Origin of the sequence: Streptomyces sp. NPDC059897, from assembly GCF_042730865.1 — a bacterium.
In the GTDB taxonomy this organism is placed as follows: domain Bacteria; phylum Actinomycetota; class Actinomycetes; order Streptomycetales; family Streptomycetaceae; genus Streptomyces.
The window spans coordinates 1-51364 of sequence record NZ_JBHWKQ010000028.1 but is presented as its reverse complement, the minus strand read 5'-3'; the positions used below and the strand labels follow the sequence as shown (position 1 = coordinate 51364).

45 protein-coding genes, 1 tRNA gene and 2 pseudogenes are annotated in these 51364 nt (G+C 70.7%); 17 read left to right on the top strand and 31 right to left on the bottom strand.

All coding sequences use genetic code 11. From position 1 onward, the window contains the following. Nucleotides 1-937: 937 nt before the first annotated feature. The 3 genes from ACFV9W_RS27060 to ACFV9W_RS27050 are packed head-to-tail and all read right to left on the bottom strand — an operon-like array spanning nt 938 to nt 3869. Entirely contained in the window at nt 938-2125 is a 1188-nt protein-coding gene (locus ACFV9W_RS27060; protein WP_385765390.1) for a dipeptidase, read from the bottom strand. Between the two features lie 5 nt (nt 2126-2130). Then, entirely contained in the window at nt 2131-2670 is a 540-nt protein-coding gene (gene purE, locus ACFV9W_RS27055) for a 5-(carboxyamino)imidazole ribonucleotide mutase (RefSeq protein ID WP_385765388.1), read from the bottom strand. After that, nucleotides 2667-3869 (bottom strand): 5-(carboxyamino)imidazole ribonucleotide synthase, encoded by a 1203-nt coding sequence (locus tag ACFV9W_RS27050; protein WP_385765386.1) that lies wholly within the window; start codon nt 3867-3869, stop codon nt 2667-2669. Before ACFV9W_RS27050 ends, purE begins: the two co-directional genes overlap by 4 nt. A 117-nt stretch (nt 3870-3986) precedes the next feature. Here ACFV9W_RS27050 and ACFV9W_RS27045 point away from each other — a divergent pair, with 117 nt between their 5' ends. Beyond that, nucleotides 3987-4517, top strand: a complete 531-nt coding sequence (locus ACFV9W_RS27045; protein WP_385765384.1) for a GtrA family protein — start codon at nt 3987-3989, stop codon at nt 4515-4517. Between the two features lie 26 nt (nt 4518-4543). On the opposite strand, the gene ACFV9W_RS27040 is transcribed toward ACFV9W_RS27045, so the two are convergent. Beyond that, nucleotides 4544-5818 carry an ATP-binding protein gene (locus ACFV9W_RS27040; RefSeq protein WP_385765382.1) on the bottom strand — a complete coding sequence of 425 codons (1275 nt, stop codon included), beginning with the start codon at nt 5816-5818 and terminating at the stop codon, nt 4544-4546. Nucleotides 5819-6022: 204 nt separating this feature from the next. Then, nucleotides 6023-6700 (bottom strand): response regulator transcription factor, encoded by a 678-nt coding sequence (locus tag ACFV9W_RS27035; RefSeq protein ID WP_266710971.1) that lies wholly within the window; start codon nt 6698-6700, stop codon nt 6023-6025. A 510-nt stretch (nt 6701-7210) separates the two neighbouring features. Here ACFV9W_RS27035 and ACFV9W_RS27030 point away from each other — a divergent pair. Next, nucleotides 7211-8704: a peptide MFS transporter gene (locus ACFV9W_RS27030; protein WP_385765380.1), complete on the top strand. Its 1494-nt coding sequence runs from the start codon at nt 7211-7213 to the stop codon at nt 8702-8704. A gap of 69 nt (nt 8705-8773) precedes the next feature. Here ACFV9W_RS27030 and ACFV9W_RS27025 read toward each other — a convergent pair whose 3' ends face one another. The 7 genes from ACFV9W_RS27025 to ACFV9W_RS26995 form a co-directional block, all read right to left on the bottom strand. Then, complete coding sequence (locus ACFV9W_RS27025) at nt 8774-9001, bottom strand: hypothetical protein (protein ID WP_385765378.1); 228 nt, start codon at nt 8999-9001, stop codon at nt 8774-8776. Nucleotides 9002-9158: 157 nt separating this feature from the next. Then, nucleotides 9159-10472 (bottom strand): hypothetical protein, encoded by a 1314-nt coding sequence (locus tag ACFV9W_RS27020; protein ID WP_385765500.1) that lies wholly within the window; start codon nt 10470-10472, stop codon nt 9159-9161. A gap of 38 nt (nt 10473-10510) precedes the next feature. Further along, nucleotides 10511-11665: a hypothetical protein gene (locus ACFV9W_RS27015; RefSeq protein WP_385765376.1), complete on the bottom strand. Its 1155-nt coding sequence runs from the start codon at nt 11663-11665 to the stop codon at nt 10511-10513. Then, nucleotides 11662-12549, bottom strand: coding sequence for a hypothetical protein (locus ACFV9W_RS27010; protein WP_385765374.1), 888 nt, complete (start codon nt 12547-12549; stop codon nt 11662-11664). Before ACFV9W_RS27010 ends, ACFV9W_RS27015 begins: the two co-directional genes overlap by 4 nt. A 142-nt stretch (nt 12550-12691) precedes the next feature. Then, entirely contained in the window at nt 12692-13396 is a 705-nt protein-coding gene (locus ACFV9W_RS27005) for an LPXTG cell wall anchor domain-containing protein (protein WP_385765372.1), read from the bottom strand. A 145-nt stretch (nt 13397-13541) separates the two neighbouring features. Then, nucleotides 13542-14033 carry an ATP-binding protein gene (locus ACFV9W_RS27000; RefSeq protein ID WP_385765370.1) on the bottom strand — a complete coding sequence of 164 codons (492 nt, stop codon included), beginning with the start codon at nt 14031-14033 and terminating at the stop codon, nt 13542-13544. A 285-nt stretch (nt 14034-14318) separates the two neighbouring features. Beyond that, nucleotides 14319-14702 (bottom strand): STAS domain-containing protein, encoded by a 384-nt coding sequence (locus tag ACFV9W_RS26995; RefSeq protein ID WP_385765368.1) that lies wholly within the window; start codon nt 14700-14702, stop codon nt 14319-14321. A 243-nt stretch (nt 14703-14945) separates the two neighbouring features. On the opposite strand from ACFV9W_RS26995, the gene ACFV9W_RS26990 reads away from it, so the two are divergent. Then, on the top strand, nt 14946-15857 hold the full coding sequence (locus tag ACFV9W_RS26990) for an RNA polymerase sigma factor SigF (RefSeq protein WP_385765366.1): 912 nt from the start codon (nt 14946-14948) through the stop codon (nt 15855-15857). Nucleotides 15858-16059: 202 nt separating this feature from the next. Then, nucleotides 16060-17703 carry a ricin-type beta-trefoil lectin domain protein gene (locus ACFV9W_RS26985; RefSeq protein WP_385765364.1) on the top strand — a complete coding sequence of 548 codons (1644 nt, stop codon included), beginning with the start codon at nt 16060-16062 and terminating at the stop codon, nt 17701-17703. A 3-nt stretch (nt 17704-17706) separates the two neighbouring features. Here ACFV9W_RS26985 and ACFV9W_RS26980 read toward each other — a convergent pair whose 3' ends face one another. The 8 genes and pseudogenes from ACFV9W_RS26980 to hutU all read right to left on the bottom strand — a co-directional run bounded on the left by ACFV9W_RS26980 (nt 17707) and on the right by hutU (nt 26450). Continuing rightward, the gene (locus tag ACFV9W_RS26980) at nt 17707-18558 is read right to left on the bottom strand and encodes a hypothetical protein (RefSeq protein ID WP_385765362.1); all 852 of its coding nucleotides are present in this window, start codon (nt 18556-18558) and stop codon (nt 17707-17709) included. A gap of 103 nt (nt 18559-18661) precedes the next feature. After that, entirely contained in the window at nt 18662-18919 is a 258-nt protein-coding gene (locus tag ACFV9W_RS26975; RefSeq protein WP_385765360.1) for a DUF397 domain-containing protein, read from the bottom strand. Between the two features lie 36 nt (nt 18920-18955). Then, nucleotides 18956-19680, bottom strand: a pseudogene (locus tag ACFV9W_RS26970) (helix-turn-helix domain-containing protein). Between the two features lie 404 nt (nt 19681-20084). Continuing rightward, nucleotides 20085-20633, bottom strand: coding sequence for a Uma2 family endonuclease (locus ACFV9W_RS26965; protein WP_385765497.1), 549 nt, complete (start codon nt 20631-20633; stop codon nt 20085-20087). A 150-nt stretch (nt 20634-20783) separates the two neighbouring features. Further along, nucleotides 20784-21959, bottom strand: a complete 1176-nt coding sequence (gene hutI, locus ACFV9W_RS26960; RefSeq protein WP_385765358.1) for an imidazolonepropionase — start codon at nt 21957-21959, stop codon at nt 20784-20786. Between the two features lie 155 nt (nt 21960-22114). After that, nucleotides 22115-23449, bottom strand: a complete 1335-nt coding sequence (locus tag ACFV9W_RS26955; protein WP_385765356.1) for a formimidoylglutamate deiminase — start codon at nt 23447-23449, stop codon at nt 22115-22117. Then, complete coding sequence (locus tag ACFV9W_RS26950) at nt 23446-24648, bottom strand: allantoate amidohydrolase (RefSeq protein WP_385765354.1); 1203 nt, start codon at nt 24646-24648, stop codon at nt 23446-23448. The genes ACFV9W_RS26955 and ACFV9W_RS26950 overlap by 4 nt, the downstream gene beginning before the upstream one ends. A 143-nt stretch (nt 24649-24791) precedes the next feature. Beyond that, the gene (gene hutU, locus ACFV9W_RS26945) at nt 24792-26450 is read right to left on the bottom strand and encodes a urocanate hydratase (protein WP_385765352.1); all 1659 of its coding nucleotides are present in this window, start codon (nt 26448-26450) and stop codon (nt 24792-24794) included. A gap of 151 nt (nt 26451-26601) precedes the next feature. Here hutU and ACFV9W_RS26940 point away from each other — a divergent pair, with 151 nt between their 5' ends. From ACFV9W_RS26940 to ACFV9W_RS26920, 5 genes are all read left to right on the top strand, one after another. Then, nucleotides 26602-27966 (top strand): APC family permease, encoded by a 1365-nt coding sequence (locus tag ACFV9W_RS26940; RefSeq protein ID WP_385765350.1) that lies wholly within the window; start codon nt 26602-26604, stop codon nt 27964-27966. A gap of 155 nt (nt 27967-28121) precedes the next feature. Continuing rightward, complete coding sequence (locus ACFV9W_RS26935; RefSeq protein ID WP_385765348.1) at nt 28122-28535, top strand: hypothetical protein; 414 nt, start codon at nt 28122-28124, stop codon at nt 28533-28535. Continuing rightward, nucleotides 28532-29290 carry a transcriptional regulator gene (locus ACFV9W_RS26930; protein WP_385765346.1) on the top strand — a complete coding sequence of 253 codons (759 nt, stop codon included), beginning with the start codon at nt 28532-28534 and terminating at the stop codon, nt 29288-29290. Before ACFV9W_RS26935 ends, ACFV9W_RS26930 begins: the two co-directional genes overlap by 4 nt. A gap of 47 nt (nt 29291-29337) precedes the next feature. Next, entirely contained in the window at nt 29338-29841 is a 504-nt protein-coding gene (locus ACFV9W_RS26925; RefSeq protein ID WP_385765344.1) for a roadblock/LC7 domain-containing protein, read from the top strand. 41 nt (nt 29842-29882) lie between these two features. After that, on the top strand, nt 29883-30257 hold the full coding sequence (locus ACFV9W_RS26920) for a hypothetical protein (RefSeq protein WP_385765342.1): 375 nt from the start codon (nt 29883-29885) through the stop codon (nt 30255-30257). Between the two features lie 98 nt (nt 30258-30355). Here the strand turns inward: ACFV9W_RS26920 and ACFV9W_RS26915 are convergent, their stop codons facing one another. The 6 genes and pseudogenes from ACFV9W_RS26915 to ACFV9W_RS26890 all read right to left on the bottom strand — a co-directional run. Then, the gene (locus ACFV9W_RS26915; protein ID WP_385765341.1) at nt 30356-30787 is read right to left on the bottom strand and encodes a hypothetical protein; all 432 of its coding nucleotides are present in this window, start codon (nt 30785-30787) and stop codon (nt 30356-30358) included. Nucleotides 30788-30798: 11 nt separating this feature from the next. Beyond that, the gene (locus tag ACFV9W_RS26910) at nt 30799-32217 is read right to left on the bottom strand and encodes a purine-cytosine permease family protein (protein ID WP_385765339.1); all 1419 of its coding nucleotides are present in this window, start codon (nt 32215-32217) and stop codon (nt 30799-30801) included. Nucleotides 32218-32229: 12 nt separating this feature from the next. Beyond that, entirely contained in the window at nt 32230-33165 is a 936-nt protein-coding gene (locus ACFV9W_RS26905; RefSeq protein ID WP_385765494.1) for an ABC transporter substrate-binding protein, read from the bottom strand. Nucleotides 33166-33185: 20 nt separating this feature from the next. After that, nucleotides 33186-33863, bottom strand: coding sequence for an ABC transporter permease (locus ACFV9W_RS26900; protein WP_385765337.1), 678 nt, complete (start codon nt 33861-33863; stop codon nt 33186-33188). Nucleotides 33864-33870: 7 nt separating this feature from the next. Then, complete coding sequence (locus ACFV9W_RS26895; protein WP_385765335.1) at nt 33871-34521, bottom strand: ABC transporter permease; 651 nt, start codon at nt 34519-34521, stop codon at nt 33871-33873. A gap of 506 nt (nt 34522-35027) precedes the next feature. After that, nucleotides 35028-36056: pseudogene (locus ACFV9W_RS26890) on the bottom strand (ABC transporter ATP-binding protein); the annotation flags it as partial. A gap of 189 nt (nt 36057-36245) precedes the next feature. Here ACFV9W_RS26890 and ACFV9W_RS26885 point away from each other — a divergent pair. Both ACFV9W_RS26885 and ACFV9W_RS26880 read left to right on the top strand, forming a co-directional pair. After that, nucleotides 36246-37715, top strand: a complete 1470-nt coding sequence (locus ACFV9W_RS26885) for an aromatic amino acid ammonia-lyase (RefSeq protein WP_385765333.1) — start codon at nt 36246-36248, stop codon at nt 37713-37715. Between the two features lie 117 nt (nt 37716-37832). Then, nucleotides 37833-38702, top strand: coding sequence for a MurR/RpiR family transcriptional regulator (locus tag ACFV9W_RS26880; protein WP_385765331.1), 870 nt, complete (start codon nt 37833-37835; stop codon nt 38700-38702). A 268-nt stretch (nt 38703-38970) separates the two neighbouring features. Here the strand turns inward: ACFV9W_RS26880 and ACFV9W_RS26875 are convergent, their stop codons facing one another. Next, a complete protein-coding gene (locus ACFV9W_RS26875; RefSeq protein ID WP_385765329.1) occupies nt 38971-40362 on the bottom strand; it encodes a cystathionine beta-synthase in 1392 nt (463 codons plus the stop codon). A gap of 158 nt (nt 40363-40520) precedes the next feature. On the opposite strand from ACFV9W_RS26875, the gene ACFV9W_RS26870 reads away from it, so the two are divergent. From ACFV9W_RS26870 to ACFV9W_RS26860, 3 genes are all read left to right on the top strand, one after another. Further along, on the top strand, nt 40521-41543 hold the full coding sequence (locus tag ACFV9W_RS26870; protein WP_385765327.1) for an SGNH/GDSL hydrolase family protein: 1023 nt from the start codon (nt 40521-40523) through the stop codon (nt 41541-41543). Between the two features lie 290 nt (nt 41544-41833). Continuing rightward, entirely contained in the window at nt 41834-43054 is a 1221-nt protein-coding gene (locus tag ACFV9W_RS26865) for an acetyl-CoA C-acetyltransferase (RefSeq protein WP_385765325.1), read from the top strand. A gap of 243 nt (nt 43055-43297) precedes the next feature. After that, on the top strand, nt 43298-44116 hold the full coding sequence (locus ACFV9W_RS26860) for a hypothetical protein (RefSeq protein WP_385765323.1): 819 nt from the start codon (nt 43298-43300) through the stop codon (nt 44114-44116). Nucleotides 44117-44178: 62 nt separating this feature from the next. Here the strand turns inward: ACFV9W_RS26860 and ACFV9W_RS26855 are convergent, their stop codons facing one another. Further along, nucleotides 44179-44490, bottom strand: coding sequence for a hypothetical protein (locus tag ACFV9W_RS26855; RefSeq protein ID WP_385765321.1), 312 nt, complete (start codon nt 44488-44490; stop codon nt 44179-44181). An 87-nt stretch (nt 44491-44577) separates the two neighbouring features. Here ACFV9W_RS26855 and ACFV9W_RS26850 point away from each other — a divergent pair, with 87 nt between their 5' ends. After that, entirely contained in the window at nt 44578-44808 is a 231-nt protein-coding gene (locus tag ACFV9W_RS26850; protein ID WP_385765319.1) for a DUF4287 domain-containing protein, read from the top strand. Nucleotides 44809-44905: 97 nt separating this feature from the next. On the opposite strand, the gene ACFV9W_RS26845 is transcribed toward ACFV9W_RS26850, so the two are convergent. The 3 genes from ACFV9W_RS26845 to ACFV9W_RS26835 form a co-directional block, all read right to left on the bottom strand. Next, entirely contained in the window at nt 44906-45805 is a 900-nt protein-coding gene (locus ACFV9W_RS26845) for a Bax inhibitor-1/YccA family protein (RefSeq protein WP_385765317.1), read from the bottom strand. Nucleotides 45806-45950: 145 nt separating this feature from the next. Continuing rightward, nucleotides 45951-47126 carry a 4-hydroxybenzoate 3-monooxygenase gene (locus ACFV9W_RS26840; RefSeq protein WP_385765315.1) on the bottom strand — a complete coding sequence of 392 codons (1176 nt, stop codon included), beginning with the start codon at nt 47124-47126 and terminating at the stop codon, nt 45951-45953. Nucleotides 47127-47383: 257 nt separating this feature from the next. Then, nucleotides 47384-47466: transfer RNA gene (locus ACFV9W_RS26835), tRNA-Leu, on the bottom strand. A 384-nt stretch (nt 47467-47850) separates the two neighbouring features. On the opposite strand from ACFV9W_RS26835, the gene ACFV9W_RS26830 reads away from it, so the two are divergent. Both ACFV9W_RS26830 and ACFV9W_RS26825 read left to right on the top strand, forming a co-directional pair. Next, a complete protein-coding gene (locus ACFV9W_RS26830) occupies nt 47851-48624 on the top strand; it encodes an ABC transporter ATP-binding protein (protein ID WP_385765313.1) in 774 nt (257 codons plus the stop codon). A gap of 49 nt (nt 48625-48673) precedes the next feature. Then, nucleotides 48674-51223, top strand: a complete 2550-nt coding sequence (locus tag ACFV9W_RS26825) for an ABC transporter permease (RefSeq protein WP_385765311.1) — start codon at nt 48674-48676, stop codon at nt 51221-51223. Nucleotides 51224-51364: the final 141 nt, after the last annotated feature.

Genomic DNA, 51364 nt, shown 5'->3' with positions numbered 1-51364 from the left:
GCTCCGGGGGCGTCGGCCCACCGGGGCCCAGGGGCCGCACCGACATCTCCCCCACACGTACCGGCCACGCGGCCCCGAGACCGAAACAGCAGACGGGGTCGACGCCAACCGCCCCCGATACGCGGCACCGGGGCCGCCTGCCGGGGCTCGCCCCATGCGCCTCCCTACGCGGCACCGGACGCCGCGCCAACCACGCCGATCCCTCGCCCATCTCCCACCACCCGCCCCCTCCGGGGGCGTCGGCCCACCGGGGCCCAGGGGCCGCACCGACATCTCCCCCACACGTACCGGCCACGCGGCCCCGAGACCGAAACAGCAGACGGAGTCGACGCCAACCGCCCCCGATACGCGGCACCGGGGGCCGCCTTGCCCACCCTGCCGCCCCAGGCGGCAGATTGCCCAAGGCGGTAGCGGTCGACCGCTACGACAGGGGAAGCGGTGGCCAGCGGGGTGCCTCGAGCCGTACCGGTCGTCGCCGGTGACGTGCCGGGCCCCGGTGGGCCGAAGCCCCCGGAGGGGGCGGGTGGGTGGGATCTAGGCGGAGGAAGCCAAGCGAGGGAGGGGAGCCAGGCGGGAGAGGGTGGCGCTAGGCGGGGGGGGGAAGGCCCTACGTGAGGAGCCGGGGCCGGGCGGGGAAGCGCGCCACTCGGTGAGCCTCCGTTTGCACCACCCGAACCCACGGCCCACTCGAAGCAACCCGTCGGGCCCCGACCCCACGGCCACCCGAAGCAACCCGTCCAGCCCCGAAACCGCCGACTCCCGAACCCGCCAACAGCCCCCGCAGCCCGGGTGGGTGGGATCTAGCCGGGAGCCCCCGCAACCCCGGCACCCTGCACCCGCCCGGCCACCCAGCCGCCCGGTCACCCGGTCACCCGGTCACCCGGCCGCCCAACCACCCGGCCGCCCGACCGTCACGCCCCGCCCGGTCCGAGCCCCCCTACCCGTCCAGCTGGGACAGCGTCGCGTTGGAGGGCCCCCGGCGGGCGCGGAGGTCGGTGGCGACCGATTCCGCGTCGGCGAGGGCGCGGACCGCGTTGTGCCAGGTCAGCTTGGCGAGGTCGGTGCGGGACCAGCCGCGGTCGAGCAGCTCGGCGATGAGGTTCGGGTAGCCCGAGACGTCGTCCAGGCCGTCCGGCGTGAACGCCGTGCCGTCGTAGTCGCCGCCGATCCCGATGTGGTCGACGCCCGCGACCTCGCGCATGTGGTCGAGGTGGTCCGCGACCGTCGAGACCGTGGCGACCGGCCGCGGCCGCGCCTCCTCGAAGGCACGGTGCAGCTTCATCGCCTCCGGGGACGTGTCCAGGTGGTGGAAGCCGTGGGCCCTCAAATTCTCGTCCGCCGCCGACGTCCAGTCGACCGCCGCCTGCAGGACGAACTTCGGGACGAACGTGGCCATCGCGACCCCACCGTTCCCCGGCAGCCGCTCCAGTACGTCGTCCGGGATGTTGCGCGGGTGGTCGCACACCGCGCGGGCGGAGGAGTGCGAGAAGATCACCGGCGCGGCCGACACGTCCAGCGCCGCGCGCATCGTCGTCGCCGCGACGTGCGAGAGGTCGACCAGCATGCCCTCGCGGTTCATCTCGCGGACGACCTCGCGGCCGAACGCGGAGAGCCCGCCGACGCCGGGCTCGTCCGTCGCCGAGTCCGCCCAGGCGATGTTGTCGTTGTGCGTGAGCGTCATGTAGCGCACGCCCAGCGCGTACAACGCCCGCAGCGTGGCGAGGGAGTTGTTGATGGAGTGGCCGCCCTCGGCGCCCTTGAGCGACGCGATCCGGCCTTCGCGGCGCGCGGCCTCCATGTCCGCGGCGGTGCGCGCCTCCCGCAGCTCACCCGCGTACCGGGCGATCAACTGGTCGACGCAGTCGATCTGTTCGAGCGTGGCGGACACCGCCGCGTCGCCGGACAGGTCCGTACGGACGTACACCGACCAGAACTGGGCGCCGACGCCGCCGGCCCGCAACCGCGCCAGGTCCGTGTGGAGATGGGCGCTCTGGTCGGTGGCAATGTCGCGCGCGTCGATGTCGTACGTGACCTGCTCGCGCAGCGCCCACGGCAGGTCGTTGTGCCCGTCGACGACGGGGAACTCGGCGAGGACCGCCCGGGCCTGCTCCAACGCGTCCGTCATGCCGCTCACTTCCCGAAGCCGAAGCCCGTGCCCGAGCCCTCGACCTTGGCCCGCAGCCGCTTGCCCTTCTCGGTCGCCTGGTCGTTCAGGTCCTGCTGGAAGTCCTTCATGCGGCCGAGGAGTTCCTCGTCGTGCGCGGCGAGCATGCGGGCCGCGAGCAGCCCCGCGTTCCGGGCGCCGCCGACGGACACCGTCGCGACGGGGACGCCGGCCGGCATCTGCACGATGGAGAGCAAGGAGTCCATGCCGTCGAGGTACTTGAGCGGGACCGGCACGCCGATCACCGGCAGCGGCGTCACGGACGCCAGCATGCCGGGCAGGTGGGCCGCGCCGCCCGCGCCCGCGATGATCGCCTTGAGGCCGCGCCCGGCGGCCTGCTCCCCGTACGCGATCATCTCGTGCGGCATCCGGTGCGCGGAGACGACGTCGACCTCGTAGGGGATCTCGAACTCGTCGAGGGCCTTGGCCGCGGCCTCCATGACGGGCCAGTCGGAGTCCGAGCCCATGACGATCCCGACGACGGGTCCCACTGCGGCGCTGCTCATTCGGTGATCGTGCCTCTCAGGTAGCCGGCTGCGTGACGGGCGCGCTCCAGCACGTCGTCCAGGTCGTCGCCGTAGGTGTTGACGTGGCCGACCTTACGGCCGGGCTTCACGTCCTTGCCGTACATGTGGATCTTCAGCTGCGGATCGCGGGCCATGCAGTGCAGATACGCGCTGTACATGTCCGGGTAGTCGCCGCCGAGGACATTGCACATGACCGTCCAGGTCGCGCGCGGGCGCGGGTCGCCGAGCGGCAGGTCGAGGACGGCGCGGACGTGGTTCGCGAACTGGGACGTGATCGCCCCGTCCTGCGTCCAGTGGCCGGAGTTGTGCGGGCGCATCGCCAGTTCGTTGACCAGGATGCGGCCGTCGCGGGTCTCGAAGAGCTCGACCGCGAGGTGGCCGACCACGCCGAGTTCCTGCGCGACGCGCAGCGCCAGTTCCTGCGCCTCGCCTGCGAGCGACTCGTCCAGCTCGGGCGCGGGCGCGATCACCGTGTCGCAGACGCCGTCGACCTGCTGGGACTCGACGACGGGGTAGGCGACGGCCTGGCCGTGCGGGGAGCGCACGACGTTGGCCGCGAGCTCCCGTACGAAGTCGACCTTCTCCTCGGCGAGGACGGGGACGCCCGCCTTGAACGGGTCCGCGGCGTCGGCCTCGGAGCGGACGAACCAGACGCCCTTGCCGTCGTAGCCGCCGCGCACCGTCTTGAGGATGACGGGGAAGCCCTCGCCCTCCTCGGCGAACGCGGCCACGTCGGCCGGGTCCTTCACGATCCGGTGGCGCGGGCACGGCACGTCGAGCGACGTGAGCTTCGCGCGCATCTCGCCCTTGTCCTGGGCGTACAGCAGCGCGTCGGGCCCCGGCCGGACGGGGATGCCGTCCGCTTCCAGGGCGCGTAGGTGCTCTGTCGGTACGTGCTCGTGATCGAAGGTGATCACGTCGCAGCCGCGCGCGAACTCGCGCAGCGTGTCCAGGTCGCGGTAGTCGCCGACGACGACATCGCCGACGACCTGCGCCGCGGAGTCCTGCGGAGTGTCACTGAGGAGCTTGAACCTGATGCCGAGCGGGATGCCTGCCTCGTGTGTCATACGAGCGAGCTGTCCACCGCCGACCATGCCGACTACGGGGAACGTCACCGGACCAGGGTATCGGCCATTTGACCGGATCCCGTACCCGCCTCTTCCTGTAGGAAAGGACAAGGCTCGCCGTCCACCGACGTCCGGGAGGCCCCCCGGTTAGCATGGCTGGGTCGGTCATGACCGGACGGACCGGACGACCGGCCCGGATCAGAAGACGACGGGGGCTGAGGCGACCACATGGGGAACACGGGACGTACCGGCCGGATCGGGGCACTGCGACAGCGGCTCGCGGGCATGGCCCGTGAGGTCGCGAAGTTCGGTGTCGTCGGCGCCCTGGGCGTCTTCGTGAACTTCGCCGTCTTCAACCTCATGCGGCACGGCACCGACCTCCAGGTGGTGCGGGCCAGCGTGATCGCGACGGTCGTCGCCATCGCCTTCAATTACGTGGGGTTCCGCTACTTCACGTACCGCGACCGCGACAAGAGCGGCCGCACCAAGGAACTCACGCTGTTCCTGCTGTTCAGCGCGGCGGGCCTGGTCATCGAGAACGGGGTCCTGTACGCGGCGACGTACGGGTTCGGCTGGAACAGCCCGCTGCAGAGCAACGTCTTCAAGTTCCTCGGCATGGGCCTCGCGACCCTGTTCCGTTTCTGGTCGTACCGGACGTGGGTGTTCCGGACGCTGCCCGCGCGGGAGGCCGTCGCCAGCGCGGAATCGTTCCTCGGTGACTCGCAGCCCGCGCCGCCTCCGCCGGTCCGCAGCCGCTAAGGACGGTCCCACCGGGTGGTGGCGCGTCACCTGATCATGTCTTCCTCGTCGCCGTCGGCCGTCTTCTTCAGCGGCGTACGGGAGAGGAACAGGCCGAAGACCGGCGGGCTGCCCTGGAGCATTTCGAGGCGGCCCCCGTCGGCCTCCGCGAGGTCGCGGGCGACGGCGAGGCCGATGCCCGTGGAATTGCGGCCGCTGATGGTCCGCTCGAAGATCCGTGAGCCCAGCTCCGCCGGGACGCCGGGCCCCTCGTCGGTGACCTCGACGATGGCCTGGTTGCCGGTGACCCGGGTCCGCAGGGCGACCGTGCCGCCGCCGTGCATCAGGGAGTTCTCGATCAGCGCGGCGAGCACCTGGGCCACCGCACCGGGGGTGCCGACGGCCATGAGGTGTCGCTTGCCGGAGGAGACGATGGCGCGGCCGACGCTGCGGTAGGCGGGCCGCCACTCCTCGATCTGCTGCTTGAGCACTTCGTCCAGGTCGAAGGGGACGGCGGAGCCGGTGCGCGGGTCGCGGGAGTTGGTGAGCAGCCGCTCGACGACGTCGGTGAGCCGCTCGACCTGCGCGAGCGCGATCGTCGCCTCCTCCTTCACCTCGTCGAGGTCCTCGGTCATGGTGATCTCCTCCAGGCGCATGGAGAGCGCCGTGAGGGGCGTACGCAGCTGGTGCGAGGCGTCGGCGGCCAGCCGCCGCTCGGCCGTCAGCATGCGGGCGATGCGCTCCGCGGAACCGTCGAGGACGTCGGCGACGCGGTCCAGCTCGGGGACGCCGTAGCGCTTGTGCCGGGGCCGCGGGTCGCCCGATCCGAGGCGCTCGGCCGTGGAGGCGAGGTCGGTGAGCGGCGAGGCGAGGCGGTTCGCCTGGCGTACGGCGAGCAGCACGGCGGCGACAATGGCGAGCAGGGCGACGCCCGCGATGATCAGGAGCGTGCGGCCGACCTCCGTGGTGACGGCCGACTTGGCCTCCTGGACGGTGACCTCCTCGCCCTGTTCGCCCTTGGCCGTGTAGGAGATGACGTCGCCGACGGGCTGGGTGCCGATGGTGAGCGGGCGGCGGCCCGGCATGTCGATCTCGGCGTAGCGGTCCCCGGCGACCTGGTCCTGGAGGATGCTGCCGGTGATCCGTTCCTCGCCGAGGATTCTGCTGTCCACGATGGAGGCGAGGCGGACGGCCTCGGACTCCACGCGTTCCTGGGCGCTGTTGGTGATGGTTCGGGTCTCCACGATGACCAGGGAGACGCCGAAGACGGCGATCACTACCAGGACCACGGCGAGGGTGGAGTTGATCAGTCGGCGGCGCATAGGTCTCAGTGTCCCGGATTGGTGCCCCGTACCGGCGTTACGGCCACGGGGCTCCGCCCCGGACCCCGCGCCTCAATCGCCGGCGGGGCTTGATGGAGCAAGCCCGGCGAAGCTTGATGGGGCAAGCCCGGCAGATGTCGGTATTTCAAGCCCCTGCGGCGATTGAGCAGCGGGGTCCGGGGCGGAGCCCCGTGCGGGTGACCTCTAGCTCTTCTCGAAGCGGAAGCCCACGCCCCGCACCGTCGCGATGTAGCGCGGGTTCGCCGCGTCGTCGCCGAGCTTCTTGCGGAGCCAGGAGATGTGCATGTCGAGGGTCTTGGTCGACGACCACCACGTCGTGTCCCAGACCTCGCGCATCAGCTGGTCGCGGGTGACCACGCGGCCCGCGTCCCGGACGAGGACCCGCAGGAGGTCGAACTCCTTGGCCGTGAGCTGGAGTTCCTCCTCGCCCATCCACGCGCGGTGCGACTCGACGTCGATCCGGACGCCGTGCGTGGCCGGGGCCTGGACGGGCTCGGTGGCGCCGCGCCGGAGCAGGGCCCGGACCCGGGCGAGCAGCTCGGCGAGGCGGAAGGGCTTGGTCACGTAGTCGTCGGCGCCGGCGTCGAGGCCGACGACCGTGTCCACCTCGTCCGCGCGGGCGGTGAGGATCAGCACCGGCACCGTGTGCCCCTCGGCGCGCATCCGGCGGGCAACCTCCAGGCCGTCCATCCCCGGCAGTCCGAGGTCGAGCACGACGAGGTCGATGCTCCCCTGCAGTCCGGCGTCGAGGGCGGTGGGGCCGTCCTCGCGCACTTCCACCTCGTAACCCTCCCGGCGCAGGGCACGGGCCAGCGGCTCCGAGATGGACGCGTCGTCCTCGGCGAGCAGTACACGGGTCATGAAGCGATGGTAGTCCGCGGCGGACGACGCCCGTGGGGTGATCGACCACTGCGGCGCCTCCCGGTTAACGGAATTTTTGCTTCCGGGTTCGCGCCCTGTGGTGTCGGGGTGTCATCGTGGGGAACACCTTTGAAACAGTGCGGGCGGTTCCGTGAAGGCCTGTGATCCATCTCTCAAGTCCTTCCATATGCCACTGAGTCGTTCGTAAGGTGATTCAACGCCTGATGCACTACTGGGGGACCTTTGGAGCGCACTGCGCACCCAAGGTCCCTTTCTTGTGTGAGCTGACTTCCGTCAGCCTTTTAGGAATGACCTGTGGCCGGGCCCCGCACGTGAGGATGCGCGCCGGGTGTGGATCTCGGGTCCGCCGTACCTCGTCCCGCACGACAATCTCGTGCGGACACATCCCCTCAGGGCGTGGGGAGGACGGTAGGACTCCGGTGCCGGCCGCCCCACCGGGCGCGTACTCGCTGCCGCGAGGCGCGTCCCGACACCCCACGAGGATCGACCATGGCGTCCAGCCTGACGAAGGACTCGGCCGGCACCCCCGGCTCGCAGAAGACCTTCTTCGGCCACCCCCGCGGACTGGCCACTCTCTTCATGACCGAGATGTGGGAGCGTTTCAGCTTCTACGGCATGAAGGCCCTGCTCCCGCTGTATCTGATTGCCCCCGGCGGCCTCCACATGGACCCGGCCACGGCGACGGCGATCTACTCGGTCTACATGTCCATGGTCTACCTGCTCGCCCAACCGGGCGGCTGGTTCGCGGACCGCTTCTGGGGCCCCCGCAAGACGGTGGCCTACGGCGCGGGCATCGTGATCCTCGGCCACATCACGCTGGCGCTGCCCGGCTCGGGCACGTTCTTCGCGGGCCTCGCGCTCGTGGCGCTCGGTTCCGGTCTCCTCAAGGCCAACATCTCCACGATGGTCGGCCACCTCTACGACGGCCCCGAGGACCCGCGCCGCGACAGTGGCTTCACCGTCTTCTACATCGGCATCAACCTGGGTGCCTTCCTCGCGCCGCTGACCATCGGCACCGTCGGTGAGAACGTCGGCTGGCACCTCGGCTTCGGTCTCGCCGCGGTCGGCATGGCCCTGGGCCTGGCCCAGTTCCTGCTCGGTACGCGCCACCTCAGCAGCGAGAGCGACGTCGTGGTGAAGCCCGCGACGGCCGAGGAGAAGGCCAAGTCTCTGCGCACGTCCCTGATCTGGGCCGCCGTCGCCGCCGTCTTCTACGTGATCGTCGTCGCCACCGGTACGTACACCCTCAACTGGGTCCTCGTGCCGCTGACTCTGATCGGTCTGATCATCCCGGTCGCCGTCCTGGTCCGCATGAAGCGCGACAAGGAGCTGTCGAACGACGAGCAGTCCAAGCTCTCCGGCTACATCTGGTTCTTCGTCGTCGCCGCCATCTTCTGGATGATCTACGACCAGAACGGCTCGACGCTGTCGATCTTCGGTGAGAACTCGACGACGAACCACCTGCTGGGCTTCGACTTCCCGACCTCCTGGTACCAGTCGCTGAACCCGATCTTCATCATGGCGATCGCCCCCGTGGTCGCGTCCGCCTGGCTGTGGCTGAACAAGCGCGGCAAGGAGCCGAGCACCGCGGTCAAGTTCGGCTCGGGCCTCGTGCTGATCGGCATCTCCTTCGTCGTCTTCCTCATCCCGCTGATCGACACCGCCAACAACGGCGGCAAGGTCTCCCCGATGTGGCTGGTGTCGATCTACTTCATCCAGACCATCGGTGAGCTGTGCCTCTCCCCGGTCGGCCTCTCGGTCACGACCAAGATGGCCCCGGCCAAGTACGGCTCGCAGATGATGGGTGTCTGGTTCCTCGCGGTCACCGCGGGCGACTCCGTCACCGGCCTGCTCTCGACCGCCGGCGTCAACCTCAACACCACAGGCGCGGTCGCCGGCGAGGCCGGCCTCGCGATCCTCGCGGGCTTCGCCTTCTGGATGTACCGCAAGAAGGTCAAGGAACTCATGGGCAGCGTCAACTAGCCCCACCGCACCTGCAAAGCAAGCGCCGCCGCACCCGAAAGGGCACGGCGACGCTTCGCTGTGTCGGGGCTACTTGACCTGCTGCCCGTAACCGGCGAGGGACGAGCGGATCGGGCACTTCACGGTGGACTTGGTGCCCGCCTTCTTCCACGGGCCGTAACCGGTCCAGTAGATGTCGTGCTGATTGCCCTGCCCCCGCATCATCGCGCACTTGATCTTGGCGCGGTGCTTGGTGACCTTCTTGCCGCTCTTCGACTTCTTGCAGCTGGAGGTGGACTGGGCGGTCCCCCACACCAACTTGGCCGACGCCTTGCACTTGCATGTGCCTTTTCCTTCAGCAGGCCCCGGAGGGTTGCGGACCGTGGTCAAGGTCCCCTCCGGGGTGTTTCTTGTGAGCCGCCAACGCTTTCACGTTCGCGAATTGCCAACAAGCCCCGTTCCTGCTGGTCTCCGGTTACCTGCGGACCACCCTCCGTGCGCGCGGCAGGAACGTGAACACCGCGCCGCCCAGGAGGATCACCGTGCCGGCCGCCAGGCCGAGGGCGCGGAGGGCGCCGTCGTTGGAGGAGCCGGTTTCGGCGAGGCCGCCGCCGCCCGCGGCCGCCGAGCCGGCGCCGCCGCCGCCCGCCGAGCCGCCCTCGGAACCCGTGCCGCCCGCCGCGCCGCCCGCCTGCTTCGACGTGTCGAGCTCCAGGGAGACCGGGGCCTTGTTCGGCGTGCAGGTGGTGGTCGTGCCCAGGGCCTTCACCGTGAGGACACCGGGCGAGAGCGTCGACTTGCCGTCGGCGCCCGGCTTGTACGTACCAGTGAGGTCAGGGATCTCGATCGGGTCGCCGGACTTGAAGGGCTTCTTGTTGGTCGGGCCCTCGACGGGGACGGTGCCCTTGTCGGAGCCGCCCAGCTTCACCTCCATCGACGGTTTCACCGAGTCGGCCGGGATGTCGGCGGGGCTGTCCATCACGGACTTCTTGAACTTCACCGTGAGGCCGAAGTTCCCGCCGTCCTTCTTCGCGTTGATCTGCACCGGGGACGTGGCGCTCTTGTCGCCGATGGGCGTCTTGCAGGAGTAGGGGACGCTGACCTCCTTGCCGGTGAAGTCGCTCTGGCCGCCGCTGTCGCCGCCACCACTCGTAGAGCCACCTGAGGTGCTGGAACCGCCCGAGGATGTCCCGCCGCCCGAGCTCGACGAGCCGCCAGACGACGTGCCCGGCAGGCCGCCGATCGCGCCTCCAGAACCACTCGAAGAACCGCCCGAACCCCCGGCCCCTTCAAGGACCTTGATGACCGCGCCCGGGTCCACGGCCTCCTTCGGGGAGCACTTGGTGTCCGTCGACATCGGCTTGCTGACGTTGATGTTGTACTTGTCCGGCGTCAGCTTCACCTCCCCCGGCTTCTCCAGCTTCAGCTTGCCCGTCATCGTGGACAGCTTCATCGGGCTGTTCTTGGGGATCGCCGGGTTCTCGCGCGGCCCCTGCATGTCGATGTCACCGGTCTGCGCCCCGGCCGCCTTGAGCGTGCCGGTGGGCTGGACGGTGTTCTCGCTGAGGTCGAGGACGTCCGGGTTCTTCGACGCGCCCTGGACGAACTTCCAGGTCACATTCACCGTGTCGCCGACCTTCGCGGTGGCGGGCGCGGTGATCTGGGTGATCGTGGTGCCCTGCACCGGGTCGAGCCCGGAGATCGAGGGCGGAATGCACTCCGTCTTGTACGAGATGTCGGCGGCCTGCGCGGGAGTCGCCACGAACAGCAGGCCCGCCCCGCCGAGCATCAGGGCGACACCGGCCGCGCTCACTCTCCGTTGGGTGCTCACGTATTTCCTTTCGTCGTCGGACTGTTCTCGGACGGTGCGGAGAGTTGCCCGGCCGCGGGCCGCTCCGGAGGACCGGTGGGTCCGGTGTCCGGGGTGAACCAGGGCAGGGTCGTGGTCTGTGTCGTGCTCGTCGGCGCGGTGGGCGCGTCGGCGGGTGCCGGTTGCCTCGGCCTCTGCTGCGGCATCCGGACCTTCGGCAGCCGCACGGTGCGCCCGCCCGTCGTCCCCTTGGGCCCCTTGGGCCCCTTGCCGTACGAGCGCCGGTCGTGCGGTCGTACGCGGTCCACGACCGCCATGCCGATCCGGAAGACGGCGGCCGGCACGACGACGCAGAGCAGGATCCAGAAGAGGGTGACGCCCCAGGGGCGGCCCACGCCCCAAGGCTGTTCGGCCAGCACCTTCCCGCCGTACTTGAGCGAGACGAGATAGTCGCCGTGCGCGCCCGCCGTCAGTTCGACGGGCAGCTCGATCCGCTCCTTCTTCCCCGGATCGATCGTGCCGCGCCACTGCTGGTCCTCCCACTGCGGCGCGAACACGCCGTGGGAGGTGCCGACTTGGAAGACCGGGTTCTTGACCGGGGTCGATCCGACATTGCCCACGGTGAAGGAGAAGGACCGCGAAGGCGGCGCGCCGAACCAGGTCAGCAGCCCGCTCGACCCTTCGAGCCGGGTGTCGGCCACCATGGTCAGCCGCCCGCTCCCGGAGGACCTCGGCAGCGCCTTCACCGGATGCCCCGCCACCTGGAACACCGCGTCCGCCTGCGCCTTCTGCCCGGTCACCGTGGCGACATGGACGACGCACGGACACGGCTTCGGCGGCTCGGCGACCGGGAGCGATTTACTGAACGCCCCCTTGGCGTCGGTGGTGACCGCGCGCCCCTCGGAGTTGGCGCAGGAGTTGGTGCCGCCGACGACGCCGCGCGACGGGCTCGACTGCCCGCAGATCAGCATCATCAGCAGCGTGTCGGGCCGCCAGCCCGCACCCTTCACAGTGATCGAACCCCCGGTCCCCGCCTGGGACTTGGAGAGGCTCACGGACGGCTTGTCGGCGGCGGACGCGGTGGCCGCCCAGGGCGCGGTCCCCGCGAGCAGGGCGCCCACGAGGGCGAGGACGGTCAGCAGCCGCGAGGCGCTGCGGCGGCGGCGTTTCATGGCGCACTCCTTACGTTCCCTTGTCGGCGGAGCAGTCGGACCAGGTGCGGCGGCACGGGCCAGGAGGGCGGTCGGCGGCGCAGGTACCAATAGGCGGCGCACCCCGCCCCCGCCAGCACGGCGAGGATCCCGCCGACCGCCGTCCACGGCACGAACCTGGCGCTCGCCGTGGCCGAGTCCGCGGCGCCGCCGCCCGCCGTGACCGTCACCTTCACATCGACGGCGTCGAGCGCCGGCGCGTCCTTCCACGGTTCGCTGAGGCCGACCCTGCGCCCCGGCAGCACCTGCACCGGCAGATCCCGGCTCCTGTCGAGCGCGGCGCCGAGCACGCCGTCGGCCCGCACCGCGAGGCGCGGCGACAGCGTCGTGTTGCCGCGGTTCACCACGTCGTACGCGATGGAGCCCTTGTCCACCCGCACGTTCTCGACCGTGAGGGCGGACAGCGTGGGGCCGCTGACCCGCAGGTGGATGCTGACCCCGGCGTCGCGCCCGCCCGCCCGCGCCACGACCGCGCCCGGATGGTCGCCGGGGGTGGCGCCCGCGGGCACGGACACCGTGAAGGGGACCTCGGCGCGGGTGCGCGCCGGGATCTTCACGGTGTCCTCGGCGAACCGGATCCAGGCCCCGGTGTCGGTCGCCTTCTTACGGACGTCGAGCGACCCGTCGCCCTTGTTGTCGGCGTCGGCCCCGCGCAACGAGACCTTCAGCGGCTTGTCCCCCGGATTGCTCACCGCCACCTCGTCCTCCAGGACGGACCCGGGCGTCCCCTCGGCATAGATGTACGGCCGCCCGTCGCCGTCGGCGGGCCGGGTACCGGCGGAGGAGGAGGGCGCGACGGTCCAGCTGGGGGCTGCTGCCGCCGGGCCCCCTACGAGGAGCGCCACGGCAGCGGCGATGAAGCACATAATCAAGCCCCGCACTGCGACGAGAGCCGGCGGGGTCCGGGGCAGAGCCCCGCGACCGCAACCCCGCGAGACCCCACCAACCAAAGACGAGCGCAACGTCATCTCGGCGACTCACGCCCCCTTAACGGGACGCCGCCTGATTGCGCCGCGTCAGCCACAACACGCCCGCCGCCCCGGCCAGGAGCACGGTCCCCCCGAGCGTGCCGAGCGCGACCGCCGAGTCCTCGGGCCCGGTCTGCGGCAGCTCCCCGCCGCCCGGCGCCGACGCCGACGAGCCCGAGTCGGCGGACCCGCCGCCTCCGCCCGCCGCACCCTTCACGTCCATCTCAAGCGACGGCTTCGGACTGTTGGACGGCGTACAGGTGGTGTTCGTGCCGAGCGCCTTGATGGTGAGGACGCCGGCGGTGAAGTTCACCTTGCCGCTCTTCTTGGGGGTGTACGTGCCCGTCAAGTCACTGATCTTGATCGGGGTGTTGGCGGGGATCGCCTTGTCGTTCGGCGGCCCGGTGGCCGTGAACTGGCCGCTGTCCGCGCCGCCCACCTTGATCACCGCGCTCGGTTTCATGGCGCCCTTGCCGAGCTCGACGGGGCTGGAGGAGACGCCCTTCTGGAAGGACATCGTGATCTTGTAGCCGCTGCCGCTCTTGGCGCTCTTCATGTCGATCGGGGAGACGGCTCCCTTGTTCCCGATCGGCGTCTTGCACTGGTAGTTGACGTTCTGCACCGTGGCCGAGGCGGTGGGGGCGGCCATCAGCACCGCCGAGCCTGCCAGGGCCGCGCTGAGCGCGAACGCGGCGGTTCGTTTTTGGTACGTCCGGTACGTCACCTCGAAGTCCCTTCAGACCGAAGGTTACTGACGGTTCATCAGATCTGGGTGGCTCAAGGTACGCCGGGGGCCTTGCCGAGGGAAGACAAAGAGCACGCCGGATCGAAGTCGATCCGGCGTGCTCTCGAATACGCACGTGAGGCGGCTACGCGGGGGCGCCGACCTCCGCCCATACGACCTTGCCCGTGACGCCAGGGGTGCGGACGACGCCCCAGTCGAGGCAGAGGCGCTGGACGATGAACATGCCGTGCCCGCCGGGGCGGCCGACCCGGTGCGGGTTGCGGGGCGCGGGCTGGCCCGCCCCGCGGTCCGTCACCTCGATGCGCAGCACCTTGTTGGCCGGGGAGTCCCCGAAGTACAGGATGATCTCGTCGGGCCCCTCCGCGTGCAGGCACGCGTTCGTGACGAGTTCGGAGACGACGAGCAGCACGTCCTCCGCCGCGGCCCGGCGGTCCGCGGTCGCCGCCGGCAGCCAGTCCCAGGCGTGCAGCGCTTCGCGGGTGAAGTCACGGGCGAGCGGCACGATTCCGCTCGCGCCGCTGAGGCTCAGCCTGCGGACCCGCGCACCCGCGACGACCGGTACTTCACCGGACTCGGGGCCGTGGTCGCCCGGCGAGTAAGGCCGGGTGGTGCTCATCAGCACTTCACCTCACCGATTCACCAATTCAGCTTCAGGATTCAGGGTCTTCAGGGTCCGAGTGCCCACTGCCCGGCCAAGAAGTCCGGGTCGCGGATCGGAGTCGGAGGGTCGTCGAAGTCGCAGGGTCGTGGTCGTGTTCGGGGGGTCTCCTGCCCGAGGGAACGACGGAAACACCCACTTGTTCAGAACGGCTCCTGTGACGCTGGTAACGCCTCGATCACACAGAGACAACTGGAGCGTAACTTCTGTGGTTGGCCACTGCACGCAGCCGCCCGGCTCCGGTCAGTCGCCGGAGGGGTCGGGAGCGAGGGCCTCGTCGAGCGACGCGTGCACCGTGAAGACGGCCTCCGCTCCGGTGATCTCGAACACCCTGGCAACCACCGGCTGCATGCCCGCGAGGTGCACTCCGCCACCGGCCGCCTCGGCCTTGAGCCGGGCCCCGAGCAGCACGTTCAACCCGGTCGAATCGCAGAATTCGAGCCGTGAACAGTCGATCACCAGCCGGGAATGTCCCTTGTTGAGGCATTCATCCAGGGGGTCGCGCAGCAGATCGGCCGTATGGTGATCCAACTCACCGGCCGGGGTCACGACGGCACTGGAGCCCTCTTGCCGCACCTCGACCAGAAGCCGGCCCCGATGCGCACTGCCGACTGTCCCGCGGTCCATGACGTCTCTCTCTCGCTGCCTTCGACGTGCCGATTGACGCCCTCGAACACTACGCCCTCTGGCTGTGCATCGACACCCGAACAACCTCTAGAATTCGGACATTTCGGCGCAATACGCACTTGCGGCCCGGTGTGGAAAACGGGTAGGCCTAGTAAGGACAACATTCGACCACGGCCGGCTTTGGAGGCGCCGCACTAAGAAGCAGTGCACGCATTGGCATCGGCAGCCATATGCCGAGAACGCATGGAGGACATCATGTCAGCCCGGCTCGACGAATCGCATACTGACCAGGCGACGTCGACACTCCCCCCGGAAACTCATGTCGACGTCGAGACCGAGAGCCTTGAAGGCCTTGAAGGCCTCCCGGAGATCCCCCCGTACGACGAGGTGGGTCCGCTCGACGCCCGAGCCCTCTCCAAGACCCTCTTCGAGCGACTCGAGTCCCTCGAAGAAGGCACGCACGAATATTCGTATGTCCGCAACACGCTGGTCGAACTGAACCTGGCTCTGGTCAAGTTCGCGGCCTCCCGGTTCCGCTCCCGCAGCGAGCCGATGGAGGACATCATCCAGGTCGGCACCATCGGCCTGATCAAGGCGATCGACCGGTTCGAGCTGAGCCGCGGCGTCGAGTTCCCGACCTTCGCGATGCCGACCATCGTCGGCGAGATCAAGCGCTTCTTCCGTGACACCTCCTGGTCCGTGCGCGTACCGCGCCGCCTCCAGGAACTCCGTCTCGACCTTGCCAAGGCGGGCGACGAACTCGCCCAGCAGCTCGATCGCGCCCCCACGGTGGGCGAGCTCGCCGAACGCCTGGGCCTGTCGAAGGACGAGGTCGTCGAGGGCATGGCGGCGTCCAACGCCTACACTGCCAGCTCGCTCGACGCCCAGCCCGAGGAGGACGACTCCGAGGGCGCGCTCGCGGACCGGATCGGCTACGAGGACCACGGACTCGAGGGCATCGAGTACGTCGAGTCCCTGAAGCCGCTGATCGCCGATCTCCCCCCGCGCGACCGCAAGATCCTCTCGTTGCGCTTCGTCGCCAACATGACGCAGTCCGAGATCGGTGAGGAACTGGGCATCTCGCAGATGCACGTGTCGCGACTGCTGTCGCGGACGCTGGTGCGCCTGCGCAAGGGTCTGACGCTCGAGGAGTAATCGCTCGGACCCGTAACACCAGCACCACCCGTAACGCCCTGTCACGTCGAGGGGGCCGACCGTGAGAACGGTCGGCCCCCTCGGTGTTTTTTGCGCCAACTCCCGCTTCCCGGCGCCCGGTTACCGCGAGAAACACCTTTCCGTACCCCCTCCCCTGCACCACTATGAGCACCCATCTGGGCCCCGGTGACAGGAGGACACGGTGTCTGCGAACGGCGGCGTCCATGCCACGGCGCCCGACCACCGGCTCGTCGCCCTGCTGCGGGCCGACACCGCGACCGCGTACCCGGCGCTCGGCGAGCTGCGCGGCAGGCACCGGCACGCGCTCCTCGCCTACGCGCGGGTGTGCACGGACGACCTCGACGCAGCGCGGCAGTTGGGCGCGCAGGCCTTCGCCCGCGCCGCACGCGAGGTCGCGCGCGGGGCCGAGCCGCGCGGCTCCTGGCGCCATCACGCGCTGCTGCTCGTCCACCGCACCGCGGCCGCGTGGGCGGCCGACGAGCGCCGGGCGCGCCTCGCTCCCGGCCTCCTGGGCGCCCTCGGCGCTCCGGAGGCCCACCGGGCGCCCGCGCTGCTCGCCGCCTTCCATACGCTGCCGCCGCGCACCCAGACGCTGCTCTGGCACTCCGTGGTGGACGCGGAGCCCGACGCGGCCGTCGCCCTCGCCGTCGGGGCGCCCACGCGGGACGTGGCGCAGGCGCGGGGCGCGGCGCTCGATGCCCTGCGCGGCGCCTGCCTCGCCGCCCGGCAAGGCACGCACTGCCGGGCCTACGGACGGCTCATCGAGGGAGCCACGAGACCGGGCCGCCCGCGCGGCACCGCCGACCTGGACGCGCACCTCGCCCGCTGCCCGAGCTGCACCGCCGCGTACCTGGAGCTGACGGCCCTGCGGGACGACCCGCGCCGCGCGCTGGCGGAGGGCCTGCTGCCGTGGGGCGGCACGGACTACGTACTGACCGAGGCACCCGCCACGGCCCCGACTCCGGCCCCGGCGCCGCAGCGCCCCGCCCCGCGCCGCCACCGCGCGAAGCCGCCGACGCGGGCCGACCGCCGCAAGGCCCCCCGTCGCCAGAGGCCCGTGCGCGCCACCCCCATGGGCTTCGCGCTCGCCTCGGCGGCGGTCGGCGTGGCGCTCGTACCGCTGCTGATCCTGACGCTGACGGAGGGCCGCCCCGACCTGTCGGCGGTGGGCCAGGGCATGGGCGCCACACCGTCGACGCCGCCGCCGGTCCGGGTGACGGTCACGGCGACGACGACCGCCACCTCCACGACCACGACGACCGCCACGGCGACGACGACCGCGCGCAGCACGGAGACGGTCACGGTTCCGCCGCCCTCACGGGCCAAACCGCCCGCGAAGCCCTCCCCTACCCCGTCCTCGTCCTCCTCCTCGTCCCACAAACCGAAGCCGCCGCGTTTCCGCCCGCCGGGCGAGGACTACGCGGAGGTGGTCCACGTGGCGTCGGGCCTGTGCCTCGACGTCTCCCGCACCCCCGTGGCGGACGGCGACGACGCCGTGGCCGTGAAGTGCGACCGCACGGGCAGCCAGCAGTGGCGCGTGGACGCGTCCCGCGGCGTCGTCCAGTCCGCGGCCAACCCCGACTTCTGCCTGGACAACCGCGGCGACACCGACCGCACGATCGGCCTCTGGCACTGCTCGGCCGTCACCGACGACACCCACGGCGCGAACCTCGCCTTCTCCGTGCACGCCGACGGCTCGATCCGCCCCGGCACCGACTGGAAGACGGCGCTCACCCCGCTCGACGACGGCTCCTTCCGCCTCGGCCAGCGCAAGTTCCACGCCGGCGACGACACGCAGCGGTGGCGGGCGGGGAAGAGCCTGTAGCGGCTAATCGACGGGGCGCAGGGCGGCCCTCGCCAGGGCGATCACGTCGCGCAGGCCCTGGTCGTGCGCGGTCACCGGTGCCGACGCCGGCTTCGCCACCAGCCCGGCACACGGGCGGCAGATCCCCTTCCCGACGCCTCGCGGCAGCGGGTCGCGGCACTCCGCGCATTCGCCGAGGGGAGCCACGCGCTCGTACGCGACGGGTGGCGGCGATGCGGCCGTAGGCGGCCGGTTCTCCAGGCGGTACCGGACGAGGGCGGCAGCGGAGCGGAGTGTGCGGGGCAGGTCCGTGGTCAGGCAGCGGCGGAGGTCGGTTTCGGTGACACCGGTCGCCAGTGCGCCGTCGATGAGCGGCGCGAGGCTTTCGACGTCGCGGGCGCCCAGACGCAGCGTCGGCTCGCGGTCGGCGAGGCGTTCCAGGAACGCCGCCCCACGGTTGGGGGTGTTGTCCTTCGGGGTTTCACCCAAGGGGTATGCGCCGAGCGCCTGCTCTGTCGCACCACCGACGGGCGGGTCCTGGTCACTCGGGCCGAAGACCGCGGCGGCCTCTTCGGGTGACGTCAACGGCACGTTGGAGGCGAGGACTTGGGTCGTCCATCGGCCGGTCTCCGGGTCCTGCCTGCGGCGCGTGTGGAGGTAGCCCTCCTCCTCCAGCTGCCGCCTGGCCCTGCGTACGGCCAGACGGCCTTCCGGCATCTTCTCGCCGAGGGACTGGACGGTTTCCCGGGAGCCCTCGGGCAGGGACAGGGCCCAGAGGAGGAGTCGTACGGCCGTGCCGTTCAGGCGCGGGTTCCGGATGATCTCGTTCGGAACCTGGGAGAAGAAACGGGCAGGCGGGATAGCATGCTTGAGCATCGCGATGGACCTCTGATCCATTCGTCGGTGAAGGCCCTCAGACTGGTGCTGGTAACACCGCTGGGGGCCGCTCCGCAGCTGCGCACGGAGCGTGATGACGCGGTTACTGTAGCGCGGATCCGGCGGCGAACTTTACGAAAGTCGTCCAACTGTCCGCCGAAATGGCGAGCGTGGGGCCGGAGTTGGGGTCGGCGTTCTTCGAGTCGCGGACGTGGATGGCGGAGGCGCGGGCGACCTCCAGGCTTTCGCCACCTTCAGCTCCGCTGTAGCTGGACTTGCGCCATTCCAGGGCGGCTTCGAGGCACTGGCCGCCCTCCGCTCCGCTGTAACTGGACTTGAACCATGCGCGGTTGGCGTTCATAGCTCCCCTGCCATCTGCTCGATCAGCGTCGCGGAGTCACCTGGAGTCAGGGCCTGTGACCCCATAGCGTGCGCTCAGCAAGCTGACCTCGTCGCGATCATCGACCAGGCGCCCGTTGCCCTGAGCCTCAAGCCAGGCGACCCACTGCCGCTGCGGCGATTCCAACAACGTCATCGGCCCATCAACTCCAGCATGCGCCTCGTACAGCACCGGCATGACCTGAACCGACACGTTCCGCTTCGCGCCGAGTTCCAGCAGCCACTCCAACTGGCCCTTGTGGACTGCCCGCCCACCGACAGGGCGCCTCAGAACCCACTCCTCGATCACCAGGGCCAGGGAGACCGCCGGACAGCGGGACAGGCCTGCCGCGAGATCCGGGCCTCCAGCCTGCGTTCGATCTCCTCGTTCTCCAGCACGGGATATCGCGCGTCGAGCACAGCGCGCGTGTAGTCCGCGGCCTGCACAAGGCCGTGGACGAGGTGCGTGTTGTACATGCTGAGGCTGACAGCCTCGGCCTCCCGCTCCACGTACTCCCCGAACCACGACGGGTGCGGGCTCCGCTCCAGATGTTCCGCCGCCGCCTCCACCGCCGCCCGCGCCTCCAAGAACTCCCCCGCCCGCGCCACGAACCGCGCGCTCGGCATCCGTGCGCCGCGCTCGACCATCGCCACCTGCGACGCCGAATACCCGACGTATGCCCCGAAGTCCTCCCGCGAACCGCCCCGCGCCTCGCGCAGAGCCCGCACCACCGCCCCGAACATCCGCATGCTCGACGACCCGTCGACACAGTCCTGCACAGGGCACCCCCTCGCCCGCACACCTCGTTGTGTGCAGCTCACAGTCCTGGTCAGGCTAGCCAGCGGTCACTCACTGTGAGGGCATGAAGACGCAATCTCCACCCGAAGTCGTCCTCCAACTCCGGGCGGATCCGGAGCAGTTCTCGGACGTACGGCGAACGGTCGCCACGCACCTACGGGCCTGGGGGAGGTGTCCCTGGCCGACCGCTCCCCCGTCCTGCCGGTGCCGTGCGCGGAGCCCGACTGGGAGGCGGAGTCGGGGCGCGGCATGTTCCTGATCGCGGCGGCGGCCGACCGGTGGGGCACCTTGCCGACGCGGGACGGGAAGCTGGTGTGGGCGCGGCTGACAGGCGCTGTGGCCCCGTGCGTCAGGGCACCAGGCCCGTGAGGTCGAGGTCGAGGGGGAACGGTACGGCCGTCTTCAGGCGGTCACGGTGGATGCCGGTGGCCACATACGCGTGGGTCATGGCATCGAGTTCGTAGGTGTGGACGACGGGCGTGCCGGTCTCGTCCTCGACGCGCCAGAAATGGGGAATCCTGGCCTGCGCGTACTTGAACGGCTTGAGGGACCGGTCCCGGTCGGCCGACTCCTCCGAGACGACCTCGATGACCAGTGCGACGTCCTCGGGCGCGTACCACGTACGGTCCGGGTCGTACGAAGCGGTGGTGACCAGGATGTCGGGCTCGGGGCGACTCTTCTTGTCGAGCCGGACCGTCATCTCCCGCTCGGTGTCGAAGCCCGCCGGGGCGGCCTGCCGCAGGGAAAAGGTCAGGTTCTCCACAAGCCGGGAGTGCCAGGACCGCTGCGGCGACATCATGAAGATCAACGCTCCGTCGATGAGTTCGGTGTGCCGCGGCGCCTGGGGAAGGCGGTCAAGATCATCCGCTTCCCAGCCACTGGGCCGGGGCGGGATCATCCAGCTGGGGAGTTCAGCGGTCACGACTTCCTCCAGCGCCTAGTAACGACTGTCCAAGGGCGTGATCCCGGCTCACGGACGCGGGCCACATGGCCAGTGCCAGCCTAGTAGATACCTCCAGTCCCGGGGCGGTGCCGCCCAGCCCGGCGTTCAGGCGGCGCGGACCCCCGCTCGCCACACCTCCGACACCAGCGGGACTCCCGGCCGGTAGGCGAAGTGGACGTGGCTCGGGGCGTCCAGGAACGTCAGGTCGGCGCGGGCGCCCGGGGAGAGGTGGCCGACGTCCGTGCGGCGGAGGGCCTTGGCGCCGCCCGCCGTGGCCGACCAGAGGGCCTCGTCGGGGGTCATGCCCATGTCCCGTACGGCCAGGGCGATGCAGAACGGGACCGAGGACGTGTAGGACGAGCCCGGGTTGCAGTCCGTGGAGAGGGCGACCGTCGCGCCCGCGTCCAGGAGGCGGCGGGCGTTCGGCCACTCGGCGCGGGTCGAGAACTCGGCGCCGGGGAGGAGGGTGGCCACTGTGTTGCCCTGCGCCAGGGCGTCCACGTCCGCGTCCGTGAGGTGCGTGCAGTGGTCGGCCGATGCCGCGTCCACCTCGACGGCGAGCTGGACGCCGGGGCCGTACGACAGTTGGTTCGCGTGGATGCGGGGCAGGAGGCCCTTGGCCTTGCCCGCCGTGAGGATCGCGCGGGCCTGGTCGCCGTCGAAGGCGCCCTTCTCGCAGAAGACGTCGACCCAGCGGGCGTGGGGGGCGCAGGCGTCCAGCATCTCGCCGGTCACCAGGTCCACGTACGCCGCCGGGTCGTCCGCGTAGTCCGGGGACACGATGTGGGCGCCGAGGTAGGTGACCTCGTCGGTGTGGGCCGATGCGATGCGGAGGGCGCGTTCCTCGTCCTCAACAGTGAGGCCGTAGCCCGACTTCGTTTCGAACGTTGTCGTGCCCTGGCGGAGGGCCTCCGCCAGGTGGTGCTTGAGGTTCGCCTCCAGGGCCTCGTCCGTGGCCGCCCGGGTCGCCGCGACCGTGGTGCGGATGCCGCCCGCGGAGTAGCTCTGGCCCGACATGCGGGCGTTGAACTCGGCGGTGCGGTCGCCCGCGAAGACGAGGTGGGAGTGGGAGTCGACGAAGCCGGGGATCACGGCGCGGCCCGCCGCGTCGTGGGTGGTGTCGGCCGCGGGGGCCTTGGCCGTCGGGCCCGCCCAGGCGATCTTGTCGTTCTCGATGACCAGGGCGGCGTTGTGGAGCTGGCCCAGGGGGCCCTCGCCGAGGGTCGGGTCGTTCGTGACCAGGGTGCCGATGTTGGTGATGGCCGTCGTGCGGTTCGTCATGGGTCCTCTCCGTGGGCGGGTGGGGAACTTTTCTCCCCAACCCGCCCCTTCCCGAAAGTTGGTGCTTCGCGCCCGTGGTTGAGGTCGCGGGGCTCCGCCCCGGACCCCGCGCCTCAATCGCCGGCGGGGCTTGATTTTCCGCCGGTCGGGCTTGATCAGTGCAGTGCCGCGATCGCCTCCGCCAAGGCCCCCGCCACGTCGCCCACCCGGACATGTTCGCCGTCGCGGACCGCCACCCGGCCGCCCGTCACCACGTCGGAGACGTCCGCCGCCGTTGCCGCGAAGACGGCCGTTTCCGCGCCGAAGCGGGGGGCCGGGCCCGCCGTGCGGACGGAGTCGAGGCGGATGGTGACCAGGTCCGCACGCGCGCCCGGCTCGATCGTGCCCGCGTCGTCCCAGCCGAGGGCCGCGTGGCCGTCGGCGGAGGCCGCGCGGAGGAGGGCCGCCGCCGTCCAGTGGCCGCGGGTGCGGGAGCGCAGGCGCTCGTTCAGCTCCATCGCGCGCGCCTCCTCGAACAGGTCGATGACCGCGTGGCTGTCGGAGCCGAGGGAGAGCGGGGAGCCCGCCGCCTGGAGGCGCGGCGCCGGGCCGATGCCGTCGGCCAGGTCGCGTTCGGTGGTCGGGCACATGCACGTTCCCGTGCCCGAGCCGCCGAGGAGCGCGATGTCGGCGTCCGTGAGGTGCGTGTTGTGCACGCCCGTCGTGCGGGCGCTCAACACACCGTTGTCGGCGAGGAGTTGGGTCGGCGTGCAGCCGTGCGCCGCCTGGCACGCGTCGTTCTCCGCCGTCTGCTCGGAGAGGTGTACGTGGAGGGGGGCGCGGCGGGTCGAGGCCCAGTCCGCGACCGTCGACAGCTGCGCCGCCGGGACCGCTCGTACCGAGTGGACCGCCGCACCGATCCGGACTCCGGGGCGCTCCTTCAGCAGCGACGCCCGCTCCGCCCACGCCTCGGCCGTGCCGTCGCTGAACCGCCGCTGGTGGTGGTCGGGCTCCTTGCCGAAGCCGGAGGACAGGTACGCCGTGTCGAGGAGGGTGATGCGGATGCCCGCCTCGTCCGCCGCCGCGATGAGCGCCTCGCCCATCGCGTTCGGGTCGGCGTACGGGGTGCCGCCGGGCGCGTGGTGGAGGTAGTGGAACTCGCCCACCGCCGTGATGCCCGCGAGCGCCATCTCCGCGTACACGGCCCGCGCGAGCGTGTGGTACGTGTCCGGGGTGAGGCGGTCGGCCACCGAGTACATGACCTCGCGCCACGTCCAGAACGTCCCGGAGCCGACCTGCACGGTCGAGCGCAGGGCCCGGTGGAAGGCGTGGCTGTGGGCGTTGGCGAGGCCGGGGACGGTCAGTCCGCGCAGCGCGGTCGCGCCGGGCGGGGGCGCGCCGACCCCCGTGCGGACCGCGGTGAAGCGGCCCTCGTCCGACACGTCCACGGCCACGCCGGGCTCGACATGCGTGCCGAGCCAGGCGTGTTCCAGCCAGTAGGTCGTCGTCACTTGCAGGCCAGCCCTTCGAGTACGTCGGCCAGTGCGCGCACCCCTTCGAGGCAGTCGTCCTCGGCCGCGGACTCGGCCGGGGAGTGCGAGACGCCCGTCGGGTTGCGTACGAACAGCATGGCGGTGGGGATCGACTGGGCGAGGATTCCCGCGTCGTGTCCCGCTCCCGTTCCGAGGACGGGCACCTTCAGGTCGGTGTCCGTGCCGAGGATGCGGCCGAGCTCGTCGCGGAGCGCGTCGTCGAACTCGACGATCGGCGTGAACGACTCGCGGGTCAGCGATACGTCGATGCCGTGCGCCTGCGCGTACTCGCGGGCCGCCTTCTCGACGCCGTTGACCGTGGCGTCCAGGGATTCCTGGTCGGCGGCGCGGGAGTCGAGCCAGCCGCGTACGAGGGAGGGGATCGCGTTGACGCCGTTCGGCTCGACGGAGATCTTGCCGAATGTGGCTACCGCGTTTGCCAGTTGGGCTTCGCGGCGGGCCGCGAGGACCGTCTCCGCGTAGGACAGCATCGGGTCGCGGCGGTCGACCAGGCGGGTCGTGCCCGCGTGGTTGGCCTCGCCGCGGAAGTCGAAGCGCCAGCGACCGTGCGGCCAGATGGAACTCGCGATGCCGATGGCGTCGCCGGAGAGGTCGAGGGCGCGGCCCTGTTCCACGTGCAGCTCGATGAACGCGCCGATGCGGTCGAGGCGTTCCTGGTCGGCGCCGATCGCGTCGGGGTCGTAGCCCGCGCGTTCCATCGCCCGGGGGAGGGTGATGCCGTCGGCGTCCGTGAGTTCGTGGGCCTGGTCACGGGTCAGCACGCCGGACGTGAGGCGGGAGCCCACGCAGGCCAGGCCGAAGCGGGCGCCTTCCTCGTCGCCGAAGTTGGTGATGGCGATGGGCTTGGTGAACTCCGCTCCCCTGCGGCGGAGTTCGTCGAGTGCCGCGAAGGAGGAGACGACGCCGAGGGGGCCGTCGAAGGCGCCGCCGTCGGGGACGGAGTCCAGGTGGGAGCCGGTGACGACGGCGTCGCCGGCTTCCGGGTCGCCCAGCCAGGCCCACTGGTTGCCGTTGCGGTCCAGTTCGTAGGTCAGGCCGCGGCTCTCGGCCTGGGCCTTGAACCAGGCGCGGCAGTCGGCGTCGGCGGCGGTCCAGGCGTGGCGCCTGTAGCCGCCGGAGTCGGCGTTGCGGCCGACCGGGAGCAGGTCGCGCCACATTTCCAAAAAGCTTGGAGGCTCCCCCAACCCGCCCCTTCCCGAAAGGTTGCGCTCCGCGCCAGGGGCTGCGGACTCGGGGCTCTGCCCCGGACCCCGCTGCTCAAACGCCGCAGGGGCTTGAATGACCGGCTCTGCTTGATTGGTCACTCCCCCTCCCGCATCGGGACGCGAACCCCGCGCTCGGCCGCGACGTCCGCCGCGTGCTCGTAACCCGCGTCCACGTGCCGGATCACGCCCATCGCCGGGTCGTTCGTCAGGACGCGCTCGATCTTCTGGGCGGCGAGGTCCGTGCCGTCCGCGACGCAGACCTGGCCCGCGTGGATGGAGCGGCCCATGCCGACGCCGCCGCCGTGGTGGAGGGAGACCCAGGAGGCGCCGGAGGCCGTGTTGACCAGAGCGTTCAGGAGCGGCCAGTCGGCGATCGCGTCGGAGCCGTCCTTCATGGCCTCCGTCTCGCGGTACGGGGAGGCGACCGAGCCGGAGTCGAGGTGGTCGCGGCCGATGGCGACGGGGGCGGAGAGCTCGCCGCTGGCGACCATCTCGTTGAACTTGAGGCCCGCCAGGTGGCGCTCGCCGTAGCCGAGCCAGCAGATGCGCGCCGGGAGGCCCTCGAAGGCGATGCGGTCGGCGGCCATGTCGAGCCAGCGGTGCAGGTGCTTGTTCTCGGGGAACAGTTCCTTGATCGCCTGGTCCGTCTTGCGGATGTCCTCCGGGTCGCCGGAGAGCGCCGCCCAGCGGAACGGGCCGAGGCCCTCCTCGAAGAGGGGGCGGATGTGCGCCGGGACGAAGCCGGGGAAGTCGAAGGCGCGGTCGTAGCCGGCCTTGCGGGCCTCGTCGCGGATCGAGTTGCCGTAGTCGAAGACCTCGGCGCCCGCGTCCAGGAAGCCGACCATGGCCTCGACGTGCAGACGCATCGACTGGCGGGCCTTCTCCGTGAAGCCGGCCGGGTCCGCCTCGCGCTCCTTGTCCCAGTCCTCGACGGAGATGCCGACGGGGAGGTAGGCCAGCGGGTCGTGGGCCGACGTCTGGTCCGTGACGATGTCGATGGGGGCGCCGCGGCGCAGCAGCTCCGGGAAGACCTCGGCCGCGTTGCCGACGACGCCGATGGACAGGCCGCGGCGCTCGTCGCGCGCCTGCACGGCGAGCTCAAGCGCGTGGTCGAGGTTGTCGGCCTTGACGTCGAGGTAGCGGGTGCCGATGCGGCGGTCGATGCGGGTCTCGTCGACGTCGACGCAGATCGCGACGCCCTCGTTCATCGTGATCGCGAGGGGCTGGGCGCCGCCCATGCCGCCGACACCGGCGGTGAGGGTGATCGTGCCGGCAAGGGTGCCGTCGAACTTCTTGCGGGCGACCGCGCCGAACGTCTCGTACGTCCCCTGGACGATGCCCTGGCTGCCGATGTAGATCCACGAGCCGGCCGTCATCTGGCCGTACATCATGAGGCCCTCGGCCTCCAGCTTGCGGAACTCCTCCCAGTTGGCCCAGTCGCCGACCAGGTTGGAGTTGGCGAGCAGCACGCGCGGGGCCCACTCGCTGGTGCGCAGCACGCCGACCGGCTTGCCGGACTGGACGAGGAGGGTCTCGTCCGCCTCCAGCGTCTTCAGCGTGCGCACGATCGCGTCGTACGCCTCCCAGGACCGGGCCGCCTTGCCGGTGCCGCCGTAGACGACGAGCTTGTCGGGGTGCTCGGCGACCTCGCCGTCGAGGTTGTTCATGAGCATCCGCAGGGCGCCCTCCTGCTGCCACCCCAGGGTGTTGAGCTCGGTGCCGCGCGGGGCTCGTACGGGGCGGGGTCCTGACATCGGCGGCCTCCTGAGATGCGTATCCACAAACTGTTGGAACTTCTATTCACATCCTGGCTTCGTGAATAGGGCTAGTCAAGAGGGGTCGGGGGGAATCCATACCTGGCGCCGAGTACCCGGGCGTACACCTACGCACCTCTCGGGAGGCCCAGTGACTGCGTCACCGACACCCACCGCCGACCCGCCGCCAACGGACGACACCCCGCTGCACCGGGCCATCGGCCCGAAACTCCTGGTCCTTTTCGTGATCGGGGACATCCTCGGCACCGGGATCTACGCGACCACGGGCAAGGTCGCGGGGAAGGTCGGCGGCGCGCTGTGGCTGCCGTTCGTGATCGGGTTCGTGGTGGCGCTGCTCACCGCCGCCTCGTACGTCGAGCTCGTCGGCAAGTACCCGAAGGCGGCGGGCGCGGCGCTCTACGCGCAGAAGGCCTTCAAGGTGCCGTTCCTGACCTTCATCGTCGCGTTCATGGTGATGTGCTCGGGGCTCTCGTCCGCGAGCGCCGCCGCCCGCGCCTTCAGCGGCGACTACCTCGGCGAACTGACGGACAACGCGCTGCCGCCCACCCTGATCGCCATCCTGTTCGTGCTCGCGCTCGCCGCGCTGAACCTGCGGGGCGTCAGTGAGTCGGTGAAGGCGAACGTCGTGCTGACCCTGGTCGAGCTGACCGGCCTCGCCGTCATCCTCGCCATCGGCGCGTACGCCGTCCTGACCGGGGACGGGGAGCCCTCGCGGCTGACCGACATCGAGACGGGCGGCACCGGGTTCGCCCTGATGACGGGGGTGCTGGGGGCGACAGCGCTGGGCTTCTTCGCGTTCGTCGGCTTCGAGGACTCGGTCAACATGGCCGAGGAGACCAAGGACCCGGCCCGCACCTTCCCGCGCGCGATCTTCATCGGCGTCACCGTGACCGGCACCATCTATGTGCTCGTCGCGCTCGTGTCCTCGCTGCTCGTCGACTACAAGGTCCTCGAAGCGTCGAGCGGACCGCTGCTCGAAGTGGTGAAGGCCGGCGGCATCGAGTTCCCGCACAAGCTCTTCGCGCTCATCGCCCTGTTCGCCGTCACCAACTCGGCGCTCATCAACATCATGATGGCCTCGCGGCTCTGCTACGGGATGGCCAACGAACGCATCCTGCCGCGCGCGATGGGCCGCGTGCTGCCCCGGCGGCGCACGCCCGTCGTGGGCATCGTCTTCGTGACGCTGCTCGCGGTCGGGCTCGTGTCGACCGGGGAGATCGAAGGGCTCGGCGACACCACGTCGTTCCTGCTGCTGTGCGTGTTCGCCGTCGTCAACGTGGCCGTGCTCGTACTCCGCAAGGACCCGGTCGGGCACCGGCACTTCCGGGCGCCGACGGTCCTACCGGTGCTCGGCGCGATCACCTCGCTGATCCTCGCGAGCCCGCTCGCCGACCGGCCCGCCGAGGTCTACATCCGGGCCGGCGTGCTCATCGCCATCGGGATCGGACTGTGGGCCGTCAACAAGGCGGTGATGAAGGCGCACGGGGAGAACTGAGCCATCCCTGCGGCCGGTTGGCGGATTTTAGTCGCTCGGCGAATGTTCCACTGGGAAATGCCAGAAGCCTCACCTGGTCTCCGTACGTTCCGTAGCTTCGTCGTCACACACGCACCAGTGACACATACGCGGCGATCAGGTGGGGAGACCGAGGCGTGCCCGGAATTGACGAGTGTCTCCTGGAGGTCATGCGGCTGCCGGGCGCGCGCGGCGCCTCCGTCGTCGACTGGACCAGCGGACTCGCCCTCGGCACGGTCGGCGCGGCACGCAACGGCGACCACGAGGAGACCGCCGCCGAGACCGCCGAACTGGCCCGGCTCGCCGCCGAACACCTGGCCTTCGCCCCGGCCGAGGGCAGCGACTGGGCGCCGGGCACCGCGTCCGACAAGTCGCCGCCCGTCGAGGACGTCATCGTCACCAACCGCGACGGGTACCACCTGCTGCGCTTCGTGCGGACCACCTTCGACAGCAGCGTCTTCGTCCACCTGTGGCTCGACCGGGACGAGGGCAACCTCGCGCTCGCCCGGCTGCGGCTCACCGACATAGCCGACCGGCTGGTCCTCGGATGAGCACCGCCGCCTCCCCCGGTGTCTCGCCGATGCTGACCCGCCTCGCCGACGAGCAGGCCACCGGCGCCCTGATCCGGGAGTACGGCACGCTCTACCTCCAGGGCGGCCGGGTCGTGCACGCGGAGTCGCCCGCGACGCCCGGCATGGACGTGCTGCTCACCACGGGCGGCGCGGTGCAGGCCGAGCGGTGGTCGGAGGCCGTGGACCGGGCGGGGGCGCGGCAGCGGGTCGGCCGCTTCCTCGTCGAGCAGGGCCGGCTCTCCGACGGGGCGCTCGAACTGTGCCATCTGGGCGCCCTGTTCGACGCCGCGTACTTCACGCTCGCCCCGAGCGGCGGGCCGAGCCGGTTCCGCTACGGCGTCTCGCACTGGTTCGGGACGGTGCGCCCGGTGCCGGTGGCGGCCGTCGAGCGGGAGACGCTGCGCCGCCGCGAGCTGCTCCAGCGGATCTGGCCGGAGCCCGACACGGACACGGCGCCGCTCAGCCGGATCATCCGGCAGGACGAGGCGGGCGTACCACCGCGCAGGCGCCGCGTCCTCGACCTGGTCGACGGCGCGCGGACGGCCCCCCAGATAGCGCTCGCCCTGGGCAGGCCCACCTTCCACACCCTGGTCGACCTGCGGCGCCTCGCCGCGTGCGGCCTGGTGACCACAGCCCCCGCCCCCGCTCCGCCCGAGTGGCTGGAGCTCGCCGTCGTCGAGGACCCCGACGTGGCCCTGCTGCGGCGGCTGCGCGCCGGTCTGGAGGCCCTGTGAAACGCCTGCTGCGTTCCGCCGCCCGCACCCCCGAAAGGAGACCTCCGATGGTCGACCAGGGCGAACTCCTCGCCGAACTGCAACGGTTGAGGGTCCGCGTGCCGCAGGTCACCGGCGCCCTCGCCGCCAGCGTCGACGGCCTGGTCCTCGCCCAGGACACCCCGGGCATCGAACCGGAGGGCGTCGCCGCGCTCACCGCCACCGCGCTCGGCGTCGCCCAGCGCCTCGCCGACGCCACCGCACAGGGCGCCTTCCGCGAACTCCTGGTGCGCGGCGCCGACGGCTACATCGCCACCTACGCGGCCGGAGACACGGCCGTCCTCACGCTCCTCGCGCAGGACCGGGTCAACGTCGGCCGCCTGCATCTCGAAGGGCGCCGCTCCGGCGCCCGGATCGGGGAACTCACCGCTCCCGACGAGGAAGAAGCGCCGCCCGAGCCGGCCCCCCGCACCCGCGGCCGGGCCCGTGCCCGCACGGCGTCCACCGCCACGACCGAGACCGGACTCCCGGTCAGGCCGTCCGCCAATGTGCCGCCCCAGCCCACGAGCTGACCACCGGCACGCCCTCACGAACGCACGAAAGGACCAGCATCATGGCCAACACCGACACCGCACTCAAGGACGCCCTCGCCTCCATAGAAGGCGCCACCGCGGCGGCCCTCGTGGACTACACGAGCGGCATGGCCCTCGGCACGATCGGCGGCTCCAAGAGCTTCGACCTGGAGGTCGCGGCGGCAGGCAACACCGACGTGGTCCGCTCCAAGCTGCGCACCATGGAGCAGCTGGGGCTCAAGGACGGCATCGAGGACATCCTCATCACCCTCGGCACCCAGTACCACCTGATCCGCCTGCTCACAGGGCGCGGCGGCAACGGCCTTTTCCTGTACCTGGTGCTCGACAAGTCCCGGGCGAACCTGGCGATGGCCCGCCACCAGCTGAAGAAGATCGAGGCCGAGCTGGAGGTCTGAGCGCCTGTGCGCAGGCTCTGAGCACAGGCGAGCACGCGAAGGCGCCGCGCTCCGGAGGGAGCACGGCGCCTTTCATTTCGCCGCGGGCCCGCGCCCGGCTACCCCTCCCAGTCGGACTCCTCGCGGTCCCGCCGCTCCCGGCGGCGGACGGGCCCCCACCGCACCGCGTGCAGCCCGTTCACCCCGACGATCCCCGCCCAGGCCACGAAGAGCCCCGGCAGGCCGGCGTTGACCACGGCGATCGCGGACAGCGGGATGGCGAGGACGAGCGAGACGACGGCGAAGCCGAAGCGCTCGCCCCAGTTCTCCGCGCCGGAGTCGCGGGCCCCGCGGGCCACGGTGATCCGGTGCTCGGCCAGTTGTCGTCGCACCCTGCGGTCGACGACGGAGTCGAGTCGCTGCTCGACCTTGTCGAGGAAGGAGTCGACGAGCGCCGGCTCGTACTCGTCACCCAGTTCCCTGCGTGCGTGCAGGGTGGCGTCGAGTTCCTTCTTGAGTTCGGCGTCGCGTGCGCGTTCGCGGGCTTCCATACCGCTCGACGTTACGGAGCGGTGGCTCCCACCGCAGTAGGGCTATCCCCCGTCTTCTCGCTGGGCCACACCCCCGCACCACTCCGCCGGGCGAGCAGCCAGTACAAGGCGGCGGGCACGACGAGGCCCACGATCCAGGACACGTCCGCGCCGCCGAGCGGCTCGACGAGCGGGCCCGTGTAGAAGTGCGTGACGAGGAACGGCAGCTGGGCGAGGAGCCCGATCCCGTAGACGAGGAGCGCGTCCCAGCGCCAGGCGCCGTAGCGGCCGTTCGCGTCGAAGAGGGCCGGGGTGTCGTAGCGCTCGCGGGAGATCAGGTAGTAGTCGACGAGGTTGATCGCGGACCACGGCGTGAAGAACGTCAGCAGGAACAGCAGGAAGTCCTTGAACGAGGTCAGGAAGCTGTCCTTGCCGGCCAGGGCGACCACCGTGCCCGCGACCATGATGGTCCCGATGTAGAGCGCCCGGCCGCGCTGCGAGAGCACCCGCTGCCCGCGGAATCCGCTGATGCCGGTGACCATCGACATGAAGCCGCCGTACGTGTTGAGCACGTTGACGGTGAGCTTGCCGAGCGCGATCACGAAGTAGAAGAACGAGGCGGCGAGCCCCGCCCCGCCGAGCGAGACGACGTACCCGACCTGGTTGTCGATGAACTTCTCGCCCGCGCTCGCCGCGACCAGCACACCGAACGCCATGGACCACTGCGAGCCGAGCGCGGAGCCCGCGAGCGTCCACCAGAAGGTGGCCTTGCCGCTGGTCGTACGCGGCAGATAGCGCGAGTAGTCGGCGACGTACGGGCCGAAGGCGAGCTGCCAGGACGCCGAGAGGGAGACGGCGAGCAGGAACATCGGCAGCGAGAAGTGCGCGTCGGACAGCAGCGCGCCGACGTCGACCCGGTCGAAGAGCCGCACCGCCAGATAGACGAAGGCGAGCGCGCACACGATGCTCGCCACCCGCCCGAGGACGTGGATGACCCGGTAGCCGACCGTCGCCACGATGCCCGTGACGAGGGCGAAGAAGATGATGCCGGTCGTGTCGTTGGTGTGCGTGAGGCGCGCGGTGGCCTGGCCGGCGAGCACGGTGCCGCTCGCGAAGAACCCGACGTACATCAGGATCACGAGGAGCAGCGGGACGACGGCGCCCTTCACGCCGAACTGGGCCCTGGACTGGATCATCTGGGGCAGCCCGAGCTTCGGGCCCTGCGCCGAGTGCAGCGCCATGACGGCGCCGCCGAGCAGATTGCCGACCACGAGCCCGATCAGCGACCAGACCACGTCGCCGCCGAAGACGACGGCGAGGGCGCCGGTGACGACGGCCGTGATGTGGAGGTTCGCGCCGAGCCAGAGCGTGAACTGGTTGAACGCGCTGCCGTGCCGCTCGCTGTCCGGCACCACGTCGATGGAGTGCTTCTCCACTACCGCTGCGGCCATGGGATGGCCTCCTTACTTCTTGCCGATCCCGTGGCGGCGCGCGTAGTCGTTCGCGACGTCCTCGGGGTCCTTCTTGTCCTTGTCCACGAGCCGGTTCAGCTCGGTGAGGTCCTCGGTCGTCAGCACGTTGCCCAGGCGGGCAAGGGCCTTGCGGACGGTCGAGTCGGCCTTGCGGTCGGCGATCAGCGGGACGACGTGCTGACCGGGGACCAGGTTCTTGGGGTCGCTGAGAACGACCCAGTCGTTGGCGGCGATGTCGGTGTCGGTGGTGAACAGGTTCGCCACGTCGACATCGCCCTTCTTCAGGGCGCCCTTCACCAACGGGCCCGACGAGTCGAGGGACTTGAACTCCTTGAACTCGACGCCGTACACGTCCTTGAGGCCGACGGCGCCGACCTGCCGCTTCTTGACCTCGGGGGCGGCGCCGATGACGAGCTTCCCGTTGTGCTTCGCGAGGTCGGCGAGCGACTTGAGCTTGTACTTCTCCGCGGTCTCGCGGGTCACCGCGAACGCGTCGGAGTCCTCGGCCATCCCGTACGGGAGGATCTGCAGGCCCGCCGGGAGCACCATGGCGAGGGCGTTCTGCATCTCGCCCTCCTCGGTGGCCTTCGCCTTGGTGTCGAGGTAGTGCAGGAGGGCGCCCTGGTACTCGGGCAGCAGGTCGATGTCGCCGCCCTTGAGGGCGGGGATGAGGATCTCGCGGGTGCCGAGGTTGGGCCGCACGCTCGTCTTCACCCCGGCCGCTTCGAGCGCGGCGGCGTACAGGTACCCGAGCACCTGGTTCTCGGTGAAGTTGGCGGTGCCGATGGTGACACCCTTCTTGCTGGATCCGCCGCCCGAGAGCGAGCCGCCCTGCTGGTCGAGCGAGGTGATGCCGCTGGAGCAGGCGGCGAGCGCGGGGACGGAGGCCGCGGCGGCCAGGCCGCCGAGGAGAGTACGTCGGTTCATCTTGCTCATCTGGCGTGCTCCTAGGCGGACTTGAGGGTGGTGGGACGGTTGCGGAAGAGAAGCCGCTGAAGCCCGGACAGGGCCAGGTCGAGCACGATGGCGACCACCGCGACGAGCACGGCCCCGCCGAGCACCTGCACGAGGTCCCGCTGGGCGAGCCCGTCGAAGACGTAGCGGCCGAGCCCGCCGAAGGACACGTACGCGGCGATGGTGGCGGTGGCGACGACCTGGATGAGAGCGAGCCGCAGGCCGGTCATGATGAGCGGCAGCGCGAGCGGCAACTCGACCTGGAACAGCACCTGGTGGGCCTTCATGCCCTGCCCGCGCGCGGCGTCCCGCACCTCGGGGTCGACGGCGGTCATCCCGGCGTACGTATTGGTGACGATGGACGGCACGGCGAGGGCGACGAGCGCGATGTAGACGGGCCACATGGACAGCCCGCTGGCGAGAAACACCAGCACGACCAGGCCCACGGTCGGCAGCGCCCGCCCGAACGACGACAGGTTGATGGCGACGAAGGCGCCCCGCCCGGTGTGCCCGATGAGCAGCCCGACCGGCAGGGCGATGGCGGCGGCGACGAGCGTGGCGAGCAGCGAGTACTGGAGGTGCTCGGCGATGCGCGTCGCGATGCCGTCGCTGCCCGCCCACTGCTCGCCGCCGACGAGCCAGGCCCCGAGATTCTTGAAGAGTTCGAACATGACGGCTTCAGGCCTTCCGGGTCCGGGTGCGGGTCCACGGGGTGAGCAGCCGCTGGACACCGACGAGCAGCGCGTCCGCGACGAGCGCGAGCAGCAGGGTCAGCACGACGCCGACGATCACCGGGGTGGGGAAGTTCCGCTGGAACCCGTCGGTGAACAGCTGCCCGAGGCCTCCGTCCCCGATGTACGTCGCGACGGACACGAGCGAGATGGCCATCACGGTGGCGATCCGCACGCCCGCCATGATCACGGGCAGCGCGAGCGGCAGCTCGACGGTGAGCAGCGTCCGCATCGGCCGCGTCCCCATCGCCTTCGCGGCCTCCTTCGTCTTCGCGGGCACGGAGTCGAGGCCTTCGACGGTGTTCCGCAGGAGGACGACGAGGGTGTAGATCGTCAGCCCGATGACGGTGGTGGTGCGGGTGAGCCCGGAGACGGGCAGCAGCAGCACGAACACCGCGATGGACGGAATGGTGAACAGCACGTTCGACATCCCGAGCAGAAACCCGCGCAGGGCCCGCACCCGATGCGCGACGACGGCGAGCGGCAGGGATATGACCAGCCCGAACACGACGGCGCTGAGCGCGGCTTGCAGGTGGGAGAGGGTGAGGGTGGCGAGATCGGCCTGGTGCGACCCGATCCATTCCCAGTCGATGGTCACGCGGTGCCTCCGGCCTTCTCGCCGCTCCCCGCGCCGACACCATCCGCCTTCGACGCACCACCATCAGGCTTTGCCGCGTGGCCATCAGGCTTTGATGCGGCGCCACCAGCCTGCGCCGCGCCACCATCGGGGATCGATGCGGCGCCATCAGACTCCGCCGCACCGCCATCAGGCTTCGACACGTCGCCATCAGACGCCGACGTGGCGCCATCGGAGTTCGACACGTCGCCACCAGAGGACGACGCACCACCAACAGACTTCGACACGTCGCTACCAGCCTCCGACGCGCCACCATCAGGGTTCGATGCGGCGCCATCAGACGCCGACGTGGCGCCATCAAGCTCCGATCCGGCACCATCAAGCCCCGGTACAGCGTCGTCAGACTTCGATCCGGCGTCACCGGACGCCGGTTGGGCGTCGTCGAGCGCCGGGTCGGCAAAATTAAGCCCCGCAGTGGGACGAGAGCCCGCGGGGGCCGGGGCAGAGCCCCGAGGCGTCGACCCGGACTGAGCGTCAAGGTGCGCCCGGCCCGACCGCTCATGGACGTCGTCCCGGGACGACACACCGGTGAACACCCCGTCCGCGTCCACCCGGACGACCAGCCCCACGGGCGACGCCACCGACTCGTTCAACGCCGACAACAGCGAGTCACCGTCGCGGAGCGCCCGCACGGGGGTCTCGCCCCCGCCGTCCCGCTCGCGCCAAGCGACCGGCTTGCGGCCCTCGTCGAGCACCAGCTCCCACGAACCGCCCTCCGGCGCGGCGCCCTGCGCCACATCCTCCAGCGTCGAGAGCGACAACAGCTTGAGCCCGCGCTCGGCGCCGAGGAAGTCCGCCACGAACTCGTCGGCCGGCCGCGCGAGCAGCTCCTCCGGCGGAGCGCACTGCACGAGGTGCCCGCCCTCCCGGAACACGGCGATCCGGTCCCCGAGCCGCACGGCCTCGTCGATGTCGTGCGTGACGAAGACGATCGTCTTGCTCAACTCGGTCTGGAGGCGCAGCAGTTCGTCCTGGAGCTGGGTGCGCACGACGGGGTCGACCGCCCCGAACGGCTCGTCCATCAGCAGCACCGGCGGATCCGCGGCGAGCGCCCGCGCCACCCCCACCCGCTGCTGCTGACCGCCGGAGAGCTGGTGCGGGTACCGCTTGCCCATCTCGGCGGAGAGGCCGACCCGCTCAAGGAGCTCACCGGCAGCCGCCCGCGCCTTCTTCCGCCCCCAGCCGAGCAGCAGCGGCACGGTCGCGACGTTGTCGAGCACCGTGCGGTGCGGGAAGAGCCCCGCCTGCTGGATCACGTACCCGATGGAACGCCGCAGCTCAGCCGCGTCCTGCTCCAGGACATCGCGCCCGCCGACCCGAATGGTGCCCGACGAGGGCTCGACCATACGATTGATCATCCGGAGGCTGGTCGTCTTGCCGCAGCCCGACGACCCGACGAAGACGGTCACGCCCCCTTCCGGCATGTCGAGCGAGAGATCATGCACCGCTGTCGTGCCGTTCGGGAATCGCTTGTGGACCGCTTCGAACTGGATCATGGAGCGCCTCTGGAGTCCTCTTGCCCGTCCTGCATATCGTCATGCAGAGTTCTCGGTGCGTGAATAATTTGTCAATGCCTCCGTGTAAATCATCGGTAAATCCCCTTGTCGGGACCGAACTATGAGACACGGAAGCCCTTTTGGGCACAGGCGACCGTTAGTCAGCGTTCGAGGAGGAAAAAGCCCGTGATGTCCCACCCGGCGCAACCGGTCGTCGTGCTCGACGGCCACGGCCTCCCGGTCGCCGACGTCGTCCGCCTCGCCCACGCGAGCGCCCGCCCGGTCCCCGGCACGGACGCCATGAAGCGCGTGGAGCGGTCCTGGGACGCGGCGCGGGAGATCGCCGCGTGGGGCAGGGTCTACGGCCGCTCCACCGGCGTCGGCGCCAACCGCAGCGAGGACGTGCCCACCGAGGCCGCCGCCGACCACGGCCTGCGCCTGCTGCGCAGCCACGCGGGCGCGATCGGCGACGAGCTGCCCGAGCGCGAGGTGCGGGCGATGCTCGCGGTCCGCGCGAACCAGCTCCTGGCCGGCGGCGCGGGCCTGCGCCCGACGGTCGTCACGGCCCTGTGCGAGGCCCTGGAGGCGGGCGCCTACCCGGCGGTCAACGAGCACGGCTCGGTCGGCACCGGCGACATCGCGCCGCTGTCCCAGATGGGCCTGGCCCTGGCCGGCGAGCACCCGTGGCGCGGCAAGGGCACCCCGCCCAAGCCGCAGCCCCTCGACAACAACGACGCCCTGGCCCTGATCTCCTCCAACGCCCTCACCCTCGGCCAGGCCGCCCTCGCCCTGCACGAGCTGCGCGACCTGCTGGCGGCGACGGACCTGGTGGCGGCCCTGAGCCTGCTCGCGGTCGACGGCTCCTACGAGGCGTACGCCCTGCCCGTGCACGAGTCGCGCCGCCACAAGGGCAGCTTCGACGTGGCGGCCAGGATGCGCGCGATCCTCGGCGCCGACGACCACCCCACGCCCCCGCTCGGCCGGATCCAGGACCCGTACGGCTTCCGCTGCGTGCCGCAGATCCACGGCCCGGCACTCGACGCGGCGGACGCCCTGGAGGACGTCCTCACGGTGGAGATCAACGCCGCGGCGGAGAACCCCCTGATCTCGTACACGGAGATGGCCGCGTACCACCACGGCGGCTTCTACATGGCCCAACTGGCCCTCGCGCTCGACCACTTCCGGCTCGCGATCAGCCAGGTGGCCCGCCTCTCCACGTCCCGCCTGTCCACGCTCAACGAACCGAACTTCACCCGCCTGCGCCCGTTCCTCGCGGACGGCGAACCGGCCTCGTCCGGCGTGATGATCCTGGAGTACGCCGCCGGTGGCGCCCTCGCCGACCTGCGCGCCTTCTCCGCCCCCGCGTCCCTCGGCCACGCGGTCCTCTCGCGCGGCGTCGAGGAGCAGGCCAGCTTCGCCTCACTGGCGGCCCGTCAGACCCTGCGCGCGTGCGCGGCGTTCCGCCAGGTCGTGGGCTGCGAACTGGTCGCGGCGGTCCGGGCGCTGCGGCTCCGCGACCTGCACCCGGACGCGGAGCTGCCCGTGGGGCGGGCCTTCGAGCTGGCGTCGCGGGAGCTTCCCGACGACGTGGCGGACCGGCCCCTGACGGCGGACGTGGAGCGGGCGGCGGCCCTCCTCGGCCGGTTCGCCGAGCAGTGACGGAATTCGCCGGGCAGTGACGGAAGGGGCCCCGGCCAGCCCGAAGGCCTGGCGCCCCGCCCCCGGCCCTGAATAGAATCATGCACGAATCGGCCGTTGAATGGACCGGCGGGAGACATGAGCGAGCGCACGGACAGCACGGGGAGCGACGCGGGGACGCACAGCCCCTCCGCCCGCCTCCAGAACCTCTTCGAGGGGCACCGCCTCACCCCCACCCAGCGGCGCATCGCGCACTGCATGGTGCGGCGCGCGGCCGAGGTGCCGTTCCTGTCGTCCGTGGAGCTGGCCGAGCTCGCGGGCGTCAGCCAGCCCTCCGTCACCCGCTTCGCGGTGGCGCTCGGCTTCGACGGCTACCCGGCGCTGCGCAAGCACCTGCGCGAGACGGCCCCCGCCGAACCGGCCTCCGCCACCAAGGCCAACGAGTACCAGCAGGCCGTGGAAGCCGAGATCGCCAACCTGCGGCACCTCGCCGAACTGCTCGCCGACCCGGAGCCGGTCGAGCGGGCGGGCCGGCTCCTCGCCGCCTCGCCGACGCTGCTCGTCCTCGGGCTGCGCGCGGCCGCGTCCCAGGCGTTCGGCTTCGCGTACTTCGCCGGGAAGGTGCACCCCGACGTACGCCTCCTCGACGAGGGCGGCACCATGCTCGCCGACCGCATCGACGCGGCCGTCCGCGCGGGCGCCACGACGCTGCTCTGCTTCGCGCTGCCCCGCCACCCGCGGGAGGTCGTCGACACCCTCGCGTACGCGAAGGAGGCGGGCCTGACCGTCGTCACGGTCGCCGACTCCGCCTTCGCGCCCGTCGCCCGGCACTCGGACCTACTGCTGCCCGCGGCGGTCGGCACGGGCCTCGCCTTCGACACGGCGTGCTCACCGATGCTGCTGGGGCGGGTGCTCTTGGAGGCGATGTGCGACGAACTGCCGCAGGCACAGGCGCGGCTCGAGGAGTTCGACGTCCGGGCCGCGGAGCGCGGCCTCTTCATGGAGTGAATCCGAGTGACTCCCGTACGGGAGAGGTGAATTGCGCGGGGACCGCCGCACCCCCGTGAACGGGGGGCGGGACGACGGCGGTCCCCGCGAAGGGTGTTGCACCGGGTCAGGCCGTGTGCACACCCAGGGCGTCCGTGGAGGTCCGGGAGCCGCTCCGGAGTTCCTGGCGCCACACACCAATGTGCCGGGTCCGTGTTAAGCCGGTGCTGCGCGCACGTGTCGCGCTCGTACCGTTTTCGCGAACCAGCGGCTCCGGTACCCCGTGCCGCTACTTCGCGCCGGTCCTCGCCAGGAACGACAGCAGGTCCTGACGGCTCACCACACCCGTCGGTTTGCCCTCGACCAGCACGATCGCCGCGTCGGCCGCACCCAGCACGCTCATCAGGTCCGCCACCGGCTCCCCGGATCCGACCTGCGGCAGCGGCGCCGACATGTGCTTCTCCAACGGGTCGTGCAGGGACGCCCGTTGGGTGAACAGGGCGTCGAGCAGCTCCCGCTCCACCACGGACCCGATGACCTCGGCGGCCATCACGTCCGGGTGCCCGGCCCCCGGCTTCACGATCGGCATCTGCGAGACCCCGTACTCGCGCAGTACGTCGATGGCCTCGCCGACCGTCTCCTCCGGGTGCATGTGGACCAGCGAGGGCAGCGCGCCGCCCTCCTTGTCCTTCAGCACGTCGCCGACGCGCGCGCTGGGACCGGAGTCCTCCAGGAAGCCGTAGTCCGCCATCCAGTCGTCGTTGAAGATCTTCGACAGATAACCGCGCCCGCTGTCCGGCAGCAGCACGACCACGATGTCGTCGGGCCCGAGCCGCTCCGCGACCCGCAGCGCCGCCACGACGGCCATCCCGCAGGAGCCGCCCACGAGCAGCCCCTCCTCCTTCGCGAGCCGCCGCGTCATCTGGAACGAGTCCTTGTCGGACACCGCGACGATCTCGTCGGCGACCTCCCGGTCGTACGCGGTCGGCCAGAAGTCCTCGCCGACGCCCTCGACGAGGTACGGCCGCCCCGACCCGCCGGAGTACACCGAGCCCTCCGGGTCGGCGCCGACCACCTGGACCCGCCCGTCGCTCGCGTCCTTCAGATAGCGCCCGGTCCCGGAAATGGTGCCGCCGGTGCCGACACCCGCGACGAAGTGGGTGATCCGCCCGTCCGTCTGCTCCCACAGCTCGGGCCCGGTGGAGTGGTAGTGCGACTCCGGGTTGTTCGGGTTGCTGTACTGGTCCGGCTTCCAGGCGCCGGGCGTCTCACGGACGAGGCGGTCCGAGACGTTGTAGTACGAGTCCGGGTGCTCGGGGTCCACCGCCGTCGGGCAGACCACCACCTCGGCGCCGTACGCCCGCAGCACATTGATCTTGTCCGTGGAGACCTTGTCCGGGCAGACGAAGATGCACTTGTAGCCCTTCTGCTGGGCCACCATGGCGAGGCCGACACCGGTGTTTCCGCTGGTCGGCTCGACGATGGTGCCACCGGGCTTCAGCTGCCCGCTCTGTTCCGCCGCCTCGATCATGCGCAGCGCGATGCGGTCCTTCACGCTGCCGCCGGGATTGAAGTACTCGACCTTGGCCAGGACGGTCGCCCGCAGCCCTTCGGTCACCTTGTTGAGCCTCACCAGCGGGGTGTTGCCGACGAGGTCGATCATCGATTCGTGGATGCGCACCGTGGTCTCCGGGTTCTCCTCCGTAATGGTGTCGCCAGGGTAAGCGGCACACCATGGACCATGTCGCTTCATCCGGCGTTGCGATTGGCCGACAGGGATAACGGGGCAAGGAGTCCTTGTAGCCGTAAAAGAGTCGCAGAGGCAGGTGGCCGCGGAACATGTCGAGCAGGGCGAGGGTGGCACGGCGGATCGCAGCGGGCGCGGCGTACGGCGGCGGCGGGATCGGGCTGCTGGGCGCGGCCACGGTCGGCGTCGTGCTCGCCGAGGTACAGATCGCGCGCCGTCAGGTCGGCAACCACGGTTCGGAGCCGGTGCACGTGCCGGCGGCGGACGGGGTGTACGGGCGGCGGATGTACGGCCCTCATGACGGCGAACCGTTGCGCTTCCTGATGCTGGGCGATTCGACGGCCGCGGGGCAGGGCGTGCACCGGGCGGGGCAGACGCCGGGCGCGCTGCTCGCGTCCGGGCTCGCGGCGGTGGCGGAGCGGACCGTGGAGCTGCGCAATGTGGCGCTGCCGGGCGCGCGCTCCGACGACCTGGACCGGCAGGTGCCGCTCGGCCTCGCCGACCCCGACTGGCAGCCGGACGTCTGCGTGATCATGATCGGCGCGAACGACGTCACGCACCGCATCCCGGCGACGAAGTCCGTACGCCACCTGTCCGCGGCCGTCCGGCGGCTGCGCACGGCCGGTGCGGAGGTGGTCGTCGGCACCTGCCCCGACCTGGGCTCGGTGGAGCCGGTCCAGCAGCCGCTGCGCTGGCTGGCCCGGCGCGCCTCGCGGCAGCTCGCGGCGGCGCAGACCATCGGGACGGTCGAGCAGGGCGGGCGCACGGTGTCGCTGGGCGACCTGCTGGGCCCCGAGTTCTCGGCGAACCCCCGGGAGATGTTCGGCCCGGACAACTACCACCCGTCCATGGAGGGGTACGCGACCGCGGCGATGGCGGTGCTGCCCACGCTGTGCGCCGCGCTGGGCCTGTGGCCGGAGGAGGAGCGCCCGGACGTCTCCCGTTCCGAGGGCTTCCTGCCGGTGGCCCGTGCGGCGGCGCGGGCGGCCCAGGAGGGCGGCACGGAGGTCGCTGCCGCTATGCCGACCGGTCCCCGGGGTCCGTGGGCCTTGCTCAAGCGGCGCCGGCGCCGGCGGGTCACGACGGAGGAACCGGTACCGCAATCCAGCGCCTGACCGTCCCTCCGCTCCCGGGGCTCTGCCCCGGACCCCGCTGCCCAATCGCCGCAGGGGCTTGATTTGGGTGGGCCATTCAAGCCCCGCCGGCGATTGAGGCGCGGGGTCCGGGGCGGAGCCCCGTGAGCGTGCGCCGGGTGGGCGCGCACAAATATCCGGTCAACCCGTGGAACACTGAGCAAGCGCTTAGTAAAGTGCGGCAGGGGTCACACCCCCGTACCGGTGACCCGAGCCGTACGTACGGGTAACTTCCCTCACGGTCAGCCGTATCGAAGATCTGGAGCCGCGTGATGCCCGAAGCAGTGATCGTCTCAGCCGCCCGTTCCCCCATCGGCCGCGCCTTCAAGGGGTCGCTCAAGGACCTCCGCCCCGACGACCTGACCGCCACGATCATCCAGGCCGCCCTCGCCAAGGTCCCCGAGCTCGACCCGCGCGAGATCGACGACCTGATGCTCGGCTGCGGCCTCCCCGGCGGCGAGCAGGGCAACAACCTGGGCCGCATCGTGTCCGTGCAGATGGGCATGGACCACCTCCCGGGCTGCACCGTCACCCGGTACTGCTCCAGCTCGCTCCAGACGACCCGCATGGCGCTGCACGCCATCAAGGCCGGCGAGGGCGACGTGTTCATCTCGGCCGGCGTCGAGATGGTGTCCCGCTTCGCGAAGGGGAACTCGGACTCGCTCCCCGACACCCACAACCCGTTCTTCGCCGAGGCCGAGGCCCGCACCGCCGAGGTCGCGACGCAGGAGAACACCACGTGGCACGACCCGCGCGAGGACGGCCTGGTCCCGGACGCGTACATCGCGATGGGCCAGACCGCCGAGAACCTGGCCCGCCTGAAGGGCATCACCCGCGAGGACATGGACGTCTTCGGCGTGCGCTCGCAGAACCGCGCCGAGGAAGCCATCAAGAACGGCTTCTGGGAGCGCGAGATCACCCCCGTCACGACCCCCGACGGGACCGTCGTGAGCAAGGACGACGGCCCGCGCGCCGGCGTCACCCTGGACGGCGTCTCGGGCCTCAAGCCCGTCTTCCGCCCCGACGGCCTCGTCACGGCCGCCAACTGCTGCCCGCTGAACGACGGCGCCGCCGCCCTCGTGGTCATGTCGGACACCAAGGCGCGCGAGCTGGGCCTGACCCCGCTCGCCCGCGTCGTCTCCACCGGCGTCTCGGGCCTGTCCCCCGAGATCATGGGCCTCGGCCCGGTCGAGGCCAGCAAGCAGGCCCTGAAGCGCGCCGGGCTCGGCGTCGACGACATCGACCTGTTCGAGATCAACGAGGCCTTCGCCGCGCAGGTCATCCCGTCCGCCCGCGAGCTGGGCATCGACGAGGACAAGCTGAACGTGAACGGTGGCGCCATCGCCGTCGGCCACCCCTTCGGCATGACCGGCGCCCGGATCACCGGCACGCTGATCAACTCGCTCCAGTTCCACGACAAGCAGTTCGGTCTGGAGACCATGTGTGTGGGCGGTGGACAGGGCATGGCGATGGTCATCGAGCGCCTGAGCTGACCCCCGCCGGACCCCCGCGGTCTATCCGTTCGTGATCCAATCTCCCCCAGGATGTGACGTGCATCTCGGGGGAGATTCATTTTCGCAGGTCAACCCCGTTCCCACCCCATACCGGTGCTAAACACCCGCCAAAAGACCTGTCCGTTTCGTGACGTAATGCACTGACAGCTGGTTCGTCCAGGCTTCAAGCTGATGTAGGAAGTCGGGGGTCGACTTGAAACCGGGAGTACGTCAGTGAGCGCCATGCCCGCAGCCATCAGTGTTCTTGTGCTCGCCACGGCCGCTGCCACGGCCGTCGGAGCCGTCACCCTGCAGCACGTCAGGGGACTGCGTCGACAGGTCTCGGAGCTGCGCGACGAGCTGAGCAGGGACCGCGCCGACCAGGCGCTGCCCGCCGTGCCCGCCGCGCGCGCCACGCCGGACGCCGAGGCGATACGCAACGCCGTCGCGGACGCCCTCGCCGAGGAGCGGGAGCGCGAGCTGGCGGAGGCCCGGGCGTTCTGGGCCGCCCAGGAGGCGCGGGACAGCTCGGAGCTGCCGCCGTTCCTGGCCGGCGGAGCGCTGGGCGACGACATGTTCCTGCCGCGGCAGGCGGACCTCGCGGGCCTGGAGCCCTTCGGGGAGCCCTCGCTGGAGCCGGAGGACGAGTTCGCCGGCACGGCCGCGCTCGACGAGATCGTCGAGGACTCGCCCGAGCTGGCCGCCGCCCGCCGCAGGCACCCTTCGCACCCCGACTTCGTCCCGGTGCAGTCGCCCGTCGTGGGCGACCACGAGCGCACGGTGCAGTGCCTGGAGGAGCTGGCGCAGACCCGCACCGCCCTCGCGGACGTCCGCCCTGGCCCGCTCGGCACGCTCGACGTGTACGTGTTCGCCGACGGCACGACGCTCTGCATGACCCCCGGCCACCGGGAGACGGCGGAGCAGCTGGCGTCCGCCCTGCGCGACGGTGAGACCCCGGTGCTGCTCGGCGGCTCGGGCGTCTCCGGCGCGTACGCCCTGACCTTCGAGTGCGCCAAGGACAACGTCTACATACTGGCCGACCGGGTCATAGCCTCGGCCTGAACCAATCCCCCGGAGCCGAATGAAGCGGCCTCCCGCATCCAGCCTGATCCGTCAGAAGGGCCCTAGACCCCGGCCCGCTTCATCGACAGCTCGACCAGTTCCACGGCCTCCGCCAACTCCCCCGCATCCCGGAGGGAGACCGCCAAGTCCCGCCCCGCGACCGTCACTTGGTCGGCCGCGGCGAACATCCCCGCATCGGGCATCTCCCGCACGGGCTCGCCTGGCGCATCCAGCTTCTGCGCCCGCGCCGAAAGCTCCCTGGCCAGCGCCAGCGCCTCCGCCGCCGCACTCCGCTGCAATCTGCTCTGCGGCGCGGCCCGGAGCCGGTCGGCGAACTGATCCACTGCTGCGGTCAAAGGCGTCGTATCAAGCACGCGCCGACTGTAGCTGTTTACAAGGCCCGAGTGCTCAGGCACGGTGAGGTGAAGACCCGGCCACATCGAAGCGTTCCGGAGGCGCCGATGTCCCAAGTCTTCTCCGAGGAGACCCACCGCAATCTGCTGGCTCGTATCCCCCACTGCACCGGTCGTGAACTTGCCGACTGGATGCGCACCGTCGAAGAAGGCCCCTGCTTCCTTCGCTTCGAAGAGAAGGTCAGTTGGCTGCGTGGCGAGCACGATCTCGCGTACGGCCACGCGAAGGCGATCATCCACGAGTACGACCTGAGGCGCGCCGCACGGCGATTCCGTTAGCGCGCCGCTCCCCTTCACAACACTCACCTCCAGGAAACGGAAAGGGCCCGCGCACCTTCCGGTGCGCGGGCCCCCTACCGTCGGGCGGCTGTTACGCCTAGTCGTTGCCCTGCAGGATCGCGATGAGCCGCAGGAACTCCATGTAGATCCACACCAGCGTCATGGTGAGACCGAACGCGGCGAGCCACGCCTCTTCCTTCGGGGCGCCGTACGCGATGCCGTCCTCGACCTGCTTGAAGTCCAGGGCGAGGAAGCAGGCACCGAGCAGGATGCCGATGACGCCGAACAGGATGCCGAGGCCACCGCTGCGGAAGCCCAGACCGTCACCGCCGCCGAAGACGGCGAACAGCAGGTTGACGGCCATCAGCAGGACGAAGGCCATCGCCGCGGCCATCACGAAGCCGTAGAAGCGACGGTTGACGCGGATCCAGCCCGCCTTGTACGCGACGAGGACCGCGGTGAACACGGCCATCGTGCCGAGCACGGCCTGCATGGCCGCACCGCTGGCGATCCAGTTGTCGACGATGCTGGAGAGCACGCCGAGGAAGACGCCTTCCAGGGCGGCGTACGTCAGGATGATCGCCGGCGACGCCTTGCGCTTGAAGGCCTGGACGAAGCCCAGGATCATCGCGACGAGGCCGGCACCGATCGCGATGCCGTACGACTTGCCGATGTTGGCCTCGTCGACGGGCAGCAGCGCCCAGGAGAGCGCCGCCGTGACGATCAGCAGGCCGAGCGTCATGCCCGTCCGCGTGATGACGTCGTCGATCGTCATGCGGCCGGTGGTGGTGGGCGCCTGCGGAGCCCCGTACTGGACGTCCTGCTGCGCGTAGGGGTTCTGCGCGTACGGGTTGCCGGCGGGGGCCTGGGCGTACGGATTGCCTTGCGCCGTGCCGACAGCGGGGCCCCCGGCCTGCGGCGCCTGCGCGTTGAACTGCGCGTGGCCGTTGTCGCGGCTGAACCCCCGTCGCGAGAAGACCGGGTTGCTGCTCCTCATTTCACTCCTCCATGGCCACCGTGTATGGCCTTGCCATCAAGAGTAATGGTCTGGCAAAGATCCGACCCTAGTGCTCAGGGAGGATCTTTCCCATCCTGTTACGAGGAACGTCCCGTGCACCCTCTGTGTTCCGCCTTCCGGCCCTCTATACGGGGAATCCGGTGTACGCCTCCGCAAGATCCGTCTCGGCCGCCCTCGAGGTGGTCACCCGGTCCAGCTGGGCCAGCTGGATCTTGTCGTCGAAGGGCGTGGCGTCGGGGGCGCGGTGCAGCATGGTGGTCATCGCGTAGGAGAAGCGCTCGGCCTGCCAGACGCGGCGCAGGCAGGTCTCGGAGTACGCGTCGAGTGCTTCCGTGTCGCCCTTCTCCTTGTACGTGACGAGGGCGCGCGCGAAGGTCACCACGTCGCCGACGGCGAGGTTGAGGCCCTTGGCGCCGGTCGGCGGGACGATGTGCGCCGCGTCCCCGGCGAGGAAGAGGCGGCCGTGCCGCATCGGCTCGTGGACGTAGGACCGCATCGGAGTGACGGACTTCGACGTGATCGGGCCGCGCTCCAGGCGCCAGGCCGGGTCGTCGACCTCCAGGCGGCGGTCCAGCTCGGCCCAGATCTCGTCATCGGACCAGGACTCGGCGTCGGTGCCGGCCGGAACTTGGAGGTATGCGCGCGTGACGTGCGGTGAGCGCATGGACATGAGGGCGAAGCCGCGGTCGGAGCGGTTGTAGATCAGCTCGTCGTGGGAGGGCGCCACGTCGGCGAGGATGCCGAGCCAGGCGTACGGGTAGGTGCGCTCGTACGTCCGCACGAGCTCCTCGGGGACCGCCTTGCGGGCCACGCCCCAGAAGCCGTCGCAGCCGACCACGTAGTCGCACTCCAGGGTCTGCTCGCGGCCCTCGTGCCGGAAGCGGACGCGGGGGCTGTCCGTGTCGGCGCCCTCCACCGCCAGCGCCTCCGCCTCGAACAACAGGGGCCCGCCGTCGGCCAGTTGGGCCGCGATGAGGTCCTTGCAGACCTCGGTCTGCGCGTACACCATGACCTGCTTGCCGCCGGTCAGGGCGGGGAAGTCGACGCGGTGGCGGCGCCGGTCGAAGCGCAGCTCGATGCCGTCGTGCGGCAGGCCCTCGCGGTCCATGCGCGCGCCGACACCGGCCTCGCGCAGCACGTCCACGGTGCCCTGCTCCAGGATTCCGGCGCGCTGGCGCTGCTCCACGTAGGCGCGATCGCGGCCCTCCAGGACCACCGATCCGATGCCGGCGTTGTGCAGGAGCCTGGCCAGGAGCAGCCCGGCCGGGCCCGCTCCGATGATGCCGACGGTGGTGCGCATACGGGATCCCTCTCGCGTCTTTGCGTTCGTTCGCCTGTGGTGCCGTGCCACGCGGTACATGTTCCGCGTGTTCGCCTGGTGAACTTTCGTTCATCAAGTTCTGTGCGGATCCTCGCCCCGCACGGGGCGGGTGTCAATGGTTTCGAGGATGCCCGGGCCCACAGGGCCGCACGGGAGAGGGATGAACGCGCGCCAACGCTCCCTGGAACGAGGGAGGTTGGGGTCCGCGACGCGAAGCGGAGGGGAAGGTTCTGAGGTGCCCGGAACCGGACTTGAACCGGTACGCCCGTTAAGGGCAGCGAGGTTTAAGCTCGCCGTGTCTGCATTCCACCATCCGGGCAGGCTGTGGGGCTCCGCGTCGACGTTCCGAGCCTATCCGGCGGCGTCCCCCGATCAGCGGAAGCACATCCCCACGTTGTCTTATTTTATTGACGTCTGAGGGTGCATCAGCACACGCGGGGGCCCATCAGCACCTGCCGGGAGCGCTGCCGCCGCCGGAGACGGCGTCCAGCGGAATGACGGAATTTCACCGCCCCGGTCCGCGCACCCCCGGGTCCGGCGTCTCTCAGGGGCCGGGGTCATCCCCAGGTATGACTCCGGCTCCCCTGGTCCCTCCGAAGTCGCCCATCGGAACGAGAGCTGCGACTGACCTTCCCGGCCCGATCCGCCGCGACGATGGAAGCGTCCCCGAAAGCAGCACACAGACCGACAGGAGCACCCTCCCGTGACCACCACCCCGCTCGCGGGCCGCCCCACCACGACGGCCGCCGCCCGCGCCACGGATCTGTCCAAGATCTACGGACAGGGCGAGACCAAGGTGGTCGCGCTCGACCAGGTCTCCGTCGAGTTCCGGCAGGCCGAGTTCACCGCGATCATGGGCCCGTCCGGTTCCGGAAAGTCGACGCTGATGCACTGCGTCGCGGGCCTCGACACGTTCTCCTCCGGGTCCGTCCGGATCGGCGACACCGAGCTGGGCTCCCTGAAGGACAAGCAGCTCACCAAGCTCCGCCGGGACAAGATCGGCTTCATCTTCCAGGCGTTCAACCTGCTGCCGACGCTGACGGCCCTGGAGAACATCACGCTCCCCATGGACATCGCGGGCCGCAAGGGCGACAAGCAGTGGATGGAGAACGTGATCCAGATGGTGGGCCTGTCCGGGCGCCTCGGGCACCGGCCCTCGCAGCTCTCCGGCGGGCAGCAGCAGCGCGTGGCGGTGGCCCGCGCGCTCGCCTCCCAGCCCGAGATCATCTTCGGTGACGAGCCCACCGGAAACCTGGACTCCCGGTCCGGCGCGGAGGTCCTCGGCTTCCTGCGCAACTCCGTGCGGGAGCTGGGCCAGACCGTGGTCATGGTCACGCACGACCCCGTCGCGGCGGCCTACGCGGACCGGGTGATCTTCCTGGCGGACGGGCGGATCGTGGACGACATGCGGGATCCCTCGGCGGACTCGGTCCTGGACCGGATGAAGCGGTTCGACGCGAAGGGGCGGACGACCTGAGCGTCCGCGTCCACGTATCGGCCCCACCCACCCAGGACTGAGTAGACCCATGTTCCGAACAGCTCTGCGCAACGTGCTCGCGCACAAGGCACGCCTGCTGATGACCGTGCTCGCCGTCATGCTCGGCGTCGCCTTCGTCAGCGGCACCCTCGTCTTCACCAACACCATCTCCGGCGCCATGGAGAAGTCCTCCGCCAAGGGCTACAGCCACGTCGACGTCGCCGTCACCGCCGAGCGCTCCGCCGACAAGGGCAACACCGTCGGCAAGGAGGCCCGGCTCACCGACGCCACCATCAAGGCGGCCCGGGACACCCAGGGCGCCGGCTCCGCGTACGGCGTCGTCAGCGGTTACGCCGCCGTCGCCGACCAGGACGGCAAGCTCGTCGGCAACGGCTTCTCCACCAAGGGCGGCAACTACTGGGGATCCGCAGACAAGGCGGACAAGCCCGACTCCCGGTACCCGCTGAAGAAGGGCACCGCCCCGCACGGCGCGAACCAGGTCGTCCTCGACGCGAAGACCGCCGAGCGCGCCGGCTACAAGGTCGGCGACCAGGTGCGGATGTCCGTCGACGGGCCCGTCCTCACCCCGACCCTCACCGGCATCTTCACCACCGACGACGGCAACGTCTCGGCGGGCGGCTCGCTCGCCCTCTTCGACACCCCGACCGCGCAGCAGCTCTTCCACAAGCCGGGCGCGTACGACGAGATCGATGTGACGGCCGCGGCCGGGACGAGCCAGGACCAGCTGAAGTCCGCGCTCGACAAGTCGCTCCCGTCCGGCCAGACCGAGACCACCACCGCGCAGCAGCTCGCCGACGAGCAGGCCGAGCAGATCTCGTCGTCGATGAGCTCCATGAAGACGATGCTGCTGGTCTTCGCGGGCATCGCGCTGTTCGTCGGCATCTTCATCATCGCCAACACCTTCACGATGCTGGTCGCCCAGCGCACCAAGGAACTCGCGCTGATGCGGGCCGTCGGCGCCTCCCGGCGTCAGGTCACCCGTTCCGTGCTCCTGGAGGCCTTCGTCGTCGGCGCGGTCGCCGCCGTGGCCGGTCTCGCCGTCGGCATCGGCATCGGCGCGGGCATGCGGGCGCTGATGGGCACGACGGGCGCGATCATCCCGGACGGGCCGCTGGTCGTCTCCCCCGACACCGTCGTCGCCGCGCTCGTCGTCGGCGTCCTCATCACGATGCTGGCCGCCTGGCTCCCGGGCCGGCGCGCCGCGAAGATCCCGCCGGTCGCCGCGATGAACGCGGTGCACGCCGCGCCCACCGCCAAGTCCCTGGTGCTGCGCAACACGCTCGGTGCCCTGGTCTCCGCCGCCGGTGTCGCCGCCGTGCTCTACGCAACGACCCTCAGCGGCGACAGCGGTCAGGCCCCGATGGGCCTCGGCGCGGCCCTCCTGGTCATCGGCGTCTTCATCCTCACGCCGCTGCTCTCCCGCCCGCTGATCGCGCTCGCGGCCCCGGTGCTTCGCGCCTTCGGCATCTCCGGGAAGCTGGCCCGCCTCAACTCGGTGCGCAACCCGCGCCGCACCGCCGCCACCGCGTCGGCGCTGATGATCGGCCTGACCCTGATCACCGGCCTCACGGTGATCGCGGGCAGCGTGCAGGGCGCGATCAACAAGATGGCGGCCGACTCGCTCAAGGCGGACTACGTCGTCGCCATGTCGAACGGGAACCAGCTCTCCCCCGACGTCGTGAAGACCCTGGACAAGACGCCCGGCGTCACGGCCGTCAGCGGCCTGACGAACTCGCCGGCACGCGTCGACGGCGGCACCGAGTTCCTGACCGGCGTCAACGGCAAAACCATCAACCAGCTCGCCGAACTGCCGCTGGACAGCGGCAAGTTCACGGTCGGCGGCGACAAGGTGGTCGTCGACGACAAGACCGCGAAGGAGCACGACTGGACCACGGGCTCGACCTTCACCACGCACTACGAGGACGGCAAGCGGCAGAAGCTGACCGTCGCGGGCGTCTACGAGGCCAACGAGATGATGCGCGGCATCATGATCGACAGCCCGACCCTCGCCCCGCACCTCAGCGCCGGCTCCGGTGACATGCAGGTCATGCTGAAGACGTCCGACGGCCCGTCCGACGCCACCAAGGACAAGCTCACGAAGGCGCTCGGCGAGAACCCGGCGATCCAGGTCCAGGACAAGCAGGACATCACCAACCAGGTCGCACAGGTCTTCACCCTGATGCTGAACATGCTCTACGGCCTGCTCGCCATGGCGGTGATCGTCGCCGTGCTCGGCGTCATCAACACCCTGGCGATGTCGGTCTTCGAGCGCCAGCAGGAGATCGGCATGCTCCGCGCGATCGGCATCGACCGCAAGGGCATCAAGCGGATGGTCCGCCTGGAGTCCCTGGTGATCTCGCTGTTCGGCGGCGTGCTCGGCATCGGCCTCGGCGTGTTCTTCGGCTGGGCGGCCGGTCAGCTCATCGGCAACTCCATGTCGACGTACGAGCTGATCCTGCCCTGGGGCCGGATGGGGATCTTCCTCGCGCTCGCCGCGGTCGTCGGCATCCTGGCGGCGCTGTGGCCGGCCCGCCGCGCGGCCCGCCTGAACATGCTCGACGCGATCAAGGCCGAGTAGCGGTACGGGAGTTACGACATCGGGGCGGCTACGCCGTAGCGGATGCGCCCCCACCCCCGTACGGGAAAGAACCGCCCAAGCTGACGAAGTTACAGGTGGGCGCCCCCACCCGGACCCCCGCCCCCCCCCGCGCCCGTGTAC

Excerpts from the sequence above, each read along its gene's own strand:
- ACFV9W_RS26950 (WP_385765354.1), bottom strand. The coding sequence starts at position 24,648 with ATGTGGCGCGACCTGCTCCCGGTCGGCCGCAACGCCGACTCCGGCGGC.
- ACFV9W_RS27045 (WP_385765384.1), top strand. The coding sequence starts at position 3,987 with ATGGGGAACACGGGACGTACCGGCCGGATCGGGGCACTGCGACAGCGG.
- hutI (WP_385765358.1), bottom strand. The coding sequence starts at position 21,959 with ATGACGAACCGCACGACGGCCATCACCAACATCGGCACCCTGGTCACG.
- ACFV9W_RS26920 (WP_385765342.1), top strand. The coding sequence starts at position 29,883 with ATGGCCAACACCGACACCGCACTCAAGGACGCCCTCGCCTCCATAGAA.
- ACFV9W_RS27000 (WP_385765370.1), bottom strand. The coding sequence starts at position 14,033 with ATGAGCACCACCCGGCCTTACTCGCCGGGCGACCACGGCCCCGAGTCC.
- hutU (WP_385765352.1), bottom strand. The coding sequence starts at position 26,450 with ATGTCAGGACCCCGCCCCGTACGAGCCCCGCGCGGCACCGAGCTCAAC.
- ACFV9W_RS26975 (WP_385765360.1), bottom strand. The coding sequence starts at position 18,919 with ATGAACGCCAACCGCGCATGGTTCAAGTCCAGTTACAGCGGAGCGGAG.
- purE (WP_385765388.1), bottom strand. The coding sequence starts at position 2,670 with ATGAGCAGCGCCGCAGTGGGACCCGTCGTCGGGATCGTCATGGGCTCG.
- ACFV9W_RS26880 (WP_385765331.1), top strand. The coding sequence starts at position 37,833 with ATGAGCGAGCGCACGGACAGCACGGGGAGCGACGCGGGGACGCACAGC.
- ACFV9W_RS26915 (WP_385765341.1), bottom strand. The coding sequence starts at position 30,787 with ATGGAAGCCCGCGAACGCGCACGCGACGCCGAACTCAAGAAGGAACTC.
- ACFV9W_RS26845 (WP_385765317.1), bottom strand. The coding sequence starts at position 45,805 with ATGAGGAGCAGCAACCCGGTCTTCTCGCGACGGGGGTTCAGCCGCGAC.
- ACFV9W_RS26990 (WP_385765366.1), top strand. The coding sequence starts at position 14,946 with ATGGAGGACATCATGTCAGCCCGGCTCGACGAATCGCATACTGACCAG.
- ACFV9W_RS26885 (WP_385765333.1), top strand. The coding sequence starts at position 36,246 with ATGTCCCACCCGGCGCAACCGGTCGTCGTGCTCGACGGCCACGGCCTC.
- ACFV9W_RS27020 (WP_385765500.1), bottom strand. The coding sequence starts at position 10,472 with ATGCTCGGCGGGGCGGGCCTGCTGTTCGTGGCGACTCCCGCGCAGGCC.
- ACFV9W_RS27030 (WP_385765380.1), top strand. The coding sequence starts at position 7,211 with ATGGCGTCCAGCCTGACGAAGGACTCGGCCGGCACCCCCGGCTCGCAG.
- ACFV9W_RS26910 (WP_385765339.1), bottom strand. The coding sequence starts at position 32,217 with ATGGCCGCAGCGGTAGTGGAGAAGCACTCCATCGACGTGGTGCCGGAC.
- ACFV9W_RS26905 (WP_385765494.1), bottom strand. The coding sequence starts at position 33,165 with ATGAACCGACGTACTCTCCTCGGCGGCCTGGCCGCCGCGGCCTCCGTC.
- ACFV9W_RS26900 (WP_385765337.1), bottom strand. The coding sequence starts at position 33,863 with ATGTTCGAACTCTTCAAGAATCTCGGGGCCTGGCTCGTCGGCGGCGAG.
- ACFV9W_RS26850 (WP_385765319.1), top strand. The coding sequence starts at position 44,578 with ATGTCCCAAGTCTTCTCCGAGGAGACCCACCGCAATCTGCTGGCTCGT.
- ACFV9W_RS26860 (WP_385765323.1), top strand. The coding sequence starts at position 43,298 with ATGCCCGCAGCCATCAGTGTTCTTGTGCTCGCCACGGCCGCTGCCACG.
- ACFV9W_RS26870 (WP_385765327.1), top strand. The coding sequence starts at position 40,521 with ATGTCGAGCAGGGCGAGGGTGGCACGGCGGATCGCAGCGGGCGCGGCG.
- ACFV9W_RS26865 (WP_385765325.1), top strand. The coding sequence starts at position 41,834 with ATGCCCGAAGCAGTGATCGTCTCAGCCGCCCGTTCCCCCATCGGCCGC.
- ACFV9W_RS26925 (WP_385765344.1), top strand. The coding sequence starts at position 29,338 with ATGGTCGACCAGGGCGAACTCCTCGCCGAACTGCAACGGTTGAGGGTC.
- ACFV9W_RS27015 (WP_385765376.1), bottom strand. The coding sequence starts at position 11,665 with ATGAAACGCCGCCGCCGCAGCGCCTCGCGGCTGCTGACCGTCCTCGCC.
- ACFV9W_RS26995 (WP_385765368.1), bottom strand. The coding sequence starts at position 14,702 with ATGGACCGCGGGACAGTCGGCAGTGCGCATCGGGGCCGGCTTCTGGTC.
- ACFV9W_RS26930 (WP_385765346.1), top strand. The coding sequence starts at position 28,532 with ATGAGCACCGCCGCCTCCCCCGGTGTCTCGCCGATGCTGACCCGCCTC.
- ACFV9W_RS27035 (WP_266710971.1), bottom strand. The coding sequence starts at position 6,700 with ATGACCCGTGTACTGCTCGCCGAGGACGACGCGTCCATCTCGGAGCCG.
- ACFV9W_RS26965 (WP_385765497.1), bottom strand. The coding sequence starts at position 20,633 with ATGATCCCGCCCCGGCCCAGTGGCTGGGAAGCGGATGATCTTGACCGC.
- ACFV9W_RS26840 (WP_385765315.1), bottom strand. The coding sequence starts at position 47,126 with ATGCGCACCACCGTCGGCATCATCGGAGCGGGCCCGGCCGGGCTGCTC.
- ACFV9W_RS26825 (WP_385765311.1), top strand. The coding sequence starts at position 48,674 with ATGTTCCGAACAGCTCTGCGCAACGTGCTCGCGCACAAGGCACGCCTG.
- ACFV9W_RS26980 (WP_385765362.1), bottom strand. The coding sequence starts at position 18,558 with ATGCTCAAGCATGCTATCCCGCCTGCCCGTTTCTTCTCCCAGGTTCCG.
- ACFV9W_RS27060 (WP_385765390.1), bottom strand. The coding sequence starts at position 2,125 with ATGACGGACGCGTTGGAGCAGGCCCGGGCGGTCCTCGCCGAGTTCCCC.
- ACFV9W_RS27040 (WP_385765382.1), bottom strand. The coding sequence starts at position 5,818 with ATGCGCCGCCGACTGATCAACTCCACCCTCGCCGTGGTCCTGGTAGTG.